General features: G+C 70.7%; 51 protein-coding genes and 1 tRNA gene (2 of these 52 running past the window's edge). 23 read left to right on the top strand and 29 right to left on the bottom strand.

What is annotated here, in order from left to right:
• The 3 genes from FK530_RS12700 to FK530_RS12690 all read left to right on the top strand — a co-directional run.
• Window positions 1-1176, top strand: partial view of a tRNA-guanine transglycosylase gene (locus FK530_RS12700; RefSeq protein ID WP_146487400.1) — the 3' portion only. The gene continues 2406 nt to the left of window position 1, outside the view; 1176 of the gene's 3582 nt are visible here — the last part of the coding sequence; the start codon falls outside the window, past its left edge; the stop codon is at window positions 1174-1176.
• 566 nt (window positions 1177-1742) lie between these two features.
• A complete protein-coding gene (locus FK530_RS12695; RefSeq protein ID WP_146487399.1) occupies window positions 1743-2066 on the top strand; it encodes a transglycosylase family protein in 324 nt (107 codons plus the stop codon).
• A gap of 133 nt (window positions 2067-2199) precedes the next feature.
• The gene (locus tag FK530_RS12690) at window positions 2200-3438 is read left to right on the top strand and encodes an MFS transporter (protein WP_146487398.1); all 1239 of its coding nucleotides are present in this window, start codon (window positions 2200-2202) and stop codon (window positions 3436-3438) included.
• On the opposite strand, the gene FK530_RS12685 is transcribed toward FK530_RS12690, so the two are convergent.
• Both FK530_RS12685 and FK530_RS12680 read right to left on the bottom strand, forming a co-directional pair.
• On the bottom strand, window positions 3401-3871 hold the full coding sequence (locus FK530_RS12685; protein WP_146487397.1) for a GNAT family N-acetyltransferase: 471 nt from the start codon (window positions 3869-3871) through the stop codon (window positions 3401-3403). The genes FK530_RS12690 and FK530_RS12685 overlap by 38 nt on opposite strands.
• A gap of 87 nt (window positions 3872-3958) precedes the next feature.
• The gene (locus FK530_RS12680; RefSeq protein WP_146487396.1) at window positions 3959-4912 is read right to left on the bottom strand and encodes a sulfite exporter TauE/SafE family protein; all 954 of its coding nucleotides are present in this window, start codon (window positions 4910-4912) and stop codon (window positions 3959-3961) included.
• Between the two features lie 159 nt (window positions 4913-5071).
• Here FK530_RS12680 and FK530_RS12675 point away from each other — a divergent pair, with 159 nt between their 5' ends.
• Window positions 5072-5461, top strand: coding sequence for a DUF3060 domain-containing protein (locus FK530_RS12675; protein ID WP_146487395.1), 390 nt, complete (start codon window positions 5072-5074; stop codon window positions 5459-5461).
• A gap of 16 nt (window positions 5462-5477) precedes the next feature.
• Here FK530_RS12675 and FK530_RS12670 read toward each other — a convergent pair whose 3' ends face one another.
• The 3 genes from FK530_RS12670 to FK530_RS12660 all read right to left on the bottom strand — a co-directional run bounded on the left by FK530_RS12670 (window position 5478) and on the right by FK530_RS12660 (window position 9185).
• Complete coding sequence (locus FK530_RS12670; RefSeq protein WP_410468431.1) at window positions 5478-6047, bottom strand: sugar O-acetyltransferase; 570 nt, start codon at window positions 6045-6047, stop codon at window positions 5478-5480.
• A tRNA-Met gene (locus tag FK530_RS12665) sits at window positions 6033-6106 on the bottom strand. The genes FK530_RS12670 and FK530_RS12665 overlap by 15 nt, the downstream gene beginning before the upstream one ends.
• 112 nt (window positions 6107-6218) lie before the next feature.
• On the bottom strand, window positions 6219-9185 hold the full coding sequence (locus FK530_RS12660) for a UPF0182 family membrane protein (RefSeq protein ID WP_146487393.1): 2967 nt from the start codon (window positions 9183-9185) through the stop codon (window positions 6219-6221).
• A gap of 89 nt (window positions 9186-9274) precedes the next feature.
• Between FK530_RS12660 and FK530_RS12655 the strand changes: the two genes are divergently transcribed.
• Entirely contained in the window at window positions 9275-9871 is a 597-nt protein-coding gene (locus FK530_RS12655; protein WP_146487392.1) for a PPA1309 family protein, read from the top strand.
• A 28-nt stretch (window positions 9872-9899) separates the two neighbouring features.
• Here FK530_RS12655 and FK530_RS12650 read toward each other — a convergent pair whose 3' ends face one another.
• Window positions 9900-10940 carry a YlbL family protein gene (locus FK530_RS12650; protein ID WP_231706627.1) on the bottom strand — a complete coding sequence of 347 codons (1041 nt, stop codon included), beginning with the start codon at window positions 10938-10940 and terminating at the stop codon, window positions 9900-9902.
• A gap of 87 nt (window positions 10941-11027) precedes the next feature.
• Here FK530_RS12650 and FK530_RS12645 point away from each other — a divergent pair, with 87 nt between their 5' ends.
• The 4 genes from FK530_RS12645 to FK530_RS12630 all read left to right on the top strand — a co-directional run bounded on the left by FK530_RS12645 (window position 11028) and on the right by FK530_RS12630 (window position 15413).
• Window positions 11028-12389 (top strand): zinc-dependent metalloprotease, encoded by a 1362-nt coding sequence (locus FK530_RS12645; RefSeq protein WP_146487390.1) that lies wholly within the window; start codon window positions 11028-11030, stop codon window positions 12387-12389.
• A 48-nt stretch (window positions 12390-12437) separates the two neighbouring features.
• A complete protein-coding gene (locus FK530_RS12640; RefSeq protein WP_191834050.1) occupies window positions 12438-13160 on the top strand; it encodes a ferritin-like domain-containing protein in 723 nt (240 codons plus the stop codon).
• Between the two features lie 76 nt (window positions 13161-13236).
• Window positions 13237-14082, top strand: coding sequence for a hypothetical protein (locus FK530_RS12635; RefSeq protein WP_146487389.1), 846 nt, complete (start codon window positions 13237-13239; stop codon window positions 14080-14082).
• 14 nt (window positions 14083-14096) lie between these two features.
• A complete protein-coding gene (locus tag FK530_RS12630; RefSeq protein ID WP_146487388.1) occupies window positions 14097-15413 on the top strand; it encodes an ABC1 kinase family protein in 1317 nt (438 codons plus the stop codon).
• Window positions 15414-15425: 12 nt separating this feature from the next.
• Here FK530_RS12630 and FK530_RS12625 read toward each other — a convergent pair whose 3' ends face one another.
• Window positions 15426-15860, bottom strand: a complete 435-nt coding sequence (locus tag FK530_RS12625; protein ID WP_146487387.1) for a MarR family winged helix-turn-helix transcriptional regulator — start codon at window positions 15858-15860, stop codon at window positions 15426-15428.
• A gap of 50 nt (window positions 15861-15910) precedes the next feature.
• On the opposite strand from FK530_RS12625, the gene FK530_RS12620 reads away from it, so the two are divergent.
• Window positions 15911-16261, top strand: coding sequence for a VOC family protein (locus FK530_RS12620; protein ID WP_146487386.1), 351 nt, complete (start codon window positions 15911-15913; stop codon window positions 16259-16261).
• Here the strand turns inward: FK530_RS12620 and FK530_RS12615 are convergent, their stop codons facing one another.
• From FK530_RS12615 to FK530_RS12600, 4 genes are all read right to left on the bottom strand, one after another.
• Complete coding sequence (locus FK530_RS12615) at window positions 16262-18241, bottom strand: acyl CoA:acetate/3-ketoacid CoA transferase (protein ID WP_146487385.1); 1980 nt, start codon at window positions 18239-18241, stop codon at window positions 16262-16264. It lies immediately after the preceding gene.
• A gap of 113 nt (window positions 18242-18354) precedes the next feature.
• Entirely contained in the window at window positions 18355-19563 is a 1209-nt protein-coding gene (locus FK530_RS12610; protein ID WP_146487384.1) for an acyl-CoA dehydrogenase family protein, read from the bottom strand.
• A 214-nt stretch (window positions 19564-19777) separates the two neighbouring features.
• Window positions 19778-20047, bottom strand: coding sequence for a WhiB family transcriptional regulator (locus FK530_RS12605; RefSeq protein ID WP_166443288.1), 270 nt, complete (start codon window positions 20045-20047; stop codon window positions 19778-19780).
• A gap of 630 nt (window positions 20048-20677) precedes the next feature.
• The gene (locus tag FK530_RS12600; protein WP_146487382.1) at window positions 20678-22768 is read right to left on the bottom strand and encodes an ATP-dependent DNA helicase UvrD2; all 2091 of its coding nucleotides are present in this window, start codon (window positions 22766-22768) and stop codon (window positions 20678-20680) included.
• Window positions 22769-22845: 77 nt separating this feature from the next.
• Here FK530_RS12600 and FK530_RS12595 point away from each other — a divergent pair, with 77 nt between their 5' ends.
• Entirely contained in the window at window positions 22846-23085 is a 240-nt protein-coding gene (locus tag FK530_RS12595) for a mycoredoxin (protein ID WP_146487381.1), read from the top strand.
• Between the two features lie 199 nt (window positions 23086-23284).
• Here FK530_RS12595 and FK530_RS12590 read toward each other — a convergent pair whose 3' ends face one another.
• Together FK530_RS12590 and nudC are read right to left on the bottom strand one after the other, a co-directional pair.
• Window positions 23285-23485, bottom strand: a complete 201-nt coding sequence (locus FK530_RS12590) for a hypothetical protein (RefSeq protein ID WP_146487380.1) — start codon at window positions 23483-23485, stop codon at window positions 23285-23287.
• A 3-nt stretch (window positions 23486-23488) separates the two neighbouring features.
• A complete protein-coding gene (gene nudC / locus FK530_RS12585; protein ID WP_146487379.1) occupies window positions 23489-24391 on the bottom strand; it encodes an NAD(+) diphosphatase in 903 nt (300 codons plus the stop codon).
• Between the two features lie 14 nt (window positions 24392-24405).
• Here nudC and FK530_RS12580 point away from each other — a divergent pair, with 14 nt between their 5' ends.
• On the top strand, window positions 24406-25200 hold the full coding sequence (locus FK530_RS12580) for a sulfurtransferase (RefSeq protein WP_146487378.1): 795 nt from the start codon (window positions 24406-24408) through the stop codon (window positions 25198-25200).
• Between the two features lie 36 nt (window positions 25201-25236).
• Window positions 25237-26106: a TIGR03621 family F420-dependent LLM class oxidoreductase gene (locus FK530_RS12575; RefSeq protein WP_146487377.1), complete on the top strand. Its 870-nt coding sequence runs from the start codon at window positions 25237-25239 to the stop codon at window positions 26104-26106.
• Here FK530_RS12575 and FK530_RS12570 read toward each other — a convergent pair.
• Window positions 26103-27206 carry a potassium channel family protein gene (locus FK530_RS12570; RefSeq protein ID WP_146487376.1) on the bottom strand — a complete coding sequence of 368 codons (1104 nt, stop codon included), beginning with the start codon at window positions 27204-27206 and terminating at the stop codon, window positions 26103-26105. The two genes, FK530_RS12575 and FK530_RS12570, sit on opposite strands and share 4 nt — an antisense overlap.
• A 96-nt stretch (window positions 27207-27302) precedes the next feature.
• Here FK530_RS12570 and FK530_RS12565 point away from each other — a divergent pair, with 96 nt between their 5' ends.
• Window positions 27303-27710, top strand: a complete 408-nt coding sequence (locus tag FK530_RS12565; protein ID WP_146487375.1) for a DoxX family protein — start codon at window positions 27303-27305, stop codon at window positions 27708-27710.
• On the opposite strand, the gene FK530_RS12560 is transcribed toward FK530_RS12565, so the two are convergent.
• On the bottom strand, window positions 27707-31045 hold the full coding sequence (locus tag FK530_RS12560) for an ATP-dependent DNA helicase (RefSeq protein ID WP_146487374.1): 3339 nt from the start codon (window positions 31043-31045) through the stop codon (window positions 27707-27709). The two genes, FK530_RS12565 and FK530_RS12560, sit on opposite strands and share 4 nt — an antisense overlap.
• Entirely contained in the window at window positions 31038-34334 is a 3297-nt protein-coding gene (locus FK530_RS12555) for an ATP-dependent helicase (protein ID WP_146487373.1), read from the bottom strand. The genes FK530_RS12560 and FK530_RS12555 overlap by 8 nt, the downstream gene beginning before the upstream one ends.
• 88 nt (window positions 34335-34422) lie before the next feature.
• Between FK530_RS12555 and FK530_RS12550 the strand changes: the two genes are divergently transcribed.
• Both FK530_RS12550 and FK530_RS12545 read left to right on the top strand, forming a co-directional pair.
• Complete coding sequence (locus FK530_RS12550) at window positions 34423-35184, top strand: alpha/beta fold hydrolase (RefSeq protein WP_146487372.1); 762 nt, start codon at window positions 34423-34425, stop codon at window positions 35182-35184.
• A gap of 2 nt (window positions 35185-35186) precedes the next feature.
• Window positions 35187-35477: an MGMT family protein gene (locus FK530_RS12545; protein ID WP_146487371.1), complete on the top strand. Its 291-nt coding sequence runs from the start codon at window positions 35187-35189 to the stop codon at window positions 35475-35477.
• On the opposite strand, the gene FK530_RS12540 is transcribed toward FK530_RS12545, so the two are convergent.
• From FK530_RS12540 to FK530_RS12530, 3 genes are read right to left on the bottom strand one after another with little or no spacing between them, the layout of a single operon-like run.
• Window positions 35465-36151 carry a sirohydrochlorin chelatase gene (locus tag FK530_RS12540; protein ID WP_146487370.1) on the bottom strand — a complete coding sequence of 229 codons (687 nt, stop codon included), beginning with the start codon at window positions 36149-36151 and terminating at the stop codon, window positions 35465-35467. The two genes, FK530_RS12545 and FK530_RS12540, sit on opposite strands and share 13 nt — an antisense overlap.
• On the bottom strand, window positions 36139-36993 hold the full coding sequence (locus tag FK530_RS12535) for a TIGR02569 family protein (protein ID WP_146487369.1): 855 nt from the start codon (window positions 36991-36993) through the stop codon (window positions 36139-36141). The genes FK530_RS12540 and FK530_RS12535 overlap by 13 nt, the downstream gene beginning before the upstream one ends.
• Window positions 36994-37029: 36 nt before the next feature.
• A complete protein-coding gene (locus FK530_RS12530) occupies window positions 37030-37470 on the bottom strand; it encodes a nitroreductase/quinone reductase family protein (protein WP_146487368.1) in 441 nt (146 codons plus the stop codon).
• 38 nt (window positions 37471-37508) lie between these two features.
• On the opposite strand from FK530_RS12530, the gene FK530_RS12525 reads away from it, so the two are divergent.
• A complete protein-coding gene (locus FK530_RS12525) occupies window positions 37509-38096 on the top strand; it encodes a hypothetical protein (RefSeq protein ID WP_146487367.1) in 588 nt (195 codons plus the stop codon).
• A 109-nt stretch (window positions 38097-38205) separates the two neighbouring features.
• The gene (locus FK530_RS12520; RefSeq protein WP_146487366.1) at window positions 38206-39735 is read left to right on the top strand and encodes an AMP-binding protein; all 1530 of its coding nucleotides are present in this window, start codon (window positions 38206-38208) and stop codon (window positions 39733-39735) included.
• Here the strand turns inward: FK530_RS12520 and FK530_RS12515 are convergent.
• The 3 genes from FK530_RS12515 to FK530_RS12505 are packed head-to-tail and all read right to left on the bottom strand — an operon-like array spanning window position 39710 to window position 43064.
• Window positions 39710-40441 (bottom strand): hypothetical protein, encoded by a 732-nt coding sequence (locus FK530_RS12515; protein WP_146487365.1) that lies wholly within the window; start codon window positions 40439-40441, stop codon window positions 39710-39712. The two genes, FK530_RS12520 and FK530_RS12515, sit on opposite strands and share 26 nt — an antisense overlap.
• Window positions 40438-41535: an alpha/beta hydrolase gene (locus FK530_RS12510; RefSeq protein ID WP_146487364.1), complete on the bottom strand. Its 1098-nt coding sequence runs from the start codon at window positions 41533-41535 to the stop codon at window positions 40438-40440. Before FK530_RS12510 ends, FK530_RS12515 begins: the two co-directional genes overlap by 4 nt.
• Complete coding sequence (locus tag FK530_RS12505) at window positions 41532-43064, bottom strand: flavin-containing monooxygenase (protein ID WP_146487363.1); 1533 nt, start codon at window positions 43062-43064, stop codon at window positions 41532-41534. Before FK530_RS12505 ends, FK530_RS12510 begins: the two co-directional genes overlap by 4 nt.
• A gap of 538 nt (window positions 43065-43602) precedes the next feature.
• Here FK530_RS12505 and FK530_RS12500 point away from each other — a divergent pair.
• Entirely contained in the window at window positions 43603-45009 is a 1407-nt protein-coding gene (locus tag FK530_RS12500; RefSeq protein WP_146487362.1) for a flavin monoamine oxidase family protein, read from the top strand.
• Between the two features lie 63 nt (window positions 45010-45072).
• A complete protein-coding gene (locus tag FK530_RS12495; RefSeq protein ID WP_223120132.1) occupies window positions 45073-46407 on the top strand; it encodes a PucR family transcriptional regulator in 1335 nt (444 codons plus the stop codon).
• Here FK530_RS12495 and FK530_RS12490 read toward each other — a convergent pair.
• The 5 genes from FK530_RS12490 to FK530_RS12470 form a co-directional block, all read right to left on the bottom strand.
• Window positions 46404-47264, bottom strand: coding sequence for a phytanoyl-CoA dioxygenase family protein (locus tag FK530_RS12490; RefSeq protein ID WP_146487361.1), 861 nt, complete (start codon window positions 47262-47264; stop codon window positions 46404-46406). The genes FK530_RS12495 and FK530_RS12490 overlap by 4 nt on opposite strands.
• 82 nt (window positions 47265-47346) lie before the next feature.
• Window positions 47347-48855 (bottom strand): MFS transporter, encoded by a 1509-nt coding sequence (locus FK530_RS12485; RefSeq protein ID WP_146487360.1) that lies wholly within the window; start codon window positions 48853-48855, stop codon window positions 47347-47349.
• A gap of 149 nt (window positions 48856-49004) precedes the next feature.
• Window positions 49005-49409 (bottom strand): RidA family protein, encoded by a 405-nt coding sequence (locus FK530_RS12480; protein ID WP_146487359.1) that lies wholly within the window; start codon window positions 49407-49409, stop codon window positions 49005-49007.
• 29 nt (window positions 49410-49438) lie between these two features.
• Window positions 49439-50272 (bottom strand): phytanoyl-CoA dioxygenase family protein, encoded by an 834-nt coding sequence (locus tag FK530_RS12475; RefSeq protein WP_146487358.1) that lies wholly within the window; start codon window positions 50270-50272, stop codon window positions 49439-49441.
• Between the two features lie 263 nt (window positions 50273-50535).
• Window positions 50536-51285 carry a TetR/AcrR family transcriptional regulator gene (locus FK530_RS12470; RefSeq protein WP_231706614.1) on the bottom strand — a complete coding sequence of 250 codons (750 nt, stop codon included), beginning with the start codon at window positions 51283-51285 and terminating at the stop codon, window positions 50536-50538.
• A 60-nt stretch (window positions 51286-51345) separates the two neighbouring features.
• Between FK530_RS12470 and FK530_RS12465 the strand changes: the two genes are divergently transcribed.
• Both FK530_RS12465 and FK530_RS12460 read left to right on the top strand, forming a co-directional pair.
• A complete protein-coding gene (locus tag FK530_RS12465; protein ID WP_146487357.1) occupies window positions 51346-52206 on the top strand; it encodes a phytanoyl-CoA dioxygenase family protein in 861 nt (286 codons plus the stop codon).
• 123 nt (window positions 52207-52329) lie between these two features.
• Window positions 52330-53562 carry a PucR family transcriptional regulator gene (locus FK530_RS12460; RefSeq protein ID WP_146487356.1) on the top strand — a complete coding sequence of 411 codons (1233 nt, stop codon included), beginning with the start codon at window positions 52330-52332 and terminating at the stop codon, window positions 53560-53562.
• An 18-nt stretch (window positions 53563-53580) separates the two neighbouring features.
• Here the strand turns inward: FK530_RS12460 and FK530_RS12455 are convergent, their stop codons facing one another.
• Complete coding sequence (locus FK530_RS12455) at window positions 53581-55008, bottom strand: APC family permease (protein WP_146487355.1); 1428 nt, start codon at window positions 55006-55008, stop codon at window positions 53581-53583.
• A 230-nt stretch (window positions 55009-55238) separates the two neighbouring features.
• Window positions 55239-55922, bottom strand: coding sequence for a TetR/AcrR family transcriptional regulator (locus tag FK530_RS12450; RefSeq protein ID WP_158645091.1), 684 nt, complete (start codon window positions 55920-55922; stop codon window positions 55239-55241).
• Between the two features lie 189 nt (window positions 55923-56111).
• On the opposite strand from FK530_RS12450, the gene FK530_RS12445 reads away from it, so the two are divergent.
• Window positions 56112-56957: the 5' portion of an NAD-dependent succinate-semialdehyde dehydrogenase gene (locus tag FK530_RS12445; protein ID WP_146487353.1), read on the top strand. Its footprint extends 507 nt past the window's final position; 846 of the gene's 1353 nt are visible here — the first part of the coding sequence; the start codon lies at window positions 56112-56114; its stop codon lies off the right edge, out of view.

Below are 56957 nucleotides of genomic sequence, written 5' to 3'. Positions count from 1 at the left end.
GAGCTGCGGGCGAGCAACCGCGCGCTCGCGGAGGAGCTCTCCGAACTGCGCTCCGACTACCGATCCCTGTCCGCGCACGCGCGGTTGCAGGCCGAATCCGTCACCGATCCGGTGCGATTCGAGGTCGGCGCGGCGTCGGGCGGCGCGCGTACGGGAACGCTGCGCACGGCGCACCGCACGGTAGCCACTCCCGCGTTCGTGGCATCCGCGCCACTCAGCGCGATCCCCGGCGTCGACCCCGCGTCCGCGGCCGCGCTCGGCGCGGGCGCCGTCTCCGTGGACGGCGCCCGGTTGGCCGTGCACCCCGGCACCGAGACGATCGAGGAGGCGGGCGGCCTCGCGGCCTTCGCCGGTTGGAGACTGCCTCTGTTTGTGGACGTCTCGGCACCGTCGTCCGATCCCGCGGCCGCGGTGACCGCCGCGTACCGGCTGGGCGGCGACATCGTCTTCGCCCCGACGGCGGCGAACGGCGCGCGGCGCGCCCTGGCGGAGCACAACTGGCTCACCGCGCTGCGCCGCGGCGAGGTCTCCTTGTGGGCCAGCGTGCCGATCCGCCTCGCGCACGACCGGACCGCGTTGCGCGAGTTGCTCGCCCGCCACGAGGAGGACGTGCGCTCCGGCGGTCTCGGGTTCGGCGGCGTGCGGATCCTCGGCGACGCCACCGATCCGCGGAGCGGGGAGGCGCTGCCGACGATCGTCGCCACGCTGGATGAGACCCGCCCGCGCTACATGGCCGGTGTCCGCGGGCCGGAGGATCTGCTGCACGCCGTCGACGCGGGTATCGACCTCATCGAGTCGGCCGCGCCGCAGGAGGCTGCGGCACGGGGCATCGCGTTCACGCCGGACGGGCCGCTCGCCCTGTCGACGCAGGCCTTCCGGGACGATGTGCGCCCGCTCGACGGCGACGGTGCGGCGACGTCGCCGAACCGGGCCTTCGTCCATCACCTGTACCGCACCGACACCCCGTCGGCCGTCCAGGCGGTGACCCGGCACAACCTGCGGTTCCTGGCCGCCGTGACCGCGGGCGCGCGGCAGGCGATCGCCGACGGCCGCTTCCCGGCGTACCGCGACGCGGTGCTGGAGCGCTTCGCGGAGGGGGCCGGAGGGGACACCGCGCGCCCCGATCGCGTGGTCGCGCAGCCGCGCGACGAGGACGCGGTGGGGAGTCCCGTCTAGGAGCCCCACGAGAGCCCCGCAGAACGGCGGCGGCGACGGCAGCGCAGCCGTCGCCGCCGCGTTCGTCGTCCGGTCCGGTGCTACGGGCCGACATCGCGTACACCGTTCCGTAACCTTCACTCGGGTGACCCGAGCCACATTCCGCCTGTGATTGCCGTCACTTCCTGCAGGTCATTGCCTATGCGAGCTATTGCTAGCGATCGCGCGGATGACCTGGCCTTACGGTCCTCACAGCCGATCGTGACCGAAGCGTTATCAAACCGCGACCCTCTCGCGGCGAGGATGACACCGCGCCGATAGGCCCCTAGTGTTCATCTCGACCCGGTCACGGGAACAAAACTGAATCCACGAACCACCGCGTATGTGTGGGCCCGCCGCCACAACGAGAGCATCTTCCTCGGGCGCCGGACCGCTCCTAGCGTGACGCACCACGTCGCCGGAGCCGTTGAGCGATCTTTCTCAGCCCACTGCCGTGCCCGACAGAGAAGGCACGGTCCATGTCTTTCCCCGACACCTCCGCCCCAATCGGGCTGTGTCCTGGCATGCGCACAGGCGAAAGGAAACCCTTGAAGAACATCCGCAAGACCCTGGGCATGATGGCCGTCACCGGCGCGATCGTCGCCGCTCCCGTTGCCTTCGGCACCGGTGCCGCGAACGCCGACAGCGTGAACTGGGACGCCATCGCGGCCTGCGAGTCGGGTGGCAACTGGTCGACCAACACGGGCAACGGCTACTACGGCGGCCTGCAGTTCAGCCCGTCGACCTGGCGCGCCAACGGCGGCTCGGGCATGCCCCACAACGCCTCCAAGGCCGAGCAGATCCGCGTTGCCGAGAACATCCTCGCCTCGCAGGGCATCGGCGCGTGGCCGAGCTGCGGTGGCCGCGGCTGAGCCGCACCCACCGATCTCCGATCAACGCCTGTGGCGGTCGATTCCCCGTGAATCGGCCGCCACAGGCGTTTTCGTGTCCCGCTCGCTGAGACCTGGCCGCCCCTCCCCCGCCGCCGACTGCCAGAATCGCGGAGTGCGATTACGCGTCTTCCTCCTCCTGACGGGGCTGTACTTCGCCCAGGGGCTGCCGTTCGGCTTCTTCACCCAGGCGATCCCCGTCCTGCTGCGAGATGCGGGCCTCTCACTCACCGCGATCAGCCTCACCTCCCTCCTCTACCTGCCGTGGGGCCTGAAGTTCCTGTGGGCGCCCGCGGTCGACCGGATCGGCACTCGCCGACAATGGCTCCTGGCGACGCAGCTCGGCTCCGCCGGGGTGGTCTTCGCGCTCGCCGCCACGGACCTGGCCGGATCGCTGCGGTGGCTGTTCGTCGCCATCGCGGCCGTCAACCTGCTCGCGGCGACACAGGACGTCGCGACCGACGGCCTCGCCGTGCGCCTCCTGGGCCCTCGCGAACGAGGTCTCGGCAACGGCATCCAGACCGGCGCCTACCGGCTCGGCATGATCGCCGGTGGCGGCGGGCTGCTGTGGATCTACGCCGAGGGCGGCTGGCGCGTCCTCCTGCTCACCTTGGGCGGCCTGATCCTCGTGTGCACGGTCCCCGTCGTCCTGCTGGCCCGGGACGAGCCTTCCGACGGCGTGCGCGACCCCGCCGAGTCCCACGGGCGCGAGGGCCTCAGCAGGGCGTGGTGGCACCGTCTACGCCGGCCGGGGGTGATCGCCCTGATCGGCCTCCTGGCGGCCTACAAGTTCGGCAACGCGATGGTCTCGTCGATCGCCGGCCCGTTCCTGCACGACGCGGGCCTCACGCTCACGGAGATCGCCCTCGTGAGCGGCGCGCTCAGTTCGGCGGGCGCGCTCGTGGGCTCGGCGCTCGGCGGCTGGTGGGCGTTCCGGCGGGGTCGCCGCTCCGCCCTGCTGGTCGGTGGCGTCGCGCAGACGGTCACCATCGCGCTGTACGTCGTCGCCGCACTCGGCGTCGGCGGCTTCCCCATGGTCGTGGCCGCCAACCTCACCGAGCACGTCTTCGGCGGTGCGGCCACCGTCGCGCTGTTCACGCTCATGATGGACGCCAGCGAGCGCGATCACGCCGGGGCGGACTACACGCTGCTGGCGTGCGCCGTGGTGGCGGCGCAGGGTGCGGCGGGCTTCGCGGGCGGGGTCTCGGGCGACCTGCTGGGGTACGCGCCGACCTTCACGATCGGGATGGTGCTCTCCGGGATCGGCTGCGCCGTACTGATCCGCGCGTTGGATGTGGGTGCGGGGCCGCGATCGCTCACGACGTGGAACCGGGGTCCGGCTCCCACACCATGAGCTCGTCCGCCGCGCGGAAACCGCTGCGGCGGTAGAGCGGGACCGATTCCTCGCTGGGCGAGAGCACGAGCCTCCGGTAGCCGCGGTCATGCGCGGCCCGCTGGACCGCCTCGACGAGCGCGCGTCCGTGGCCCTCCCGGCGCGCAGTGGGCAGGACGAAGAGGTGGCCGACGTAACCCCACGCCGTCGAATCCGCACCGGGCATGGGCATCCGGCGGTACTCGTGCAGCGTCACCATTCCCGCGGCCCCGCGATGTCCCCTGTCACCCGACAGGAGCACCGTGCGCCGGTCGAATTCCCACCAGTCCCGGATCCGGTCGACGAGATCGTCGTCATCGGGGGCCGGGTCGTGGCCCGCGGTGACGGCCCAGGTCGTGCGCAGGGCGGCGACGAGCGCCGCATCGCGCGCCGGGTCGGCGATCCAGACAGCCATGTCGTCAGCCTACGGAGCCGCGCACGACGCAGCGCGGTGGATCGTGCCCGCTGAGCGAGCACCATCCACCGCGCTGGGAATCCGGAATCAGGCGGGGACCGGTTCCTTCGGGTCCTCGGCGATGCTCGCGTTGCGGGCCGCGAGATCGCTGATGGAATCGGCGGACTCGAGCACCGCGTCGCGGCGGTACTGGATGAAGGAGTACGCGAAGGCTGCGATCCAGCCCGCGACGATCAGGATGTAGACCACGCGCTGGACACCGGGATCGAGGGCGAGAGCACTCTTGCCCATGAGCGTCCTGGCATTGGTCAGGATGATCAGGCCGCCGACGGAAGCGCCCAGGAGGCGGGGCGGGAAGTGACGCACGAGCCACGCGGCGAAGGGAGCGGCGATGACGCCGCCGAGCAGGATCGCGCCGGCGTAGGCGAAGTTCACGCCCTCGCCGCCGAGGTTCGCCAGGAAGCCGAGCGAAGCGGCGAGCGCGATGAGGAACTCACTGGTGTCGATGGTGCCGACCACCTTGCGCGGCTCCATCCGGCCGGAGGCCAGCAGCGCCGGCGTGCCGACCGGGCCCCACCCGCCGCCGCCGGTGGCGTCGACGAACCCACCGAAGAGGCCCAGCGGCGCCAGGAACCGCGACTTGAGCGGCTTGCCCAGGTTCTTGGTGTCGATGCCGCGGAAGGTGAAGCGCAGCAGCACGTACAGGCCGAGCAGCAGCAGGATGGTGGACATCAGGGGCTTGGCGACCTCGGTGGAGAGGTTCGACAGCACCGTCGCACCGGCGAAGGCGCCGATCGCGCCGGGGATGCCGATGCGGCGCACGACCTTCCAGTCGACGTTGCCGAAGCGCCAGTGCGAGGCACCGGAGACGGCGCTCGTGCCGATCTCGGCGAGGTGGATGGTCGCGCTGATGGCGGCCGGAGAGAGCGTCGTCAGCGCGACGAGGAAGGTCGTGGCGGTGACGCCGAAGGCCATGCCGAGGCTCCCGTCGACGAGCTGTCCGAGCAGCCCGACGAACGCGACGATGACGAGGGTGGGCATGTGTCTCTCCTGCGGCTGAAGTCGGACGAGGGTACTCGTCCGGGCATGCCTGGAGACTCTGCCGAACGCGTCACACGATCGGAACCGTCCCGATCAGCGTGATCGGAACCCGGTAGTGTCCGTTTCGCCCCGATCGCACGTTGCAGAAGGACGACTGACATGCGCACATCCCTCGCCCGCTTCGCCGCCGCCGCGGCCGCCGCCGTGCTCGCCGGCACCGTCGCCGCGCCCATGGCCACCGCCCGGATCGACCTGAGCGGTCACGACCAGGTGCGCACGCTGGCCTGCAACGACGACGTGAAGCTGATCGGCTCCGACAACGCGATCGTCTTCACCTCCGCGTGCAAGCGTGTCGAGGTGAACGGCCACGACAACACCCTCACACTGCGCGACGTCACCGCGCTCCGGGTGATCGGTAGCGGCAATTCGATCACGCTCGGCTCCGCGGCGTCGGTGGACGTGAGCGGCCACGACAACACGATCACCTGCTCCGGACCGAAGAAGCCCACCGTGAAGTCGGTCGGGGCGGACAACTCCTACCGCTGCTGAGCAGGCCCACCCGGATTCACTCGCCCGAGAGCTCCCGTACCACCCGACAAGGATTACCGACGGCCGCGACGTGATCCGGGATGTCCCGCGTCACGACGCTGCCGGCGCCGATCACGGTGTTCCGGCCGATCGTGACCCCCGGACAGACGATCACGCCGCCGCCGAACCACACGTTGTCACCGATCGTGATCGGTTCGGCGGTCTCCCACCGCGCCCGCCGCGCGGCGTGGTCGTCGACGGGGTGCAGCGCGGTGAGCAGTTGCACCCGCGGGCCGATCGAGCAGTCGTCGCCGATGGTGATCGGCGCGCAGTCCATGAGGATCGCGTCGTAGTTGAGGAAGCTGTTGGCTCCGATGGCGATGTGCGCCCCGTAGTCGCACTGGAACCGCGGCATCACCCAGGAACCCTCGCCGATGCCGCCGAGGAGCTCCTGAAGGATCTGAGAGCGCACCGCGTCGTCATCCGCGGCGGCAGTGTTGAACCGGCGAGCTGCTGCGGATCGATCTCGGCGACGCGCACAGGCCCGGGAATGCGAAAGGCCCCCGGATTTCTCCGGGGGCCTTCGACCTAGTAGCGGGGACAGGATTTGAACCTGCGACCTCTGGGTTATGAGCCCAGCGAGCTACCGAGCTGCTCCACCCCGCGTCGGGTGAACACCACGTTACTGGAATGCGCTCACGATGTGCAAATCAGTTGAACGTGACGCTCGTCTCCCGGGCCGGTCTCGACATCGTCGGCCCCGGCCCGGGAGCCGGGATCAGTTGCCGCCCCGCGCCTTCGACTCGGCCGCCTGCAGCTTGGTGATCGCGTCACCGAGCTGCTTCATGGCCTGGCCGACGGCGACCTGATCGCCGGAGCGCTGTGCGGAGAGCACCGACCCCCAGGCGTCGGAGACGGCCTTCACCGCGGCCTGCACCTCCGGGGTGTCGCCCCCGGGCACCGTCGCCTGCGCGGGCGGCTCGCTCGGGCCGGGCTGCTGCCCGCCGGGCACCGTCTGCCCCTGAGTGGGGCCCGAGACGCCCGTGGCGGCCGTCGCGAGCGCCGCGTCGACGCCCTTGTAGCCGGCGTCGCTGAGCGAGGCCGCCACCGTCGGACGGTAGCCCGCTCCGCCGGTGACCGGGTTGAGGCTGAGCACCTTGATCAGCTTGGGCGCGGCCTTCTCCCCGGTCGACTGCGCGTACATGGGCCAGACGTAGGTGAGGCCGCCGTTCGCGAGCGCGATCGCCTGGAGGTTGCCGAAGCGCGGGTTCAGCGCCTGGATGTTGGCGTTGTCCGCCACCACGGGCGGTGCGCCCTTGATCAGGTCGGCCGCCTGCATCGGCCCGGGCGTCCGGCGGCCGGGCAGCTCGCGCATGTCGCGCACCAGCAGCCGGCCCGCGTCCTCGCCCTCCGCGGCGACCGAGACGAGGCCCGCCAGGTAGGGCTGGTCCTTCGCCTGCAGGATCGACGACAGCTGGAACTGCGCGGGGCCGCCACCGGGGGCCGCACCCACGGAGTAGTACGGCGACTGCAGGCCGTCCTTGTCGGGCGTCTCGTTCGGAGCCGCGGCGGCCTGCCAGACGTCGTTCTGCCGGCGGAAGGTGTCGGGGTCCGACGTGTGGTACTTCTGCAGCAGGAAGCGCTGCACCTCGAACAGGTCCTGCGGGTAGCGGAAGTGCTGCGCGACCTCCGCGGGCACGGAGCTCTGCGGCTCGATCACACCGGGGAAGACGTTCTTCCAGGCGTTGAGGACCGGGTCGTCGTCGTCCACCTGGTACAGGTGTACCGAGCCGTCGTAGGCGTCGACGGTGGCCTTCACCGAGTTGCGGATGTAGCCCACCTTCTCGTCCACCTGACGGCGCTGCGCCTGCTGGCCGGGGGTGTTCTGCTGGCGCGAACCCGTGGCGTCCGACAGCGAGGTCTGCTGCGCGTACGGGTACTTCGGCAGCGTCGTGTAGCCGTCGACCACCCACAGGATCCGACCGGTGCGCGAATCGACCATCGGGTAGGTCTTCGTGTCGACGGTGAGGAAGGGCGCGAGCTGCTTGACCCGGTCGCGCGGATCGCGCTGGTAGATGATCTTCGAGTCCGGCCCGATGTTCCCGTTGAGCAGGATGTTCCGCTCGGTGAACTTGATCGCGTAGGCGAGGCGGGTGAACCAGTTGCCGATGCCCACACCGCCCTCGCCCTCGTAGCGCGAGCGCTCGGTGTCGCTGTCGAGCTCGCGCGGATCGCCCGTGCTGCCCACGACGGAGTAGAAGCCGGGGTCGGAGCCGATGATCTCGCCGTAGTAGATCCGCGGCTGCGTGACGGGCTTGCTGCCGGCCACGCCGTTGCGCGTGAACACGGGCTGGCCGCCCGCGTTGTTGTTGTTCACGGCATCGCGGCCGCTCTCGCTGACCACCTGGTCCACCTGGCCGGCGGGCGCGGTGATCAGCCCGTTGCCGTGGGTGTAGACCATGTGCCGCGAGGTCCAGTCGGACGGGGTCTTGCTCGGGTCGAGCTCGATCGGCGCGAGGAGCACGTTGGTGAGGTTGCCGTCCACCTCGTAGCGGTCGACCGAGAGCTTGCCGGTGAGGCGGTAGTAGTCCTTGAGCCCGCCGAAGTTCGAGAAGGCCTGCGAGACGACGTTCGGGTCGAGCAGGCGCACGTTCTGCAGCGACGGAGCGTCCTTCGCGGTGAGCGTCTGCAGCGCATCCGGGGACGCCTTCGGGTCCGATTTCTCGTACTTGGCACTCGCGAGGCCGTAGGCCTCCTGGGTGGCCGCGATGTTGCGGGCGATGTACGGCAGCTCCTTCTCCGCGTTGGGGCCGACCGAGAAGGTCTGGACCGCGGTGGGCCAGCCGACGCCGACCACCAGCGAGGAGAACAGCATGAGCACCGTCGCGATCGCGGGGACCCGCAGATCCCGCAGCACGATGCCGAAGAAGAAGGCGGCCGCGCAGATGATCGCGATGCCGGTGAGGATCGCCTTCGCCGGCAGCATGGCGTGGATGTCGGTGTAGTTGGCGCCCGTGAACATGGGCGAGCGGTTCGAGTACACGAGCGCGTACCGGTCGAACCAGTACGCCACGGCCTTCGTCAGCAGGAAGACGCCGGCGATCGCCGCGAGTTGGATGCGCGCACCCCGCGACAGGGAGCCCTCCCGGCCTGCGAGGCGGATGCCGCCGAAGACGTAGTGCGCCACGAGGTTCGCCAGGAACATGACGATGAGGCCGGCGAACAGGAAGCCGAGGACGAACTCGATGAAGGGCAGTGTGAAGGCGTAGAAGCCGATGTCCATGCCGAACTCGGCGTCGGTCTCACCGAACGGCTGCCGGTTGAAGAACAGGAGCACCTGCTGCCACGACGCCTGCCCGAAGATGCCGGCGATGAGGCCGATGAGCAGCGCGGGCACGATCGCGAAGGTCTTCAGCTTGCTGGTGACCACGGCGCGGTAGCGGACCACCGGGTCGTCCGTGGGCGAGGGCAGGAACGCCGGCCGCACCCGGTACGCCAGCCACATCCCGGCGAAGGTGAACAGCGCCAGGACCACGCCGGTGATCACGAACAGGCCGAGCCGCGAGAGCAGCACCGTCCGCAGCACCCCGGCGTGGCCCAGCGAGCCGTACCAGAGGAAGGCGGTGATCACGTCCACCACCCGCGGACCGATGAGCAGCAGCGCCAGCAGGACCACGGCCAACGCGATGAGGATCTTTGCCCGGCGGGACAGCGAGGGGATGCCCGCGGCACGAGGTGTCGTCACGACAACCACTGTACGGATTGCCCGAGATGGGACTCGCGCGTGCTCACCGGCGTGGTACGGAGCGCGCCGAGGGATGCGATCATGGGCGCGTGAGCTACGACGAGCCGGAGCAGGTATTCGACGAGGCGGCCCTCGGCCGCGCGGCCCGCGAGGCCATCGAGTTCGTGGAGCCGCAGGGGTGGGGACAGCCGCCGCAGCTCTTCGGCCTCGTCCCGACCTCGTTGCTCGCCACGAGCCAGCCGGAGTGGGCCGACATCCTCGACGACGGCGCGTCGCTCACCGTCATCGAGCAGGAGCCGCTCCCCGGCGACCCGCAGGGCGGCAGCACGGAGCTCAACCATGTTCTCGCGACCACCACGTGGCCCGACGAGGTCGTCGGGTGCGCCCTCGTGCAGGAGATCATCGTGCTGCCCCCGAACGCGGAGGCGGACCTCGACGGGGCGCTCGAGCCGCACCTCGCCGACGTCGACGCCGCGGACCGCGCTGGACGGGCCGCCGCCGAGAACCACCCCGAACGACGCACCGCACGAATGGTCGCCGCGGTTCTGCGCGACGGGCACCGGATCACGCTGCTCATGCTGCAGCCCGACGACGACGATCCGTTCGCGGACGCCGAGCTCCTGCGCGCCGACCAGCTCGCGCCCGGCCTGATCCAGGGCCTGCTCGCCACCTTCGACGAGGACTGAACCGCACCCCCGGGGCTCCGGGACAGGTTCAGCAGGACGGCGCGGGGCGCCCCTCGCGGACGTCGGCGAGCGCCGTGAGCGCGCCCTCGAGCGTGTCGACCTTGACCAATTGCAGGCCCGCGGGCGGCGAGGACTTCGCGGCGTCGCAGTTGGCGGCCGGCACCAGGAAGACGGAGGCACCGTCGCGCTTGGCGCCCTGGAGCTTGTGCTCGATGCCGCCGATGGGCCCCACCCTGCCGTCGGAGGCGATCTCGCCCGTACCGGCGACGTTCCGCCCGCCCGTGAGATCGCCCGGCTCGATGAGGTCGACGATGCCGAGGGACAGCATCAGCCCCGCCGAGGGGCCCCCGACCTGCTGCACCCCGAATCCGATGCGGATCTTCGGGTCCGCGGGAACCTGTCCCACGACGATCCCCAAGCGCGGCTTGCCCTCGGACTCGCCGAGCGTGACGGGGACCTGCGCGACACCGTCGGCCCGTCGGACCGCGACGGTGACCACGTCGCCCTTCTTCTTGCCCTCGAGACTCTTCGCGACCTGGTCGGGCGCGGTGACGGGCGCACCGTCGACGGCCTCGAGGACATCACCCTCGCGCAGCTTGCCCTGCGCCGGGCCGCCCTCGCTCAGGCCGACGACGCCCGTGGCGGTCGGGATCTTCAGGTGCCGCAGTGCGGCGACCGTGGCGGAGGACTCGGAGCCGGTGAACTGCTCGCGGTTGCCCTGCTCGATCTGCTGGCGGGTCGCCCCGGGAGGGTAATAGGCGTCGCGGGGAGCGATCTGCTCGCCACTGATCCACTTGGCGAGGGCGCCGTAGAGGTTGAGGCCATCGGTCACGGCGATGGTGGTGAACCGCAGCTGTCCGGCGGGCTGGTGCACGGGGAGCCCGTCGATGGTGATGACCTTGCGGTTCTCGACCTTGCCGTCGGCATCGCGTTCGGCGTACGTGGTCAGCGTGTCGGCGGTGTCGCCCGGGCCGACCGCGACGTAGGGCACCGTCACGACCATCCCCAGCACGACGAGCACCAGGAGGGGCACCAGGGCCGCGAGAGCTGTCGTGATCCTGCGTTCCATCACGGGCCACAGCGTAGCCGCCGCCTGTTCGCGCAGAGCGTGACGGACGGAGCGGCCCGCACCGGCCCGGGGCAGTACCGTGGAGTCATGAATGACCTGCCCTTCGGATTCTCCTCCGGCGACGACGGCGGTGACGACGGCAAAGGCCGACGGGACCAGCCCTTCGGCGCCGGTCAGCCCTTCGACATGTCGCAGCTGGGAGACATGCTGAGCCAGCTCGGCCAGATGATCTCCGGCATGGGCTCGGGCATGACCGGGCCGGGCGCCGGCACCGGCGAGCCCGTCAACTACACGGTCGCGGCGCAACTCGCGCGGCAGACGCTCGGCAAGCACGAGCCGGTCACCGAGGCCCAGCGCACCGCGATCGAGGAGTCGATGCACCTCGCGCAGCTCTGGCTCGACGGCGCGACCGTGCTCCCGGCCGGCCTGCAGAAGACGGCCGCGTGGAGCCCCGTCGACTGGCAGGAGAAGACCCTGCCCACGTGGAAGCGGCTGGTGAATCCCGTCGCCGAGAAGATCTCCGGCTCCTGGATGCAGAGCATGCCCGAGGAGGCGCGCGAGATGGCGGCCCCGATGATGGGCATGTTCTCGCAGATCGGCTCGATGTCCTTCGGCACGCAGCTCGGCCAGGCGTTGGGCTCGCTGTCGAAGGAGGTCCTCACCAGCACCGACATCGGCCTGCCGCTGGGCCCCGAGGACACCGCGGCACTGCTGCCCGAGGCGATCGAGACCTTCAGCAAGGACCTCGACGTCAAGGACCAGGAGATCCTGGTCTTCCTGGCCGCGCGCGAGGCCGCGCATCAGCGGCTGTTCTCCCACGTGCCGTGGCTGCGCGCCCGGGTACTCGACACCGTCGAGCAGTACGCGCGCGGCATCAGCATCGACATGTCGGGCATCGAGGAGCTCTCCCGCAACCTCGACCCGACCGCGCTGCAGGACCCGGCCAAGCTCGAGGAACTGATGGCCGCGCAGGGCGCCGCCCTGCAGCCCAAGGCCACGCCGGAGCAGACCGCGGCGCTCGAGCGACTGGAGGCGCTGCTGGCCCTCATCGAGGGCTGGGTGGAGACCGTCGTGCACGCGGCGATCGCCGACCGGCTGCCGAGCGCCGCCGCGCTGCGCGAGACGATGCGCCGACGGCGTGCGTCGGGCGGCCCGGCGGAGCAGACCTTCGCCACTCTCGTCGGCCTGGAACTGCGCCCCCGCAAGGTGCGCGAGGCCGCCGATCTGTGGGAGCGGACCCTGACCGCCACCTCGATGGAGCAGCGCGACGGCATCTGGGCGCACCCCGACCTGATGCCCGACGCCTCCGACCTGGATGCACCGGCCGCCTTCATCGACCGCATCCTGGGCGACGCGTCCGGCGCGGATCCGTCGGATCTCGACGATCCGATCGCCGCGATCGAGCGGCAGATGCGGCGCGAGTCCGGCACCGATTCCGACGAGAACTGATCGAATCCACTCACCTTCATCTCAGGTTCACTGGGCTATGAAGGAGGGATGGAATGGGTCGAGCACTTCGAAGACCGAGCGCGACGGCGCCGACCGGACCCGGTGTGGTCCGACGGGGCGGCGCTGCCCCCGGCGGTGATCGCGAGCCTGCAGCGCTTCCAGGTCGGCGAGAGCGGCGACGGCGCCACGCTGTCGGCCCACGCCGAGGCCGCGGGTGATCCGCACTACGCCGCAGCGGTCCGCCTGTTCGTCGCCGAGGAGAACGAGCACGCGCGGCTGCTCGCCGAGCTGATCCGTGCCGGCGGGGGCGAGCTTCTCGACGGGCACTGGTCGGACACCGTCTTCGTGCGCGCCCGCCGCGCCCTCGGCCTCCGCTGCGAGCTCCTCGTGCTCACCGTCGCGGAGCTCATCGCGGTGAGCTACTACGGGGCGCTCGCGCAGTCCCCCGATCCGCTGCTCGCCGAGGTCAGCCGCCGCATCCTGGACGACGAGCAGTACCACATCCGGTTCCAGCGCGACCGGCTCTCCGAGGGCTTCGCCGCCACCCCGGCCGCCCGTCGCCGCGCGATCGGAATGCTCTGGCAAGGCTTCGCCTGCGCCGTGTCGATCGTCGTCGCCGCCGACCACGGCCCCGCGCTGGTGGCCGTCGGCGGGTCCCGCAGGGCGCTGGTGCAGGAGAGCGCCGCGCTGTTCGGCCGCTTCCGGCGGGACGTCTTCGCCCCCGCGCATCCGCGTACGCGAGCGATCGCCGAAGCAGGGCATCGCGCCTGACCAGAGGCTGTTTCGGCCTGTGGATAACCGGTGCATCGGGGCGGTCCACGACACGCGGACGTGCTTGGCTGAGCCGATGCGGCACCGTCTGAACCCGTATCTCACCGTGGTCGTGCGCCCGCCCACGCTCGTGCAGTTGGGCGCCGCGGCGACCGGCGCTCCCGTCCTGCAGCCGCCGCCGTGGCTCGCTCCGGACGCGACCGCGGGGCTGCTCCGATGGTTGCAGTCCTTCCGCACCCCGCGCGAGCTGGAGCGCCGCGCCGCCGACCTCGGGATGACCGCGGCCGACGTCGCCGAGCTGCTCGAAGCCCTGCGCGGTCACCGCCTCCTCGAGGACGAGCCACCCGGCTCGCCGCTGCAGGTGCACTTGCACGGCGCCGGGCCGGTCTCGGACGCCCTGCTCGGCGAACTGGCCTCGCTCGACGCCGTCCGGGTGACCGCCGGGACGGCGCGGAGCTGGACACCGGCCGACCGCGGCGTGGACCTCGTCGTGCTCTCGGACGCCCTCTCCCCCGATCCCGTGCTGGTGGCGCGCCTGATGCGGGAGCGGGTGCCGCACCTGCCGGTGGTCCTGCGCGACGGCAGCGGCATCGTCGGTCCGCTCGTGCTCCCCGGCGCCGGACCGTGCCTGCGCTGCCTCGACCGCACCCGGGCCGACGCCGATCCCGGCTGGCCGACGCTGGCCTGCCAGCTGTTCGGTCGCGCGGGGCGGGCTTCCGCGCAGATCCTGCGGATGACCGCGGCGGTGGCGGCGCAGCAGGTGGCCGCCGTCGCGGCAGGACGATGGGACTCGGCGGACCCGCCGGACGTCCTCGGCTGTACGTTGGAGGTCGAGGGCAGCGCGATCGCCGTCCGACGATGGTTCATGCACCCCGGGTGCGGATGCGGGGTCACCGCCCCCGCCTCCGAGGCTGCAGGTTGACTTCAGGGGGCCAGGTGTCCGAGATCACCCGTGGCAGCGCCAAGCGCACGGCCAAACTGGCGGGGCTGCCGCTGGGGATGGCCAGCCGTACCGCGGTGGGCTGGGGTAAGCGTCTCGCCGGTGCCGACAAGGACGAGGTGAACGCGGAGCTGCAGGCCAAGGCGGCGGAGCAGCTCTTCGAGGTCCTCGGCCAGCTCAAAGGCGGCGCGATGAAGCTCGGCCAGGCCATGAGCGTGATGGAGGCGGCCGTGCCGCCCGAGTACGCGGCGCCCTACCGCGACGCCCTCGCCAAGCTGCAGAACGAGGCGCCGCCGATGCCCGCCGCCACCGTGCACAAGGTGCTCGACCAGCAGCTCGGTACGGGCTGGCGCGACCGGTTCAGCTCCTTCGACGACGAGGCGGCGGCATCCGCGTCGATCGGCCAGGTGCACCGCGGCGTGTGGTCGGACGGCCGCGAGGTCGCGGTCAAGGTCCAGTACCCCGGCGCCGACGAGGCCCTGCGCGCCGACCTCAAGGCGCTGGGCCGGCTCAGCTCGGTCCTCAAGCCGCTCACCCCCGGCGCCGACGTGAAATCGCTGGTCCAGGAGCTCACCGACCGCACGGAGGCCGAGCTCGACTACCGGTACGAGGCCACGAACCAGCGCAAGTTCGCCAAGGCCTTCGACGGCGACCCGAACATCCGGGTGCCGAAGGTCTTCGCGAGCGCGCCCACCGTGATCATCAGTGAGTGGGTCACCGGCCGGCCGCTGCGCGAGGTCATCGCGAGCGGCACCCAGGAGGAGCGGAACGCCGCCGCGTCCAAGCTGACCGAGTTCGAGGTGAGTGCGCCGGCGCGCACCGGCCTGCTGCACGGCGACCCGCACCCCGGGAACTTCATGATCGCGCCCGACGGCCGGCTCATCGCCCTCGATTTCGGCGCCGTCGCCGAGTACCCGGGTGGCATACCACCGGCGGTGGGCAAGATCCTGCGACTCGCGCGCGACGAGGACTACGAGGCCCTCTTCCCGCTGCTCCGCAGCCAGGGCTTCATCCCGCCGCGGCTGGAGATCACGCCCGAGGAGATCCGCAGCTACCTCGCACCCTACGTCGATCCGCTGCGCTCCGAGAGCTTCCACTTCACCCGCAAGTGGCTCATGAAGGCCGCGTACACCGCGACCGACGTGCGCGGAGAGCAGTTCCAGACCGGACGCAAGCTGGCACTGCCGCCCGAGTACGTGATGCTCTTCCGCGTCCTGCTCGGCATGGTCGGCATCTGCTCGCAGATGGAGGCGGAGGCGCCGTACCGCGCCATCGTCGAGCACTGGGTCCCGCTCCTCGACGGCGACGACTGAGCGTCGCCGCACTCACCCGTCGAGCGGGCTCGCCTCGCGCAGGCGCCGCAGCACGTCCAGCGCGGCAGCGAGCGGCTCGCCGTCGACGGCCTCGGACCGCCGTGCGGCCCACTCCGCCCGCGCGGGCTCGATGTCACGCAGGGCGGCACGCCCCCGGTCGGTGAGCGCCACCAGCGGTGCCCGGCGGTCCGCGGCGTTCGCCGACCTGGCCACGAGTCCGTCGCGCTCGAGCCGTTCGACGGTCTCCCGCACGCTCTGCCTGCGCAGCCCCCGGCGCCGCGCGATGTCGGCGACGGTGGCGGCACCGTCGGCCAGCAGGCCCAGCACGCGCCATCCGGCGGCGGTCGTGCCGATCCCCGCGGCGAGCCCATCGCCCTCGGCGAGGAGGACGGCGTTGAGCCGGAAGACCTCGTCGACCAGTTCCGTGAGCAGGTGCGGGCGGTCCATGCACTCCTCCTTATTGACAGGCATCTGTCAATAATCGTAGCGTCGCATGCATGACCGCGTCGATCTCCCGCCTCGTCGTCTCCGTCTCCGCCCTGGGCCCCGCGCTCGCCTTCTACGAGGGACTCCTCGGGCTCCGACTCACACGGTCCGCCGGGGACCTGGCGTGGCTCGTCACGGCGGACGGTGTCGAGGTCATGCTGCACGAGCGCCCGGCGACGCCCAGCGACTCGTCGGTCGCGCTGGGCTTCGCCGTCCCGGACCTGGACACCGTGATCGGGACGTGGACCTCGCGCGGCGGTGCCGTCGTGGATCCGCCCGAGGAACGCCCCTGGGGCGAGCGGATGGCCGTCGTCCGCGATCCCGACGGGCACCTCGTGTGCGTGACGCAGGCCGTCGACTGACTAACCGTCGGTCGGCGTCGAGTGGGCGACGGCCTCGGTCCGGCTCTCGTACAGGTGCGGCGGGAGGCCGCGGTCGGCGAGGTGGTCGGCGAGCTTGAGCCGCAGGAAGGCCGACGTGGTGTACCGGGTCACCGACGCGTAGTACTTGCTGACCCGCCGCACCGCGGTGGCGTACTCGTCCACCAGGTCGGGGCCGAGCACGAAGTTGTCGTAGTTGATCACCACGTTGACCTCCCGCCCGATCTCGGCGAGACGCCGTTCGATCTCGTCCGCGGCGCGCGCCACCTCCTCCTCGGTGCGCACCGCGACGCCCTCGAAGTTCATGAAGAAGAGGTTCCGCTTCTCGTCGTAGCTGAAGCGGGCCTCGAGCGGCACGGACAGCAGGTCCTCGCGCAGCCCCATCGGCTCGTCGCGGAAGATCCGCGCGTCCATGACGGTCGGCGGGGCGTCCATGACGGGCTCGAAGCCCAGCAGATCCAGGACGTCGCGCTGCAGGTCGACGCCCGGCGCGATCTCCGCGAGTTCCATTCCGCGCTCGGTGAGGCGGAAGACGCACCGCTCGGTGATGTACATGACGGGCTGCCCGGACCGCAGGGCGTACTCGCCGGAGAACGTGCGCTGGTCGACGGACGCGACGAACTTGGGGGCCGCCGGACCGTCGGAGGTGTGGACGGCCCCGTCGGAGACCTCGGTGCGCGACGGGGCGAGGAACGTGCCCAGGAAGTACACCGCCTTCGCGTTCTGGCTGATGTTGATGAAGCCGCCGGCACCCGCGAGCCGCGGCCCGAACCGGCTCACGTTCACGTTGCCGTCGCCGTCGGCCTGGGCCATGCCGAGGAAGGCCGCGTCGAGGCCGCCACCGTCGTAGAAGTCGAACTGGGAGGGCTGTGCGAGGATCGCGTCGGCGTTGACGGCCGAGCCGAAATCCGTGCCGCCGGCGGGCATGCCGCCGATCACTCCGGGCTCCGCGGTGAGCGTGAGGTACTCGAGGACCCCCTCCTCCGCGGCGACGGCGGAGACCCCCTCCGGGACGCCGATGCCGAGGTTCACCACCGAATTCGGGCGCAGTTCGAGCGCGGCGCGCCGCGCGATCACCTTCCGGGGGTCGAGCGGGATGGGGTCCGTCCAGCCCATCGGCTGGCGGATCTCGCCGCTCATCGCCGGGTTGTACTGCGATCCCCACGACTGGGTGTGGTGCGCGGGACTGGTCGCCACGACCACGCAGTCGACGAGAGCGCCGGGGATCTTCACGTCGCGCGGGTTCAGCGAGCCCCGCTCCGCGATCCGCTCGACCTGCACGATCACCAGACCGCCCTTGTTGTGCACCGCGATCGCCGTCTCCAGCGCCTCGAGCGTGAGCGCCTCCTTCTCCATGGTCACGTTGCCGCTCGGATCGGCGGTGGTACCGCGCAGGAAGGCGACGTCGAGCCGGTCGAAGGCCTTGTAGAAGAGGTACTCGCGGCCATCGATCTCCATCAGCCGCACGCGGTCCTCGGTCGTGGAGTCGTTGACCTTCCCGCCGCCCTGGCGGGGATCGGCGAAGGTGCCCAACCCGACGTGAGTGATCAGGCCCGGCTTCCCGGCACCGGTGTCGCGCAACAGCTGCGCGATCACGCCCTGCGGCAGGTTGTAGGCCTCGATCTCTCCGGAGAGGGCGAGCTTCTGCAGCGCCGGGGCCATCCCGTAATGACCACCCAGCGCCCGCTTGATCATGCCGTCGTGGCAGAGGTGCACGGTGCCGCGCTCGCCCCGATCGCCCTGGGCCACCGTGAACACGAGCGACAGATCCTTGGGCGAGCCCGAGGCGAGGAAGCGCTCCTCCAGCGCCAGCACGAGCTCCTCGGCGAAGCCCTGCCCCGCGAAACCCTCGAGCACCAGATGGTCGCCGTCGCGGATCAGGCGCACGGCCTCCTTCGCGGTGACGACCTTGTCGCGGATCGGGGACGTCGACGTGGGCATCAGGATGGGATCGATGGGCATCGGATTCCGCCTCTCGCTCGCCCCCGCGCGGCGGGGCCGCGACCGCGGTGTGCGATCGCATTGAGAGGTGTATCACGCCGGGAGGCGCCGTTCGCGGGATTCCGCGACAGCGGTCAGACGAACGCGCTCTTGCCCGTGACCTCCCGGCCCACGAGCAGCGACTGGATCTCCGCGGTGCCCTCGTAGGTGACGAGGGCCTCCATGTCGCAGAGGTGCCGCATGACATGGAAGTCGAGGGTGATCCCGTTGCCGCCCAGTACATCGCGGGCCATGCGGCAGACGTGCCGCGCCGTGACGCTGCAGTAGTACTTGGCGAGGGCGGCCATGGTGTCGGTGACCGCTCCCTGGTCGAGCAGGCGACCCAGCCGGATGCAGTAGAGCTGCATCGCCGTGACATCGCCGAGCATCTCGACGAGCTTGCTCTGCACGCTCTGCGTGGCGGCGATCGGCTTGCCGAACTGCGTGCGGCGCTGCGCGTAGGTCAACGCGATCTCGTAGGCGGCGACCGCGTGCCCCGTCGACGACCAGGCGACCGCGTTGCGGGTGCCCATGAGGACCTTGGAGACGTCGGGGAAGCCGTTGCAGTTCACGAGCCGGCGATCGTCGGGGAGTCGTACGTCATCGAGCACGATGTCGGCGTTCTGCACCATGCGCAGCGAGACCTTGCCGCCGATCTTGGTGGCGCTGTATCCGGGATCCCCCTTCTCCACGACGAACGCCTTGACCTTGCCGTCGCCGGTGTCGCGCGCGAAGACCACGATCACGTCGCACCACGTCGCGTTGCCGGGCCAGCGCTTGAGCCCGTTGAGGATCCAGTCGCTCCCGTCCCGGGTGGCGGTGGCCTCCAGCGCGACCGAGTCGGAGCCGTGGTCGGGTTCGGTGAGCGCGAACGCGCCGACCTTGTCGAGGTTCGCCATCGCCGGCAGCCAGCGCTGCCGCTGCTCCTCGGAGCCGAGGATGTAGATCGACTGCATGGCGAGGCCGACGTGCACGCCGAGGAAGGTGGCGATGCTGCCGTCGATGCGGCCCAGCTCGTAGGAGACCAGGCCCTGCCCGACGGCGGTCATCGGCGTGATGCCGTAGCCGGTCATGGTGTCGCCCACGATCTTCAGCTCGCGCAGTTTCGGCAGGATCTCGAAGGGGAACTCGCCGCGCTCCCAGTAGTCGTTGACGATCGGCAGCAGCTCCTTGTCGCCGAACCTGCGGACCTTGACCAGCAGCGCCTTCTCCTCGTCGGAGAGCAGCGCCTCCATGTCCAGGTAGTCGGTGTCGCGGGAGCGGGCGATGCCCTCCGCCAAGGACTCGGTGGTCTGGTCCGTCATCGGGCGTCCTTACTCTCTGTCGATTCGGCGTGGATCAACTGTGCGCCGCGTCACTGTGCGGTCGCAATGTTTTCGCGAACAACGCCGCGGCGACTTTCCACTCGCCCGTCCCATCGCGGGAGAGCGGCCGCGCGGCGATCATCGCGGCCGCGCGGTCCGGGCCACCCCCGGAAACGAGTGAGCCCCGATCCACTCGGATCGGGGCTCACTGCGCTCAGGCCGCATTCTTCCGCGGCCGGCCGCGCGGGCGCTTTCGCGCGATCACGACGCCCTGCTCGAAGATCTGGCCGCCCCACACGCCCCAGGGCTCGCCGCGCTCGAGGGCGGCGGCCAGGCAGGCGCGCTGGAGGGGGCAGGTCTCGCAGAGGGTCTTGGCCCGCTCGAGGTCCGACGGGGCCTCGGCGAACCACAGGTCGGGATCCCCGGCCCGGCAGGGCACGCGGCTCTCGACGCTGGTCGTACGGGTGATACTGATGGAATCGATGGTGCGGACGACGGGTCGTTCGTCCAGGATGGTCGGCACTTCTGGTCACCTTTCCACCTGCGTTCAGGTGGCCTCGGTAGCGGCGCCCGGTCAGGCGCACGGGATGTTCTGTGGTGAGTGCGCGAACCGTGTGGCGGTCCTCGATCCCCGACGGTGCGAGGGGGACGAGAGACCGCGAATCCACGGGTTCCGCGCGGCGGCGGGTCCCGTGGTGAATGTGAAGAGGAGGGTCCTGGGACCTAACCTCGTCGCAGGGAACACACGGGGCGCGTCAGCGGTTCGTGATCGACGGCGGGCGTCGCCGGCTCCTGGCGCAGTCGCCACAAGCGGGGCGACGTGCCGGGCAGGGCGTGGGAGGCCTCGATACGAACCGCTACGGCTGCGAACACTCCACCCTCTGCTGCGGTGAACTGCTTGCCTGCGTTGATGATTGCGTTGTTCATTTCGTTTGCCTCCTTTCGCGCGCTGGTCAATCACGTTCCGGCGGCGAGGCAGTACCTCGCGCGTCATCCCGTGCGGTCGTGTTCCACAGTATGCGTGCGAAAGTATTCGCACAAGTTATTTTTGACCTGCGCTTTTCCGATTTTCTTCGGTCTCGGCGAGGTCCGTGCCGGGACGCCTCCTCGTGCGTCAGGCGTGCTCGGCGACGAGGGCGAGGACGTCGTCGCCGTACTTGTCGATCTTCGTGGACCCGATGCCGTTGATCCGGACCAGTTGGGCGCGGGTGCGCGGCAGGTGCTCGGCGATCGCGAACAGGGTGGCGTTGGAGAAGATCGTGTACGGCGGCACCTGCTGATCGCGGGCCTGTCCGGTGCGCCAGATCTTCAGCGCCTCCACGAGATCGTCGTTGAGGTCCGACGGGCAGTCCTCGCACCGCGAACGCAGTTTCTCCTCACGGGTGTCGAGGATGCCGCCGCAGACGCGGCAGACGTCCGAGCTGCGGCGCTTTCCCCTGCTGGGTCCGGCGTCGAGCCGCGGCCTACCGGCATCCGCCTGTCCGGCGACGACGTCGAGGAAGCGGGTGCGCTTGCGCGTCTTTCGGCCGCCCTCGTTGCGGGCGAGCGCCCACGACAGGTGCAGATGCTCGCGGGCGCGGGTGACGCCCACATAGAGCAGTCGACGTTCCTCCTCGATCGGCTCGGGATCGCCCTTCGCGATGGCCTGCGAGATCGGCACGGAGCCCTCGGTGAGGCCGACGAGGAAGACCGCGTCCCATTCGAGGCCCTTCGCCGCGTGCAGCGACGACAGCGTCACGCCCTGCATGGTGGGCGGGTGCTTGGCCTCGGCGCGGGCGCGGAGCTCGCCGATCAGCTCGGCCAGCGTGAGGCCCGTCCGCTCCTTCGCGAGGTCGGCGGTGAGCTCGACCAGCGCGCCGAGCGCCTGCCAGCGCTCGAGGGCGCGGGCACCGTCGGGCGCCTCGGTGGTGAGGCCCAGCGGTTCCAACGCGCCCTTGACCAGCGAGAGCAGCTCGTCCCCGGCGACACCGCCGAACTGGCCCGCGCGATCCATCAGCGCGCGGACGGCCTGACCGATCTCGGGACGCTCGAAGAAGGCGCTGCCGCCGCGCACCTGGTACGGGATGCCGGCCTCGGTGAGCGCGGCTTCGTGCACGGCCGACTGCGCGTTGATCCGGTAGAGGATGGCGATCTCACTGGCGGGGACGCCCTGCACCAGCAGTTCCTTGATGCGCTTGGCGACGAGCTTGGCCTCCCCCGGCTCGTCGTCGACCTCGGCGTAGATCGGGGCGGGCCCGTCCGGTCGCTGGCCGATGAGTTCGAGGCGGGTGCCGGCGACGCGGCCCTGCGCCGCGCCGATCACCGAGTTGGCGAGCGCCACGACCTGCGGCGTGGAGCGGTAGTCGCGCTGCAGCCGGACGATCGTGGCGTCCTCGAAGCGGCGGGTGAAGTCGAGCAGGTAGTTCGGGGTGGCGCCGGTGAAGGAGTAGATGGTCTGGTTCGCATCGCCCACCACCGTGAGGTCGTCGCGGTCGCCGAGCCAGGCGTTGAGGAGTTGTTGCTGCAGGGGCGTGACGTCCTGGTACTCGTCGACCACGAAGCTGCGGTAGCGGTCCCGGAACTCCTCGGCCACCACATGGTTGTCCTCGAGGATTGCGGCCGTGACCAGGATCAGGTCGTCGAAGTCGAGCAGGCGGTTGCCGTCCTGGTCGGTCTTGCGCCGCTCGTAGGCCGCGTAGACGTCGGCGACGGTGCCCGGTGCCATCGGGGCGGTGCGCCCCGCGTCCTCGACCGCCTTCGCGTAGGTCTCCGGGGTGACCAGCGAGGCCTTCGCCCAGTCGATCTCGCTGAGCAGGTCGCGGATGGTGTCCGTCTCGGGCCGCAGGTCGCAGTCGCGGGCGGCGCGGCCGATGACGGGGAACTTGTTGTCGAGCAGCTCCCAGCGGGTGTCGCCGATGGCGCGAGGCCAGAAGTAGCGCAACTGCCGCATCGCGGCCGCGTGGAAGGTGACGGCCTGCACGCCCGGCTGCCCGTCGCCCCCGCCGATGCCTAGCCCGCGCAGCCGCGCGCGCATCTCCCCCGCGGCGCGGGAGGTGAACGTGACGGCGAGGACCTGACCTGCGGCGACGTGCCCCGTGGTCACCTGGTGCGCGATGCGGTGCGTGATGGTGCGGGTCTTACCCGTGCCCGCTCCCGCCAGCACGCACACCGGTCCGCGCGGCGCGAGAACCGCCTCCTGCTGCTCCGGGTCCAGTGCTTCGATCACACCGTCGAGTATTCCAGCCGGGTCCGACAGGTCCGGGTCGGGGAAGAACTCCGGGCGCGGCGTGGTTGAGTCATGGCATGAGCCAGCTGACGATGTACACCACCACGTGGTGCGGTTACTGCAACCGCCTCAAGACCGGCCTCAAGGCCAACGGGATCTCCTGGACCGAGATCAATATCGAGGAGGATCCCGCGGCCGCGCAGTTCGTGGAGGGCGTCAACGGCGGCAACCAGACGGTGCCCACCGTGAAGTACGAGGACGGCTCCACCGCCACCAACCCGTCGCTCGCCGACGTGAAGCGCAAGCTCGGCGTCTGACGCCTCCGACCCGACGAATGTCCGGTCATCCGTCTCACCGATCAGTGAGACGGATGACCGGACTTTCCCGTCTCGACCCGCACACCGCCGCGCGACGGCCGCGGGCTGACGACGCGATCACCAGGACGATCCGTCGGGGAATCAGCGGATTCTCGCTCCGCGCTCCCCTGGGGCGTCGCCGATCCGGAATCAGCCGATGTCACACCGGCCCGGCGACCACCGACGGAATGCAGGGATCGCTGTTGAGGAGACCATTGCCGACCCGCATCACGACCGCAGTATCCGGCGCCACCGTGAGCCGCACCGAACGTACGGAGACTCTGCGTGCAGCGGGACGCGCCCGCCCCACGAACCATCCGTTGATCCAGTGCGGGGCGAATTCGACGCACAGCGCGCTCATGACCTACTGCGCCGCCCACGCCTCGGTGATCGCGCGGGCGATGGAGATGGAATTCGGCAGCAGCAGCGGCGCATCGGGGGCGTCGGTGCTCCAGTCGCCGGCGGCGAGCGCGTCGCGCACCTGAGTTCGGCTGAACCACTGCGCCTCGGCGATCTCGCCGTCGCGGAAGTCCAGGGCCGCGTCCCGCGACGCGCGGGCGGTGAAGCCCAACATCAGCGATCGCGGGAAGGGCCACGGCTGGCTCGCGACGTAGGTGATCTCATCGACCTCGATGCCCGCCTCCTCGCGCAGCTCCCGCGCGACGCACTGCTCCAGCGATTCGCCCGGCTCCACGAACCCGGCGAACAGGGAGAACAACCGCTCCGGCCACTGCTGCTGACGCCCGAGTAGGACGTGATCGCCACCGTCGTGCACCAGGGTGATCATCGCCGCGTCGGTGCGCGGGAACTCCTCGCGCCCGTCGGCGGTGGCCCGCACCCAGCCGGCGCGCCCCGGCACCGTCGGCGCACCGTCGACCGGCGCGAACGCCGCCGCGGCGTGCCAGTTGAGGATGCCGAGGGCTTCGCCGAGAAGCGCGGAGTCGACCGCGGAGAGCAGGTGGCCGCGCATCCGCAGATCGGCGCCGTCGAACGTGTCGACGCGCAGCGCGAAGACGATCGCCCCGTCGACGCGCCCGAGGAGGACGGCTTCCGCGGGCCGGGACGGCGCGACCTCGTGCCCGCGGGCGAAGACGAGGTCGGTGTCGTCGAGATCGAACCGGCCGCGCGGGTCGATGCGCAGCACTTTCGCGGTGGCCCACGCCGCGTCCAGCGCGGAGTCGTCGGCGCGCAGTTCGTCGGCGCGGTCGACGTGGTAGCGCGAGAGGAGCGGGGGCACGGTCAGACTGAGCTTCGCCACGCTCATCATCGTAGGCTGACCGCATGATCGAACCGTTCGTGGACGCCGCCTGGGTGCGGGCCAACCCCGGCGTGATCGTCGCCGACACCCGCTGCTACCTCGACGGGCGTTCCACGCGCGAGGCCTACGACGCCGGTCACCTGCCCGGCGCCGTCTACGTCGACCTCGACGGGTACCTCGCCGCGGCCGCCTCGCCCGCTGAGGGGCGCCACCCGTTGCCGACGCCGGAGGACTTCGCCGCGGGACTGTCCGCCGCCGGGATCGGCGACGGCGCGACGGTCGTCGCCTACGACGACGCAGGCGGCGTGATGGCGGCGCGGCTCGTCTGGCTGCTGCGGGCGCTCGGTGAATCGGCGGCGCTGCTCGACGGTCCGCTCGGCCCGCTCGACGATACCGGCGCCGTCGAGCCCGCCCCCGCCACCTTCACCCCGCGGCCGTGGCCCGCGGACCGTCTGGCCTCCATCGACGAGGCGGCCGCCGGCGCGGTCCCCGTGATCGACGCGCGCCCCGCGGATCGGTTCCGCGGCGAGAACGAGACCGTCGACCCGCGGGCGGGACACATCCCGGGCGCGGTCAGCGTGCCGTGCCGGGAGAACGTGGTCGACGGTGCGCTGCTCCCCCGCGAGGAGCTCCGCGCCCGGTTCGAGAAGGCGGGCCTGCGGCCGGGCGAGGACTTCATCGCCTACTGCGGCTCCGGCGTCACCGCCTGCCACGACCTGCTCACCTCCGAGCACGCGGGGTTCACCGGCGGCCGCCTCTACCCCGGAAGCTGGTCGCAGTACGCGGCCACCGACCGGCCCGCCGCGACCGGGTCCTGACGCCCGGCGGGACACTCCCGCTGGTTCAATGGCCGTATGAGCGAGGACCTCCGCTTCGGCGTTGCGCTCGGCGCCGCGACCTCGCGCTCGGCCTGGGTGGAGCGCTGTCGTTACGCGGAGACGCTCGGCTTCGACGTGATCGGGGTCCCCGACCATCTCGGCATGCTCGCTCCCTTCCCCGCGATGATGCTCGCGGCCGAGGCCACCGAGCGGGTCCGCCTCAACACCTTCGTGCTGAACGCTCCCTTCTACAGCCCGGCGCTCCTCGCGCGCGAGGCCGCCACCGTCGACCTGCTCACCGACGGACGGGTCGAGCTCGGTCTCGGCGCGGGCTACGCCGCCGCCGAGTTCGAGCGGGCCGGGATCCCGTTTCCGTCGGCGCGCGACCGGGTGGACCGGGTCGGCGCCACTGCGGCAGCGCTACGGGCGGCCTTCGACGACGCGCAGCACACTCCGCGGCCCGCCCGGCCCGGCGGGCCGCCGCTGTTCATCGCCGGTTGGGGCGACCGGCTGCTGCGCGTCGCGGCGCGCCACGCCGACATCGTCGGCCTCACGGGCGCGCGCACGGACGACGCCGGACGCCTTCGACTCACCACCGAGGCCGACGCCGCGGGGCGTGTCGCACTCCTGAACGACCTGTGGGGAGAGCGTGCGGGCACCGTCGAGATCAACACCGTGATCCAGGCCCTGCTCCCCTCCGGCAGGGGCCGGCCGGAACGGCTCACCGCGCGCGTCGTGTGGGACGAGGAGGCACCGGAGGACTACATCAGCGTGTTGGTGGGCACCCCGCGGGACATGGCGGATCGCCTCCTGGAACTCCGTGCTCGGTACGGCGTCGGCTACTTCACCGTGCTGGACCACAATCTGGAGGCGATGGCCCCCGTCATCGCGCTGCTGCGCGGCTAGCCGGAGGCCTTCACGTCGGCGTTGCGGACGAACAGCAGCCGGTCGCCGGCCTCGACGACCGACACCGCGGGCGAGTCGACGCGGTACAGATTGCCCTTGCGGACCACGCCCAGCACGATGTTCGGCAGGTGCCGCGGCGAGCGCCCCACCTCGACGCGGGTGACCTCGCGCTCGGCGATGTTGAAGCCGTCGCCGGGCGAGAGCAGGTCCTCGATCATCTCCACCACCGACGGGGTGGTGGTCGCCATGCCGAGTAGGCGGCCCGCCGTCTCCGACGAGACGACCACGGAGTCGGCGCCGGACTGGCGCAGCAGGTGCGTGTTCTCGGACTCGCGGATCGAGGCGACGATCTTGGCGCGCGGCGCGAGTTCGCGCGCCGTGAGCGTGACCATCACTGCGGCGTCGTCGCGGTTGGCGCCGATGATGATCGACGCCGCGCGCGGGGCGCCGGCGAGCCGCAGCACGTCGGCCTTCGTGGCGTCGCCGCGGACCGTGACCAGCCCGTCGATCTCGGCGACCTCCAGCGCGGCCTGATCGGTATCGACGACGACGATCTTGCTCGGCTCGATGCCGTCGTTGATCATCGCGCTCACCGCGGTGCGGCCCTTCGTGCCGTAGCCCACGACGATCGTGTGGTTGTGCACAGCAGACCTCCAACGTTGGATCTTGAACGCCTGGCGGGACCGCTCCGTGAGGACCTGGAGCGTGGTGCCGACCAAGACGATGAGGAACAGGATCCGCAGCGGGGTGATCAGCAGGACGTTGATCAGGCGCGCGGATTGGGTGACCGGCGTGATGTCGCCGTAACCGGTGGTCGAGAGGGAGACGGTGGCGTAGTACAGACAGTCCAGGAAGGTCAGTGTCTTCTTGCCGTCGAGTCCCGCCTCGATGGCGGAGTCCCGGTAGCCGTCGCGCTCGAGGTAGACGATGAACACCGCGAGGAACAGGGCGCCCAGGGCCACCAGGACGCGGGCGCCGATGGCGCGCCACGGGTTGGTGGAGTCGCCCGCGGGGATGCGCAGGACGCTGACCAGCGCGTGGTCGGGGAGATCCGTCAATTCGGACTTGCTCCGTCTGCGGAACGTGGTGCGTGCGGACATACCTACCTGGACGATTCGGCGCGAGGAGTGCTGGTCGTTACCCGTCCGGTGTAGCACGTCCGGCGGAGCCGACGTGCAATCTGCCACAATCTTCAGATGGTGTCCACAGACCGCTCCGCCCGCCGTACCGACAAGCTCGCCCGCGGCATGGCGCTGTCCCTCGCCGGAATGGGGGCGCTGCACTTCGTCGCGCCGAAGCCCTTCGATGCGATCGTGCCTCCGAACCTCCCGTTGGGGCTCACGCCCCGCCGCGCCACGCAGCTCTCGGGCGTGGCCGAGCTCACCACCGCCGCACTGCTGGCGTCGCCGACGACGCGCCGCCTGGGCGGTGTCGCCGCGACCGCCCTGTTCGCCGCGGTCTTCCCCGCGAACGTGCACATGGCGCAGCAGTGGTCGGACAAGCCGCTGCCGCTGAAGCTGGGTGCGTACGCCCGCCTGCCCCTGCAGCTGCCGATGATCGTTTCGGCCGTGCGGATCGCCCGCGACAAGGGCGACGCGGACTAGTCCCCGCCGGCGCTCGTGATCAGGGCGCCCAGGCCCGCGTGGTCGAGCAGGTCCGACGGTGCCACCGTCTCCCCCGAGCGTACGTAGAAGAACGCGGCCCGGACGTCGTCGACGGGAACGTCGCGCAGCCGCGCCCACGCGAGCCGGTACGCCGCGAGCTGCACCGCGGCCGCCCGCTCGTCCGCGGGCTCGGTGGGCCGCACGCCCGTCTTCCAGTCGACCACGGTGAAGCCGCCGCCCGGATCGCGGAAGACCGCGTCCATGCGGCCGCGCACGACGGTGCCGGCCGCCGCGATCTCGAACGGGATCTCGATGTCGACGGGCGTCCGTGCCGCCCACTCGCTCTCCTCGAACCGGGCCTGCAGGAGCGCGAGGTTCTCATCGGCGCCGGCGTCGCCGTCGGCCGCGCCGGGCAGCTCGTCGAGGTCCAGCAACCGGGACGCGCCGTACCGCCGCTCGAGCCAGGCGTGGAAAGCGGTACCGCGCCGCGCGTACGGATTCGGTTTGAACGGAACGGGTCGGCGGAGCCTGCTCGCGAACGTGGCGGGGCTACGGCGCAGCTCCACCAATTGGCTCACGGAGACCTCGCGGGGAACGGCGACCTCCAGCTCGGCCTCCGCCTGCCGGGCGCGTTCGGCGAGCAGCGCGGTGACCTCGGAGGCCCAGCCGTACGGGTCGGGCTCCCCGGGATCCGGTTCGGCCACGCCGCCCCGGAGTTCGGCGAGGACCAGCTCGGCCCCGGCGTCGGCGTCGGCACGGTGCGCGCCGAGGAAGTCGCGCGGCCACGGCAGGCGGATCGGCTCGGTCTCCAGCGGGTTGGGCGCGTCCTCGAGCGGCTCGCCGGCCCACGCGGTCACGGCGTCCGGGGCGTGGTCGCGGGCCGCCACCAGGAACCGCGACGGTGCCTTCGGCGTCTTCACGTCCTCGCTCCAATAATGGCCGGACAGCAGGAGCACCGACTGGGTGCGCGTGACGGCGACGTAGAACAGGCGCTCGTCCTCGTGCATGTTCATGCCCTTGAGGGCCTTGCGGTGCGCGTCGAGCGCGTCCTCGAGGTCCTTGCGGTTGTTGCACCCGTCGAGGTCGAGGCGGGGAACGCCCTCGGCGCCGGGAGCGAAGCGAGCGGGCCCGTCGCCACTGCTCTCGACAGGCTCCGCGAGGTCGCCGCGCAGGTTCGGCTGCAGCTCGGCGGGCGTCGATAGCCAGGTGGGGAGCGCCCGGTTCGAGGGGAAGATGCCCTCCGACAGGTGCGGCACCGCCACCACGTCCCATTCGAGGCCCTTCGCCGAGTGCACGGTGAGCACCTGGACCCGGTCGGTGGCGACCTCCACATCGCCCGGGGTCAGGCCGCCCTCCACCTTCTCGGCGGCCGCGAGGAAGGCGAGCAGCCCGGGAAGCGTCGCCGTGGGCCGCTCGGCGTACGAGACGACCACATCGGCGAAGGCGTCGAGGTGCTCGCGGCCGGTCGCCCGGCCTCCGAGCTGGCGGGACGCGCGAATGCGGGTTTCGATGCTCACGCCGAGCACCCGCTCGGCCTCGGCGACGATCTCCGGCAGCGGATGGCCGAGGCGTTCCCGGACGTGCCGCACCTCGCGATCGAGGGAGCGGATCTTCGCCAGTCCGGCGGCGGAGTAGTCCGCCTCGGGACCCGGGTCGGCGATCGCGTCGCCGAGTCCCGCCGCGTCGAGGCTCTCCGACGGCAACGTCGCGTCGAGGGCGGCGTCGAGTTGTTCGGCGGTGGCGACGGCGCCCGCCGCGGCGCGGCCGGTGGTGTGGGCGATCCGTCGCGCCCGGTTCCACAGGGCCCGCAGGTCGGCGGCGCCCAGCTGCCAGCGCGGCCCGGTGAGCAGGCGCATCGCGGCGGTACCGGCGAGCGGCTCGACGGCGAGGCGCAGCAGCGCGACGACGTCCTGCACCTCGGGCGTGTGCAGCAGGCCGCCGAGGCCCACCACTTCGACGGGCACGCCGCGCTCGCCGAGCGCGGCGGCGATGCCCGCGGAGTCGGCGTTGCGGCGTACGAGCACCGCCACGGTCGGCGGCTCCTCGCCCGCGTCGATCCGGCCGCGCCACTGCTCGGCGATCGCGTCGGCGACCCAGTCGCGCTCGTCGATCACCGTGGAGTGCAGCGAGATCCGCAGGTCGCCGGGCGGCGCGTCGGGTCTCGCCTTCAGCTCGGAGACGGGGACGCCGCGGCTGCGCAGGTCCTCCGAGACGGCGTTGGCGAGGCTCAGCGCGCTGGTCGGGTTGCGCCAGCTGGTGAGCAGCTCGCGCCGCGGGGCCGGGTGGCCGTCCGCCTGCGGAAAGTCCGTCGCGAAGCGCGGCAGGTTCGCCGCCGATGCCCCGCGCCAGCCGTAGATCGACTGGATCGGATCCCCCACCGCGGTGACGGCGGCGGCACCCGCGGGGCCGCCGAACAGCGACGCCAGCAGCATGCGCTGCGCGTGCCCGGTGTCCTGGTACTCATCGAGGAGCACCGCCCCGAATCGGGCCCGCTCGAGGCCCGCCACATCCGGGTTCGCGAGGGCGAGCTGGGCCGCGAGGCCCATCTGACTACCGAAGTCGAGCACCTCGCGGGCGCGCATCTCCGCCGCGACGGCCCGCACCAGCGGAATCAACCGGCGGCGCTGCTCCTGCACCTCGGCCGCCTTGAGCAGGGCCGCGTTGGGCGCCGCGCGCTGCCGCGGCCCGGGCGGCAGCAGGCCGATGAGCCGCTCGAGTTCGTCGTCGTCGGCCTCCAGCTGATCGGGCGTGACGAGGTGATCGGCGAGCGCCCCCGACAGGCCCAGCACCCACTCGGTGAGGTTCGCCGGGTTCCGGTCCAGCTCCAGCGCCTCGTCCCAGCCGGTGACCACGTCGTAGGCGATCTGCCACCGCTCCGTCTCGGAGACCAGCCGCACCGAGGGCTCCACGGGCAGGAGCATGCCGTAGTCCCCGAGCAGCCTGCCCGCGTACGCGTGGTACGTACTGATCTCGGGCTCGATGGTGCGCAACGACGCCCGGAGCTCGCCCGTCGGGTCGATCCGGTCGACCACCGGCGCCCCGGCGAGGCGAGCGAGCCGCTTGCGCACGCGGATCATCAGTTGCTGCGCGGCCTTACGGGTGAAGGTCAGACCCAGCACCTGATCCGGCGTGACGTAGCGGTTGGCGATGAGCCAGACGACGCGGCCCGCCATCGTCTCCGTCTTGCCGGCTCCCGCGCCGGCCACGACGAGGCACGGTCCCAGCGGCGCCTCGATCACGGCGCGCTGCTCCTCGGTCGGCGCGAACGCCTGCCCCAGCTCGTGCGCGAGGTCGACCGCGGAGATCAGCGGGGCGTGCGGGAATCCCTCAGTCATCGGTCACCGCCCTCCCCTTGTCTCCCACCGGGCAGCAGGACGCCACCGCGCAGTACTGGCACGAGGCGTTGAGCGTCGCGGCGAACTGCGGGCCGCGGGTACGGCGCGCCGCCTCGCGGATCACGCCGAGCCACTCGTCGACGTCTCCGGGGGTCAGCGCGTCCTGCTCGCGGACGGTCGCCCCGGTCTTGTTGTGCGCCTTGGCGACGTACACCAGCTTGCCGCCGCCCGGGGTCTCGGGCACCCCGTCTATGCCGCCGTGCGCGAGCGCCACCTGGTAGGTGCGCAGCTGCGCCTGGGCCTGGCCCTCCGCCTGCGTGGGCAGGGTGCGCCCGGTCTTCACGTCCACCACGACGGCTCGCCCCAGTGCGTCGCGTTCGAGCCGGTCGATCCGGCCACGGATCCGCACGTCCGGCTCCTCGCCACCGCCCTCGATCACGGCGTCGACGCCGATCTCCACCCCCGCCTCGGTGAGCTCGCCGCGCGTGCCCGCGAGCCAGGCGCGGAAGGACTCCAGCATCTCCTCCGTACGCACGAGCTCCCGCTGCGCGAACCAGTCGGCCTCGAGGTCCACGCGGTCCCAGACCTTCTCGAGCGAGCGGGTCACCTCCTCCTTCGGGATGCGCCCCGCGACGGCCTGCACCAGCGTGTGCACCAGGTTGCCGGTGGCCTGCTTGGCGGAGTCCCCATCGCTGCCGCCGAAGCGCTCGAGCATCCACCGCAGTGCGCACGCCGACAGCGACTCCACGTTCGACGGCGACAGCGCCACCGGCCCGTCCTCGGGCGTCCACAGCGGAGCGTCGGTGCTCGCGCCCGCCAGGCCGTACCAGCTGTCCGGGTGCGCGCCCGGGACACGGTCGGCGGCCAGTCGCGCGAGCTGCCGCGCCGCGTGCGCGCGCTCCTGCGGCTCGCGGTCGGGATCGCAGGCGGCGGCGCGGAGCACGGCCACCAGGGTGCGCAGGTCCAGCGAGGTCGACGGTGCGCTCTCGACCGCGGGCGTGTAGGTCTCCGGGTCCTCGTCGCCCGACGGCGCGATTCCCTGGAGGAACCGTGAGGGCACGAGATCACCGTCGCCGTCCGCGGTGTCGACGGCCGTGATGAGCAGCGTGCGCCGCGCGCGCGAGCAGGCGACGAACAGGAGCCGGCGTTCCTCCGCGAGCAGCGGCAGGGACCGCGACACCGTGGGCAGCGCCGACGGATCCATCCCGTCGAGTGCGTCGAGCAGCTCGTCCGTCCCCAGCAGGCCGCCGCGGCGCCGGAGGTTGGGCCAGCGCCCCTCCTGCACGCCCGCGACCGCGACGACCTCCCACTCCCGCCCGACGGTGCTGTGCGCCGACAGGAGCGTGACTCCCGGCACGGTGGCCTGCCCGCTGCGCCCGCGGGCGCGATCCGACCGCGGGATCTGCAGTTGTTCCAGGTATTCGACGAAGGCGCTCACGGAGGCGGTGGGGAGGGTGTCGGTGAAGTCGGCCGCCGAATCGAACAGCCCCATCACCGCGTCCAGATCGCGGTCCGCCTGGTCCCCCAGCGTGCCGCCGCGCAGCGCGAGCGCGCCCCAGCGGGCGGCGAGGCCGGTGGCGGCCCAGGCGGCCCAGAGGACCTCCTCGACGGTGCCGTGCTCCGCCGCGGTACGCGCCGCTCGCACGGCGGCGAGCACCCGCTCCACGGGCTCGGCCTCCAGCTCCGTGAGCACCGCCTTGTACGGCGCGAACTCCGCGGCGCCGGTGAGGACGGCGGTGAGGATCTCCGCCGACCCGCGGTCCTCGGCGGGGTCGGCGCGACGCACCGCGCGCCGCACCCGGCGCAGCGTCAGCGGGTCTCCCCCGCCGACGGGGCCGGAGAGCAGGGCGACCGCCTCCGCGGGATCGATCCCCTCGGGCGCGACGGCGGCGCGGAGCACGAGGAGGAGCGCGTGCACGGCGCGCTGCCGGGCGAGCGGCACATCGTCGGCGGGGACGGTGACGGGGACGCCCGCGTAGGCCAGCGCGCGGCGCAACGGCGCGATCGACGCGGAGACCGAGCGCACGACGACGGCCATGTCCTCCCACGGCACGCCCCCGAGGACGTGCTCGCGGCGCAGCATCGCCGCGATCGCGTCCGCCTCCTTCGCCGCGGTGGAGAACAGCCGCACCGCGGCGCTGCCGGGACGCGGCCGCTCGGGCGCGACGGCGCCGAACCGGTGGGGCAGCCGCGCGGAGACCCGGTTCACGGCGCCCGCGATCTCGTCCCCGAAGCGGAAGCTGCGCTCGAGCAGCACGTCGCGCTCGGCGGTCACGTCCAGGTTCTGCAGGAAGCGCGTGCTCGCGCCGCGGAAGGAGTTGACGGCCTGATCGGGATCGCCCGCGATCACGGTGAGTTCGGTACCGGTGCCGAGCAGCCGGATCAGTGCCGACGCCAGCGGATCGAGGTTGTGCGCGTCGTCGACGAGCAGGAACCGGATGCGCTCGCGCTGCTGGGCCAACAGCGCATCGTCGGAGGCCAGGGCCGTGACGGCGGCGTCGATGAGCTCGGCCGCGTCCACCGCCGGGGCCACGGCCTGCGGTCCGGCGAGGCCGACGGAGCCGCGCAGCAGCGTGGTCTCCTGGTACTCGCGCAGTGCATCGGCCGCGGCCAGCCACTCCCCGCGGTTGTGCCGGCGCGCGAGCTCCTCGATCTCGTCCGGTCCGGCGCCGCGCTGCGCCGCCTGCGCGAAGAGATCGCGCAGCGCGCCGGCGAAGCCGTGGGTGACGAGCGCGGGTCGCAGCCGCTCCGGCCAGAACGCGCCGCCGTCGTCGAGATTGCCGCGGAGCAGTTCGCGGACGACGGCGTCCTGCTCCGAGCCGGTGATGAGACGCGGCGGCGGGCTGCCGGTCCTGGACGCCTGCAACCGCAGGACCGCGAAGGCGAGCGAGTGCACGGTGCGCACCAGCGGCTCGCCGGAGGCGTGCACGCCCTCGGTGCCGGCGAGCACGCGGGCCGAGAGCTCGCGGCGGAGGGTGGCCGCGGCGCGCTTGTTCCCCGTGAGGATCAGGACGGACTCCGGCTCGACGAAGGGGTCGGTGAGCTTCGCGACCGCGATGTCCACGAGCGCCGAGGTCTTGCCGGTGCCGGGCCCGCCGCGGATCCGGTAGGGCGCCCAGCCGCCCACGTCGAGCGGGAGCTCGCCGGTGGCGGGCGCCGCGAGCGCGGCGATCGGGCCCACCCATTCGCGGACGGGGGGCGGTTGCGGGGGCGTGTACTGCAGGCGCAGCCGTGGCCGACGGTGCTTCCCCGCACCGTCGGCCCCTCGATTCCCGGTTCCGGCGTTCACGCACACCCCCTCTCCGACCGATGTCCGACGATCACATCACAGCCCACTGACAGTCTCGCGACGGCACCGCACAGGGCATGATCGGGACATGCTCAACACTCACGTCTACGGACCGGACGCCCCCGGCGCACCCGTCGTTCTCGCGATCCACGGCGTCACCGGCCACGGCGCCCGCTGGCGGCGGTTCGCCGACGACGAGCTGCCCGGCGTGCGCGTGCTCGCCCCGGATCTGCGCGGCCACGCCCGCTCGGCGTGGGCGCCGCCGTGGCACCTCGAACAGCACGTCGCCGATCTGGTCGAGGTGATCGAGGGGCACGGTGGTGGCCCGGTCGCGGTGATCGGGCACTCCCTGGGCGGCGCGCTCGCGTGCCGGTTGGCGACCGCCCGCCCGGACCTGGTGAGCGCGCTCCTGCTGCTGGATCCCGCGCAGGAGCTGGATCCCGAGATGTGCGGGACGATCGCGGCGCAGACCATCGAGTTCTTCGACTTCACCTCGCCCGAGGAAGCGAAACAGGAGAAGCGGTCCGGGGCGTGGGCGCAGGTTCCGGAGCAGGTCATCGACGACGAGATCGCCGAGCACCTTGTACGCCGCGACTCCGGTCGCTGGGAGTGGGACATCAGCTGCGCCGCGGTCGCGGCGCTGTGGGGCGAACTGGCCCGCGCCGCCGTGGGCGCACCGTCGTCCATCCCGACGGTTCTGCTGCGCGCCGAGCGCGCGCACTTCGTCACCGATGCACAGCTCGCGGCGATGCCGGACGGGGTCGAGGTGGTCACGGTCCCGTCCGATCACATGGTCGCGCAGGAGATCCCGGCCGTGGTCGGCGAGTACGCACGGCGACTGATCGGATAGCGATGGCCAAGGTCACGGAGGAGCAGGTGGAGGCCGTGCGGGCGCTGATCGCGGCGATCCCGCCCGGGCGGGTGCGCACGTACGGCGACATCGCCGACGAGGTGGGCCTGAGCTCGCCGCGGATCGTCGGCTGGGTGATGCGCACCGATGCCTCCGACCTGCCGTGGCACCGGGTCGTCCCCGCCACCGGGCGGCCCGCGGCGCACATCGTGACGGAGCAGCTCGCCCGGCTGCGCACCGAGGGCGTGCTCGCCGACGGCGATCGGATCCCGTTGCGCGATTACCGGCTCTGAGCGAACCTTTCGACGAGCAGGTCGATCACCTCGGGCGCGGTGCCGAGCGGGGCCGCTGCGCCGTCCGCTCCGGCCTCGACGAGACGGGTGTGGAACAGCCCCTCGGCCAGCTGGTACGCGGCGAGGAACACCCGCCGCCCCGGGACGCGGGTGGCCGCGAGCGCGTCGGCCACCGTCGGGGTGCCCGCGGCGAGGAAACCGACCGGAACCGGCCGACCGAGCGCATCGGCCAAGTGGCGGGCCATCGCCCGCACATCGGCACGGGCATCCGGGTCCGACGAGCCGGTCGCGCCGAGCACCACGTCGTCACCGGGCCGCCACCCGGCCTCGCGCAGGCGCCGCAGGAGCGCGCCGACCAGCGCGCGGTCCGGCCCCAACGCCGCGGTGACGGAGACGGCGGTACGGCCGCTCACTGCTACGTGCCGGGGCACGTCGGTACGCACGTGGTACCCGGCGGCGAGGAAGGCGGGCACGAGCACCGTCGGGCGGTCGTCCCCGCGAAGCAGGTCCGACGGTGACGGCCCCCGCACGTCGACGAAGGCCACCTCGACCGGGCCGGTCCGGAGGGCAACGGCGTCCGCGATGGCGCGGACCGTTGCGATGCCGGTGTTCGAGCGGGTGCCGTGGGCGACGAGGACGCGCCGCTCCGCGGGGCCTCCACTCAGAGCAGCCACCGGCCGATCTCGACGATGTGCTCGAGTCCGGGCAGTGCCTCGGCCTCGGAGCGGGGGTGCACCGCGTGCACGGCCAGCCGGAAGATCAGTGCGCGCAGCACCATCTGCGGCCACTCGGGCAGGTCGCTCCACCGCATGAGCAGGTTGTCGTCGGCGCCGCCCCAGGACAGGCCGTCGACCGCGACGACCGCGGCCGCCCACGCCGCGGGGCGCCAGTACGGCGTGAAGTCGGTGATGCCGGGGGCGGCGGCACCGGCGAACAGCACCGAGCTCGCCAGGTCGCCGTGGACGAGCTGGGGGGTGGACTCCACCGGCGTCCGCAGGGCCGCGAGCTCGGTGACCAACTCGACCGCGCGCTGCCGGTGCTCCTCCGTCTCGTCCAGGGCTCCCAGCTTGCGGGCCATCGCGAGGGGCTTGTCCTCCCACGCGGCACGGTCGGCGAAGCCGAAGTAGTCGACGTCGGTGAACGGCGCGACGACGGGCGAGGCGAGGAAACGCGGCCGCTCCAGCTTCGCCGTCACTTCGTGCAGGCGGTTCGCCATGGAGATGATCTCGTCGAACCGCGGCTCGGCCGAGCCGGCGATGAAGGTGTCGGCGCGCCAGCCCGAGACCACGTAGCGGCCGTCGGTGGCGCGGAACGGACGGGCGAGCCGCATGCCCTCGACGTAGAGGTCCTCACGCACCTGCGCGGACCACGCCGCCCGGGCGTGGTCCGCGATGAGCGAGAGCACGACCTCGCCACAGCGCCATCCGCCGTCCCATTCCGCACCGAGTGCGATGGGCTCGGTCTCGTCCAGGCCGAAGGTGGACAGGACGTGCGCGGGGGGCTCGACGGGGCTCACCCTGTGAAATCTACCCGCGTGCGCGCGCTGAGGCCGCTAGGCGCGGCCCGGCTCGACGAGGAGGATCGGGATCAGGCGGTCCGTCTTCTCCTGGTAATCGGCGTACGGCGGGTACGCGGCGACGCCGCGCGCCCACCACTCCTCGCGCTCCGCGCCGTGGATCTCGCGCACCGGCCCGGACACCACGGTCGTGCCGTCCTGGACCTCGACCTCGTCGTTCGACAGCAGCGCCGAGTACCAGACGGGGTTGTCGGGCGCTCCGCCCTTGGACGCGAACGCCGCGTACGCACCGTCGTGCTCGACCCGCATCAGCGGGCGGCGGTACAGCTTGCCGGACTTGGGGCCGCGGTAGGTGAAGACCACCACCGCCATCCCCGCGACGTCCACCGACGCGGTGGTTCCCGTCTCGTCGATCTTCGCCAGCTGGTCCGAGACCCAGCCGGCCTTCTCCGTTGCGTATTCACCTTCGAGGGCCATGCCACCACCCTAGAACGATCTCCGGGACAATGGCGGGTGTGCCAGACTCCCGCCCCGTCGTGACCGTCTCCGTCCAGTTCCCCGACCTGTCGGCCGCCGAGTTCGACGGCGTCCGCGCCCGCCTCGTGCAGGGCGGCCCCGGCCGGATCGTGGTGCCGCACGAGGCGCACCGCTGGTACACCGCGTCGTCGGACCCCGAGACGGTCCGCGCTCTCGTATCCGCGCTCCGGGCGGTCGTCGAAGGCCGGCGGCTCTCCTTCGACGACGAGGAGGCGCTCGACGATCTGAGCCAGGAGTACGCGGACTGGCTCGAGGAGTCCCAGGAGCGCGACGACGCGGACCCGGGCCCGATCATGAGCTTCTCGGTGCACCTCCCGGCGCTGGGAAGGGACGAGTTCACCGCGCTCGCGGAGTCGCTGCGCGCCGAGCACCCCCGGCGGATCGTCCTCGGGGAGCAGCGGGGCCTGAGCCATCACGAGTTGTCGGAGCGGTCCCGCATCGCCGCGCGGGTGCCGGGGATCCGCGCCGCCCTGCGGGGCGAGCCGGTGGGCGGCGTCGACGCCCTGCCCCTGATCGCGCTTCTGAACGACTACGCGGGCTGGTTGTCGGGCGCCGCCGCGGACTGATTCACCGGATCGCGGCGACGGTGCATTCCTGCGACTTCGTTTGAACGCCTTCGGGCGCTCGACCCCGGCGCTACCGTGAGGTCACCTCGAAGTTAAAGGCGGTTCTCCCATGTATCCAGGAGCCTTCGCAGAGCTCACCCCCGGCAAGCCCGCAGCGATCGACGCCGCGACCGGCGACATCCTGAGCCACGCCCGCCTGAACGACGAGTCCACGCGACTCGCGCATCATCTGTGGGCGCTGGGGCTGCGCCGCGGCGACACCGTTGCGATCGTCGCCGGCAACGATCTGCGCATCTTCTCCGCCTACGCGGCAGCCATCCGGAGCGGTCTGTACGTGACGGTGGTCAACTTCCACCTCACGCCCGGCGAGGTGAACTACATCCTGGAGGACTGCGAGGCCCGCGCACTGTTCGCCGGAGCCGACGTGGCCGACGCCGTCTCCGCGGCGCTACAGGTCCCCGCGCTCGCGGATCCCGGACACGCGATCGCCTGGGGCGGATCGATTCCCGGCTTCGCCGACTTCGAGACCGTACTCGCGCAGGCCGACGCCGCCCCACTGTCGGAGCAGCCCCGCGGCACGGACATGCTCTATTCCTCGGGTACGACAGGCCGCCCGAAGGGCATCCGGATCCCGCTGCCGGAGGGCGCGGTCGACGAGGTGCCGGACGCCTACACCGCGATCTTCGCGCCGATGTACGGCATGGACGCCGACACCGTCTACCTCTCCCCCGCGCCGCTCTATCACGCTGCGCCACTGCGCTTCTGCGGCGTCACCATGTCCGTGGGCGGCACCGTCATCATGATGCACCGCTTCGACCCGGAGGAGGCGCTCGCGCTCATCGCGAAGTACCGCGTGACGCACAGCCAGTGGGTGCCCACCATGTTCGTGCGGATGCTCAAACTCCCGGCGCAGACGCGGTCCCGCTACGACACCAGCAGCCTCAAGGTTGCGATCCACGCCGCCGCGCCGTGCCCGGCGGAGGTCAAGCAGTCGATGCTCGCCTGGTGGGGGCCGGTGATCCACGAGTACTACGCCTCCACCGAGGCCGCGGGCGCGACCTTCATCGGGCCGCAGGAGGCCCTGGAGCGCCCGGGCTCGGTGGGTCGGGCCGGGCTGGGCATCGCCCGGATCTGCGGCGACGACGGTGCCGTCCTCCCCGTCGGCGAGGTGGGCACGATCTACTTCGAGCGGGACGCGATGCCCTTCGCGTACCACAACGCCCCCGAGAAGACGCGCTCCGCGCAGCACCCGGACCACGAGAACTGGGCCACCACAGGTGATGTCGGCTACCTCGACGAGGACGGCTACCTCTACCTCACCGACCGCAAGGACTTCATGATCATCAGCGGCGGGGTGAACATCTACCCGCAGGAGTCCGAGAACGCGCTCATCATGCATCCCGCCGTGACCGACGTGGCCGTGATCGGAGTGCCGCACGACGACCTCGGTGAGACCGCGCTGGCCTGCGTCCAGCTCGCCCCGGGCACGACCCCATCGGACGAGCTGGCGCAGGAGCTGATCGCCTACGCCGGAAAGGCGTTGGCCCGCTACAAGCTGCCCCGCGCGGTGCGCTTCGTGGACAGCCTGCCGCGGACCCCCACCGGCAAGCTGGTCAAGCGACTGATCCCCGTGGACTGACGCCGTCAGGGGTCACGGTCCGCGCGTCCTGCTCCGCATTGATCCGTTCCAGCGCCAGGTAACCGCGCGAGAAGGTCACGATCATCAGGGCCCAGATCGAGAGCGAGACGATGTAGAAGATCGAGTGCTCGGAATCCTCGCCCGGGAGGGTGACGTAGTCGTAGATGATCGCGACGAACGCCCCGAGCGCCGTGCCGACCGCCACCCAGATGGCGTTGCCGCGGTCGCCGGCGCGCCACAGCTTGGGCACCATGAAGACGAACATGAACAGCGCCGCACCGAGATTCATGATCAGGTAGAAGATCGCCCAACTCGGCTCCACGTCGCGTACGTCGAGGGCGCGGTTGAGGCCCACCGCGACGCCGGCGAGGATCGCCACAGCCTCGACGACCCAGGTCGGCCGGTAGCGGTGCGTCACGGCCATCATGCCGATCACCAGGATCACCGTCATACCGAAGGACCTCGAGAAGGCGTCGAAGAACACCATGAGGTGGTAGCTGAAGCTCGAGTGGTCCGGGGCACCGTCCGGCGTCGCGAAGAGGCCGGCGAGGAGGAGCACGTTCACCCCGGAGACCGCCATCACGACCCATTCGAGGCCGAGCAGGAAGTTGCGGAAGCCGCGGAGGAGCTTGCAGCCGTAGTAGAAGCCGGCCCCGACCATCGCGAGGTCCGCGAGGAGGATCAGGATCATGCGGGTGGTGCTCATCGCGACTCCTTGAGTGCGTCACGGATCGCGCCGGTGACGCGGTCGACGGCGGCGCGTGCCGCGGGGCTGATGCGGGTCATCGAGACGTAGCCGTGCACGAGTCCGCTCTCGCGGAAGACGCGCACCGGGACACCGGATTCGGCGAGCCGCTCGGCGTACGCGAGCGCCTCGTCGCGGAGCGGATCGAAGCCGGCCACGGTGATCAGGGTCGGCGGCGCCGCCGACAGGTCCTCGGCGAGCATCGGCGAGACCCGCGGGTTGAGGCCGTCCACGCGGTCCGGAATGTACTGGTCCGTCAGCCAGGCGATCTGCTTGGCCGACAGCGCGGAGTTCCCGGCGAACTCGGTCCGCGACGAGTACTCGCCGACCGCATCCACCACCGGGTACATGAGCACCTGCAGGTAGGGCCGGATCTCTTCGCCCGCCAGGTCGTTCGCCAGCACCGCGCAGAGGTTGCCGCCGGCGCTGTCGCCGAGCAGCACGATCCTGGTGGGATCGATCCCCCACTGGGCGGCGTGCTCCACGGCGAAGTGCCAGGCGGTCACGGCATCATCGACGGGGCCGGGGAACGGCGACTCCGGCGCGAGGCCGTACTCGACCGAGAGCACGTTGACCCCCGCGCCGTCCGCGATGAGACGGACGGGCACGTCGTAGTCCTGGCGGCTACTGAGGACGAAACCGCCGCCGTGCAGGAACAGGACCAGGGCCTTCGACGGTGTCGCGGGCCGGTACAGGGTGGCGCGCACGCCGCCCGGCATGACGATCTCCGGCTCGACGCGCACGCCTGCTGGCGCCTCGTCGGCGAACACCCGCGAGTCGTTCGCGACGATCACCCGTGCCTCCTCGGGCGTGCCGTCGCTGAAGTCCGGTGCGTCGGCGGTCAGCTTGAGCAGGAGGGCGATCTCGGGCGCCATCACATCGCCGTCGGCGTTGACGACCCGCGGCGCGATCCGGCGCATCAGGCGACCTGGCAGGCCTGCGAGGAGGGCCGTGAACGCGTCGCGCTGCAGCCGCTCCGGGAGACTCAGCGCGGCGGGCGCCTGGGTGGGAGCGGGAGCCTGAGCGGATCCGCTCGCCTGCGTGGTGGCGGTCACGAGCGCGCCTCCTCCACGACGGCACGGCCGCCGAGCTCACGCTCGAGGCGGGAGCTGAACTTCAGGTTCTCGTCGATCACCGAGCCGCGGTACATCTTCCGGTCGTCCATGAAGACGTTCTCCATCTTCCAGGGCATGGCGTCGCCCTGGCGCGGCAGGTCGTCCTTGGAGCGCTGCATGTAGCCCGAGTTGAGGTCGAGCATGGAGCGGGTGCCCACGCCGGCGGGGGCGTGCGGGACGGCGGTGTCGTAGCCGTGGGTGTCCATGTGGCGCAGGATCTCGATGACGCTCTTGCCGAGCAGGGCGATCTTCAGCGTCCACGACGACTTGGTGTAGCCGATCGCGTTCATCCAGTTCGGCACGCCGGAGAGCATCATGCCGCGGTAGACCACGGACTTGGGCAGGTCGACGGGGCGCCCGTCCACGGTCAGGTCGATGCCCCCGAAGAGCCGCAGGTTCAGGCCGGTCGCCGTGACGATGACATCGGCGTCCAGGTGCTCGCCGGACTCGAGCTCGATGCCCGTCTTCGTGAATCGGACGATCTTGTCCGTCACCACGGAGGCGCCGCCGTCGCGGATGGACTTGAAGAAGTCGCCGTCGGGGGCGAGGCACAGGCGCTGCTCCCACGGGTTGTAGGGCGGGTTGAAGTGCTTGTCCACGTCGAAGCCGGCGGGCAGCTCCTTGACGTTGACGCTGCGGATGTACTTGCGGGCGGTCTTGGGCAGCTTAGTGAGGAACGCGACCACGGCGGCGTCCATGAAGATGTTCTTCCACCGAGTGGCGAGGTAGCCGCCGCGCTCGCCGAGCAGGCGGGTGAGCGTGAGGTTCAGCTTGTCCACGCGGGGCAGGGTCAGGATGTAGGTCGGGGTGCGCTGCAGCATGGTCACGTGCTTCGCGGCGCCCTCGCCCTTGAGCATCGACGGGATCAGGGTGATCGCGGTGGCACCGCTGCCGATCACCACGACCTTCTTGCCGGAGTAGTCGTACCCCTCGGGCCAGTGCTGGGGGTGGATGATGTCGCCCTGGAAGTCCCCGCGGCCCGCGAACTCCGGGGTGAAGCCCTCCTCGTAGTTGTAGTAGCCGGTGGCCCCGAACACCCAGCCGGCCTTGATGACCTCGCGCCGGACGCTGCCGTCGGCCTCGGTCACGTCGACGTTCAGGAGCCACTGCGCGTCGTCGCTCGACCACGCCGCGGAGACCACCTTGTGGCGGTACCGGATGCGGTCGGAGAGGCCGTACTCGTCCGCGGTCTCCTTGAGGTAGTTCAGGATCAGCGGGGCGTCGGCGATCGCGTTCTCGTCCTTCCAGCTCTTGAACTCGTACGCGAAGGTGTGCAGGTCGGAGTCGGAGCGGATGCCGGGATACTTGAACAGGTCCCACGTGCCGCCGATCGAGTCGCGGCCCTCCAGCATGGCGATCGACTTGTTCGGGAACTCCTGGGTGATGTACGCCGCGGCGCCGATCCCCGAGATCCCTCCACCGATGACGACCACGTCGAAGTACTCCGGGGCCTGTGCTGTGTTGCTCATGGTGTCGCTACCTTCCTGCGCCGAGCGCTTCATGATGCGACTCAGATTGCCGGTGGAGGTGTGTCGCGCACCACATCGAATCTCAGCGTCTTGATGGCCTCCATGGTGGAATTCGCACCCCTGCGGATGCGTTGCCGGTGATCTACTCAGCGGGTCGGACCGCACTGTCGCCCGGCAGTGACAGCAGTCACGACAGCAATTCGCACCAGTTCTCGGAGAACGTGGTGCGTAACGTCGTGGCACCCGCGGAACCGGCCCGGCACAGTGGATGACGTCCAGCGCAGAACCACAGAAGAACCAGCCCTCCGTGGACGCACTGCCTGCGATCCAAGAGCTCGACGTCGCCGTCATCGGAGCAGAGATCTCCGGGGTCGGCGCAGCAACTCACTTCGCCCGCGAACTCCGAACAACACATCGACGAGTGCTCCGAACGGTGGTGCACAAGTGCAGCTGTGGCGACAGAAGCCGGTGCACGCTGAGGTCGCCAACGGCGAGCGCTGCTGATGACCGTGAATCCGACGAGAAGAGGAGAACAACCATGAAAGAGAACACCACAGCGCAGCCGGCTCAACGCGATCTGCGGGACACCTCAGTCGATGTCGTGATCGTCGGCGCCGGCTTCGCCGGATTGAGCGCGGCTGAACGCCTCGCGGGTCTGGGCGTATCAGTCCTGGTTGTGGACGCACGAGACAGAGTCGGCGGCCGGTCCTTCACCGGGGAAATCGCCGGCACGGAGGTCGACCTCGGGGCAACGTGGGTTTCCGAGCGACACACCGCGATTCGCGATCTCGCCACGCGAATGGGCTGCTCACTGAATCCGCAGTTCGATGAAGGCTCCAACGTGCTATGGATGGCCGGACAACGCCAGGCGTACGCGGGCACCATGCCCCTCGTCGGACCCGTGGACGTCCAAGATCTGGGCCGCATCCAAATCGAGCTGAACAGGGCGCTGGAGACCATCGACGTCGATGCGGCATGGAATTCTCCCGATGCCGCAACGCTCGACGCAACCTCGTTCGGGGAGTGGCTCGACCAGCACCAGGCCACCCCCAGCACACGTGCGCTGATGTACATCATCACCAGGGTGCAGTGGGGATGTGGCCCGCTCGACGTGTCGCTGCTGCACGTGTTGCGCTACATCCAGGCCGTCGGCGGGCTCGACCACATGTTGGCCGTCAAGGGCGGGTCGAACGAGTATCGCGTCACCGAGACGACGCAAGAGATCGCTAAGCGGCTCGCAGCGCGACTCGGTGAGAGCGTCGTCCTCGATACCCCCGTTCGCCGGATCTCTCAAGATGAGAACGGTATCGCGGTCCACACGGACTCGGCCACGATCAATGCCAAGTACGCCATCGTCACCGCGGCTCCCGAGCACCGCTCATACATCGAGTACCAGCCGGCCCTGCCGGCCAAGACCGAGGGGCTGACGACCAGTTTCCGAATGGGCGCGTTGAGCAAGGCGTTCGTCGCGTACGACAAGCCCTTCTGGCGGGCTGAAGGGCTGTCGGGTGAGGCCCTGCTGGCCGATACCGTGCCGGCATTCGTCACGTTCGACGTGTCACCCAGCGATGACGGGCCGGGGATCCTGATGGTCTTCTGCACCGCTCGGGTGTACGACGGCTTCGGCCCCGACGTTCGCCGCAGACTGGTTATCGACCAGCTGGTCGACCTGTACGGCGAGCAGGCGAACAGCCCGATCGACTACATCGACCACTGCTGGGGCACCGAAGCATTCGCCCCGGGCGGCCCGCATCCGGCCGCTCCGCCGTACGCAACGGTGAACTACGGTGAAGCTCTCACCGAGCCGCACGGACGTATCCACTGGGCCGGCACCGAAACCGCGGGCGAATGGGTCGGAACCATGAACGGCGCGGTTCTGACGGGACTGCACACGGCTGATCGGATCGCCGACCTGCTCCGCGTGGCCCCCGAAGGCTCCGCGTAGTCCCACAGAGCATCGGGGGCAGGGCGGATTGTCCACAGGAAGAAGGGCGCGTCGCTGCCCTCGATGACTCGCTCACACGGTCCAGATATCGCCATCGACGACGCCGCGGGCCTCAGCCGCCCCTTCCTGCCGCTGGCAGTGGAGAATGAAGCAGTGGAGGAATTGTGGCCCGCCCCGCCGCCGGACGTCGCTGACGCCATCAGGTCCGTGTGCCAGCGGCTACTGGCGGACGCCGACGCATTCGCCGACGCGATCACCCGCGCCTCTCTCCCGGCGCAGTACGCCTCCACGCTGCTACCCGATGCGTCGCTGGTCGAGGAGGATCGAGAACTCAACCGTTCCGATCTAGCCCAGTGGGTCACTTCGAACATCCAGCGACCAGGGCGACGCGTGGATGTGTACATCGGCCCACGAACCAGAGCGTTCATCCACGACCTCGTAGCCCGTGGGATCGCACCCGATTTCACCGATGGTTGGCGGAGCGCCCTGACCATCGGCTGGCGTCGGTGGCTTCAGGAGTGCATGGAGTTCGCGGGCACCCCGGAGCTCCTGGTGGAGGTCCTCGACGTTTCGGCGAAGTCGATGATCCAGTACGCGTTGGACTCGGTGACGGCACTGCGCGAGGCGAGCCTCGCCGCAGCGATGGGAAACGCTGACGCCGACGCGATCGCACTGGTCCAATTGCTCGCGACCGGGGCGCCGATCAGCGCGGACCTCGCGGAGAGTCGGCTGCGGTACCGCCTCGAGCGGCAGCACGTCGGCCTCGCCGTGTGGGTCGATGATCTCGAACACGCCGAAGCGATGGACGAGGTAGTCGCCGCGTTGCGGACCGCTGCGACCCCCAACAATGCGCTCACCGTACGGGCGAGCGCGACCTCCCGCTGGATCTGGCTCTCCGGAGAGAACACCCCGGACCAGCACCACCTCGAGAAGATCCTGCTGAAGACGGAACACGTCCGCGCGGCGATCGGAAGGCCAGGAGACGGGCTCGCGGGATTCCGGACGAGCCACCAGGACGCCCTCGCGGCGCAGTCGTTGATCGTCCGCCTGGGATCGCCCCACCGCTTCACGCGGTACGCCGATGTCGAACTCGTCGACTCCCTCACCAAGGATCGCGAGAGTGCCCGGCGCTTCGTCATCACGACGCTCGGGCCTCTCGCCGACGCGGATCCTGCACTCCGACAGTCGCTCCTGACCTATGTGCAGTGCGGCTTCAGCGCCACACGGGCCGCGGCCAACCTCTACGCGCACCGCAACACCGTGGAACGGCGGGTCTCCCGCGCCAACGAGGTATCGAGCACCAGGGTCGAAGACAATCCTACTCACGTCGCAGCGGCCCTGATGGTGCTCGACATCGCACCCGACATCACTCGGGACGCGAGCCCGCCGGCCGTCTAGAGGTCGAGGTGATCCGCGAGTTCGCGGTAGTCGACCTGCCAGAGGCCCGGCGAGCCAGTCGGGTACTGCGAGCGGAAGCCGAGGATGCGCTGCACGCGCTCCGGAAGGGTCTTGACCATCTCGCGGTCGACGAGGAAGGGGTAGGCCTCCTCCCCTGTCAGGAAGCCGGGGTTGAAGGCGAAGGACACCGCGCGACGGTACTCGCTCTCAGTCACGTTCGCGCCACCGCTGTGCACGGTCCTGCCGCTGATGAACAGGGCATCGCCGGCGTTCATGATCGCGGGGATCGTCTGCTCCGGGGAGCCGTAGTCGGTGAAGTCGGGCCACCGATTGCTGCCGGGGATGACCCGGGTGGCGCCGTTCTCCTCGGTGAAGTCGGTGAGCGCGATGAGGAAGTTGAGGGTGACTTCCGGCCCGGCCGGCCCCATGGCCACGAACGGATACCAATTGCCGAGGTCGCGATGCAGCCGCTGGGGAGCATTGCCGGGGCCGATCTCGATGACCTGGGCGGTGGTCATCCAGTAGGTGCCGGACTCCTCGAGGAACGTAGCGTCGCAGAGGGCGTGCACCAGATCGTGATCGATGACCTCCTCCCGGAACACTGGGCTGTGGGTCACCAGGTTGGTCAGGCGCTTGGTGTTGGCGCCGTGGAACTCCTGCACCTCCGCGAGCTCGTGCGTGCTGCCGGCGGCGAGAGCCTGCAGCGGTGCCTCGATCTCGGCGTTGAAACGCGCGACCTGGTCCGGCTCGAGGAAGCCTTCGATGATGACGCCGCCGTCCCGTGCGACGATGGCGAGGATCTCGGCGATGTCCGTGGCGCTGCTGATCCGGGTGAGAGTCGAGTCGACTGATGTCATGGTGTGGCTGTTCCTTCTCCGCCGGATTCAGGGATGCACGTCGCGGGTCGCTCGGCGGGAGCGGTCCCGTCCGTCGTGGGGGTCACGCTCGGTCGAGGACGGTCTTCGAGCTGGAGGGGTCGGTCGGCGTGGTCTGGGAGGGCGCGCCCGCACTGAGCACCTGGTCGTGCGCGACCTCCTCCAGCGAGCGGTTGGCGGTCTTGGGGCCGAAGGCGACGACGACGAGCGCGGAGACGACGTAAGCCCCCGCGGCGACGATGTAGACGCCCTCCCGGTCCCAGCCGAAGACGCCCTTCGGCGACGGGTAATACAGTGCCGTGTAGAGGATTCCCGTGACCATCGCACCCAGGCGGCCGATCCCGAAGATGATCCCGGACCCGAACCCGCGGGCTTGAGTGGGGACGACCTCGGGGATGTACGCGTAGTACGTGGAGAACACCACGCCGGTGAGGATGAAGGCGAGCGTCGCGCCGACGTTGTAGACGGAGATCCCGCCGAAGGCCATGCCGAGGATCGCAGCCGCACCGGCCAGCGACCCCAGCAGGATCACCGTCTTCCGTTCGAACCGGCCGATCAGGAGGAAGGTGAGGATCGGCGTCACCACGTAGAGGCAGGACCAGACCAGGTACGAGATGTACGAGCTGTTCAGGGCGGCGGCCTCGTCGCGTCCCTCGGCGAGGTGCATCGCGTAGAGGATGTCGACCACGAAGTTCTGGTGCATGTACAGCCCCAGAGTCGCGCCGAACCAACCGAATCCGACTACCGCGATGATCTTCAGCAGACCCCTGTCCGACATGAGGCCACGGAAGGTCATCTTCGCCTCGCGGGCCTCGTCCGTCACCACGACCGGCGCGAGGGTCTTACCGCTCGCGAGCGCCTCCGCCTCCAGGCGATCGACGACGCGCTCGGCCTCGTCGATGCGGCCGTTGGCGATCAGCCAGCGGGGCGACTCGGGCATGAGCAGGCGGACCGCCGGGACGACGAAGAGGCCGGCGGCGCCGACGAGCGCGAGGATCCGCCAGGCGCCGGGCGGGTTGTTGGGGAGGATGAACGCGGCCAGGCCCGCGAGGAACGGAGCGGTGGCCGTGAACGAGATCGTCGAGACCGCGACGAACCGTCCCCGGCGAGCGGCGGGGAACAGCTCGGCCATGTAGGTCACGAGCACCGAGGTCACCGCCTGCACGCCGATGCCGGTGATGAACCGCGAGACGAGGAGGCTCTCGTAGTACGGCAGGGCCGCGGTCATCAACGACGCACACGAATACAGCACGGTTCCCCAGATGAGGACCGGCCGCCTGCCGAATCGATCCGCCAGGCGGCCCCCGATGATGGCGCCGACGATCATGCCCGCGTAGAAGATCGAGAGCACGTTGCCCACGGCCTCCGGCGCGACTCCTGTCTGCGGATCACGCGGGAGCTCGGTGGCGAGCGGGATGTTCAGGCCGTTGTCGTAGTACTCGATCATCATGTTGACCGCGATGAGCACGATCCACACGATGTGCGACCGGACGACGGGCAGGCGGTCCATGCGGGCCAGGATCTCGCGACCCCGCCCGGTGTCGGGCTGTGTCTGCGCAAGGGAATCGGGCATGACGAAGACTCACTTCGGAGAGTGGTGGGTGCGGCCGGCGTCGACGACGGGGGCCGTGAAGAGTGAATGCCGGCCGCCGCGGGGGCAGAAGCGGCGGAGGCGGCGCTGCGGAGGCGCCGAAGGTGGTGGCGGCGGTGCGGTAGATCGGCTCAGCGCGCGGTGGCGTGCGCGACGGCCCGGATCTCGACGAGGAGCTCGGGACGCGCGAGCTCGGTGACGCCGACGGCGCTCCAGCAGGGGTAGGGCTCGCGGATGAATTCGTCCTTGACGGCGGAGAATCCGGCGGAGTCGCGGGCGAGTTCGGTGTGGAAGGTCATGAGCTCGACGATGTCGCTCATGGATGCCCCGGCGGCCTCGAGTGCGGCCTTGACCCCCTCGAAGGCGAAGCGCGCCTGCGCCTCGATCCCCTCGGCCGGCAGGCTCGTCTCCGGGTCGATCCCGACCTGGCCCGAGACCCAGACCAGGTCACCGACACGGGTGGCGGTGGCGAAGTGCATCGCGTCGTAGTAACGCTGCGCGCGGGCGCCGGGGTTGTAGATCCGACGACTCGTCATCGTGGTGGTCCTCTCTCCGTACGGGGTCGTCAGGCGATCTGCTGGAAGATCGGCGACCGGAAGGGATCGCCCTGGTTCAACTTCGCCATCTCGTCGCGGAAGAGGAATCCGTTGCGCGCGTAGGCCGGGTTGGTGAGGGGTAGCTCACGGAAGGTCGAGTCGTCCCCGAAGAAGCGCAGCACCAGCGTGTGCCGGTCGGGCGTCCGCGCATCCACGTGCGCACCGCCGTGCAGCGACCGCGGATGCAGGAAGACCACGTCGCCGGGGTTGATCTCGTACGAGACCAGGTCCCAGGCGTTCGGATCCTCTTCCAGATCCTTGTCGATGTGGGGCAGCCGCGGCAGGATCCCGTCGTCGTGCAGCGGCTCCGTCGGGTCGTCGGGGTTCCGGAAGGTCGAGCCGTCGTATTCGATGCCGTCCCAGCTGCCGCGCACCACCTGCAGAGAGTTGGCCGCCGGAAGGTGCTCGAAGGAGATCCAGGCGTTGCCCCAATGTGCGCCCGCCCACGGCAGGTTCGCCGTGTCCTGATGGAACGGACCCCGCCCGCTCTTACCTCCCTCCTTCACGAAGATCTCCTCCGCGAAGTACCACACGTGCTCGGAGCCCCACAGCTGTTGGAAGGTCTCCGCGAACGGGATCTCCTGCACCAGCGCGTCGAGCTTGGGCTTGGCGTTCGGGTTCGCGTTGTCGATGTGCGTCGCCAGCGACGTCCCGTCCAGGGCGCGGAAGATGTTCGGGCCGGGGTTGGCCATGTTCCAGTCGAGGGCCTCACGGCATGCCGCGAGTTGGCTCTCGTCGAGGTAGTTGCGGATCACCGTGATGCCGTCTTCACGGAACTGACGGATGGCTTCCTGGTCGATCATCGAGGTCCTCTTCCTTCGTGCGCGTCGATGTGATGCAGGACACGCTAGCGGCCCGACACCGTTTACGCAACAGTTGTTATGAAAATTGTGGAAGCGTGTTGAAGTGCGCAAATGCAATGTCGGGCACCGCGTCCGGCGCCCCGTACCGAAGACGGATGACCACAAGGGACGGAACGCACGCGAAGGAGGGCGCGCTCAGCACACCGGAAGGATCGGATGCGAACCCACTCAGGACGAGTGATGATCGCCTCCCGCGCGAAGACCTACTCGGCGTTGGGCGGACGCAACAAGGTGTCGACGGCATCGAGCAGTTGCTCGACCTTCGCCGGCGTGAACCGGCCCGGCTCGACCGGGGCGAGCATCGCCCAGCCGTCGCCCATCGCCGTCACGTTCTCCGCCAGGACCTCGGCGGGGATGTCCGCGCGGATCGTGCCGTGTCCCTGCCCTTCGCGGATCATCTCCGCGAGGTCCGCACGGAACTGCCCGTAGCGTTCCTGCACGATCGCCGCGATCGCCGGCTCCTGTCGCGCGGACATCACCAGTTGGCTCATGACGGGCCACTGCTCGCGGTTCGTCACCGTAAGTTCCAGCCAGCGCTCGAGCATCGCACGCACACCGGCCCGCTCCGTTCCCGGATCGAGCAGGGTCTCGTACGAGTCGAATCGGCGCTCGGCGATGGCCACCATCAGATCGGTCTTGTTCTTGAAGTAGTAGGTGACCGCACCGGTGGTGCACCCGGCGGCCTCGGCGACGTTACGCAACGAGCAGGCACCGTAACCGTCGCGCGCGATGATCGACGTCGCGGCACGCAGCAGTTCGGCGCGCCGCTCGGCGCGATCCCCCGGCGGGCGGCCACGCCGGGGAGCCGTCGTCCCACCGCTCGGTGCCGTTCGTTCCACATCCCGACGATACAACCGAGCGCGGGCCCGATCACCGGCCCCACACCGACCTGCGGTGGCGGTGCGAATCGCACCGCTCGCGGCGACAAGTGGTTGCGACGTGATGATGGTCACGCCCGCCCCTCGTCGGAATCATGAGAGCTACGCCACACCGGTACGAGAGAAGGAACCACCATGACCACAGTCGACGCCACCCTCCAGCGCGTCCCGAGCACCACGCCCGTCGCCGAGATCCGGGAGATCGTCGCCCGCGACGGCGGCGTGATCATCACGGGCCTGCTCACCCCCGACCAGATCACGCGCTTCAACGCCGAGATCGAGGCCCCGCTGCAGGCTCTCGCCGCCGGCAGCACGCATGAGCTCGAGATCGTCCAGGAGTTCCACGGCGCCAACACCAAGCGCCTGACCAACCTGGTGACCCACAGCCCCGTCTTCCGGTCCGAGATCATCGACCACGACCTCGTCCACGCCCTCTGCGACGCCACCTTCCTCGAGGAGTCGGGCACGTACTGGATGACCACCGCCCAGGTCATCGAGATCGGCCCCGGCAACCGCCCCCAGATGCTGCACCGCGACCTCGAGAACTGGTACCCCTTCGTCGGCATGGGCCCCGCCGGCCCGGAGATCACCCTCAACTTCCTCATCGCCCTCACCGACTTCACCGAGGAGAACGGCGCCACCCGCGTGATCCCCGGCAGCCACCAGTGGCCCGACTTCCAGGACCGCGGCACCCCCGAGCAGACCATCCCCGCCATCATGCAGGCCGGCGACGCCCTCTTCTTCAGCGGCAAGACCGCCCACGGCGGCGGCGCCAATGTCACGACCGACGAGTACCGCCGCGCGGTCTCCTTCGCCTTCAACCCCGGCTTCCTGGTCGGCGAAGAGGCCTACCCCTTCCTCGTGGATCGCGAGGTCGTCAAGACCCTGCCCGAGCGCGTGCAGCGCATCCTCGGGTTCCGCTCCCAGTACCCGCTGGGCTCGCCCGGCCTCTGGCAGGTCGACTACAGCGAGCTCGGTGATTACCTCGGCCTGTAGGCCCGTACCCCCGACGATGCCGAGCGCGCGCTCGGTGCCCCGACGCCCCCGACGCCCCAGTGCGCCGGGGGCATCTCGGCGTTTCTTCCCCGCGACCGGCGCCCCACGCGCCACACTCGGGTCATGACGGCGCAAGACCTGTGGCCGGTGGCGTCCGAGCCGGTGCGAGAACTGATCCGGGCGCTGGCGGAATCGATGCTCACCCGAACGGACGAGGTCATCGACGACCTGACGACCGCCTCCCTGGTGGACCCGCGGTACCGGGAGATCGCCGAGGATCCGGCGCTCGCGGAGGCCGACGCCCGCGTCGTGACCACGCGGCTACGCGTGTGGCTGACGTCCAACATCGCCGACCCCGGGGCGCGGGTCGTCCCCGGTGCCGGTGACGAGATCCGCACCTACGCGCGCGATGTCGTGCTCCGCGGGCTGACGACGGACGACGCGCAGAGCTGGCGGGCGGCGCAGCGCGTCGCGTGGAAGTGGTGGCTCACGGGCTGCTTCGCCGCCACCAGCGATCCGGAGCAGCTGCAGGAGCTCATCGAGATCTCCGGGAACTCACTCACCGCGTACGTCGACGATTCGATCGCGGAGCTGGCCGACCACGTGCAGCAGGTCCGCGAGGAACTCGCCGGCGGATCGCAGTTGCAGCGCTACGCCACCGTCGAACTCCTGCTGCAGGGCGCCGACATCCCGACCTCCCGCGCCGAGACCCAACTCGGGTACGCGCTCACCGGAACCCACATCGGCGCGGTGGTGTGGGTGGACTCGGAGAAGGACGTGGGCGCGCTGGAGCGCGCGAGCGAACAGGTGATGCGGGCCTGCGAGGCCCACACCCGGCTCACTGTCGTGGCCGGGACCACCGCGCTCTGGCTGTGGATCCCCACGAAGACCGCCCCCACGGTGGACGCCCTCGTCGAACGGCTGGGGCGCCGACGGGGCGTGCGCGTCTCGCTCGGCAGGCCCGCCGACGGCGTCGCGGGCTTCCGCGCGACGCACATGGATGCCGTTGCGGCCCAGCGGCTCCTCGCCCGGCTCGACTCTCCGCTGCCCTGCGTCCGGTACGAGGACGTCCACCTCGTCGACCTGTTCTCCGCGGACGTCGCCGCGGCGGACCGGTTCGCGGCGGACGTTCTCGGCGATCTCAAGGGCGCCAGCCCGGACCTGCACCGGACCGTGCTGACCTATGTCGACGAGGGGCTCAACCGCACCAGCACCGCCGAGCGTCTGTACACGCACCGCAACACCATCGACCGGCGCCTCGCCCGGATCGACGAGCTGCTCCCGGCTCCGCTGGTGGGCAGCCTGATCGAGGTGACCACCGCCCTCCGGCTGCTCCGCGTGCGCGAGGGACGCTGACCGGCCGCGCCGGACGCGCTACTCCTGCCTCCCCGCCGCGGGGCGCAGCTTCGCGACGATCGGTCCGAGCGCGAGCGCCGCGATGAGGAGCACGATGATGCCGGCGGAGACGGCCGTGTCGTCACCGGCCAGCAGGTCGAGGTTGAGCAGCATCACCACGAGGACGGCGACCAGCCCGGCGAGCCCGAGCAGCGGGGCGACCAGCCTGCGCAGAACCGGTGTCCCGCGGGAATCACGACGGAAGAACACCAGCACCGCCGAGCAGGTCAGCACCAATAGGATGACGTAACCGACCGAACCGAGGCCGGAGGTCCAGGTGTACAGCTGGGTCATCGGGTCGAGCCCGATGACGATCGCCAGTCCGGTGACGGCGATGACGAGCGCCATGACCGCGATCGACCCGCGGTGCGGCGAGCCGTGCTCGGGGTGCACCACGGCCAGCCGGCGCGGCAGCAGATCCCGTGAGGACAGCGAGAGGGTGTAGCGGGACAGGATGTTGTGCCAGGTCAGAGCTGCCGCGAAGGTACTGGTGACGTACAGCGGCATCACCAGGTCACCACCGACGTTGCCGAGGTACTGCACGGCGACCGACGTCAGCAGCCCCTCCGGGTCGGCGGTGGCGGCCGCGACGATCGTACTGTCGCCGACGCCGCTGATCACGGCCCACGAGGTCAACGCGTAGAACAGGCCGACAACGGTCACGGAGATGATCGTGGCCCGGCGCACCGTGCGCACCGGGTCCTTGGCCTCGTCCCGGAAGACGGCGGCCGCCTCGATGCCGATGAAGCTCAGCACCGCGAAGATCAGGGCCACCCCGGGGGCGCCGCTGAAGACCTCCTTGAACGAGACGACGCCGCGCGAGAGTCCGTCCGGTCCGCCGCCATGGAGGACGATCCACGCGTTGAGGACCAGGATCAGGCCGACCTCGGCGATCAGCAGGATGCCGAGGACCTTCTCCGACACCTCGACGTTGCGGTAACCGAGGAACGAGATGAGCGCCAATCCGACTGCGGCCCAGAGCCACCACGGCAGCGCCGGCCCGCCGTAGGACTGCACCAGAGCGTCGACGCCCGTACCCAGGAGCACGTAGAGACCGATGTAGATGCACGTGTACGACAGCATCGCCAGGTAGCCCGTGCCGATGCCCGCCGCACGGCCCAGGCCGGCGTGGACGTAGGAGTAGAAGGCTCCCGCCGAGCGCACGAACGGCGTCATCGCCGTGAACCCGATGACGAACAGCAGCAGGACCGCCAGCGTCGCGAGGTAGGCCATCGGGAGGCCCGGACCGTTCCCCAGGGCCAGGCCGAGAGCCATCGGCCCGCCCACCACGCAGAGGGGCGCGGCGCCCGCGATGATCATCAGCGAGACGGCGGGGACCCCCAAACGGCCGTGCAGGCGCCCGGATTCGCCGGTGGGCGAGGCGTTCTCATCGATGGTCGCGCTCATGGATGTTCCTTCTCGGTGAATCCGACACCACGGGCGGGGAGGGATCGCGCCTCCGCGACGCCGGCGGAATCGAGCGGATCGCCGGACCAGGTTATTAACGAATGATTGTTCGCTCGATGGCAGAACGTTAGCCCGGTCACACCCGGGGTGTCAACGGAAAGATGTGACCCGGACCACCGATCGGGTGATCGTTCGGAGCCGGCGTCAGCGCGCGAGGGCCGCCGCGTTCATCAGCCCAGCATGCGCCGGACGAACCGCCAGTGCAGGTCGGCCAGGGCCTCGGGGCCGAGAGGCCCGTCGGGGCGGTACCAGGCGGCGACGCCGTCGCACATGGCGACGATCGCCCGGGTCGCGATGCCGACCTGGTCCGGCGGGAGGTCCGGGGAGTACGCGGCGACCCGCCGCGCCACCAGATCGATATGGGCGTGCTGGTCGGCCAGGAGGCGCTCGTAGTCCTCGGGCGAGACCACGCGGCCCGCCGAGGCGGTGTTGACGACGACGTCGGTGACCCGCGCGAGCAGGAGGTTCTCTATCTGATAGAGGACGTGCTGGCGCACCGACGCCTTCAGCTCCTCCTCCGGCCCGGACTCGGGAACCAGTGCCGCGGTCGCCATGAAATCCGCCAGCACGCGCGAGACCGCCTCGGAGAGGATCGCCTCCTTGGAGGGGAAGTGACTGTAGAGCCCGGGCGCCTTGATCCCCACCGCCTCCGCCACCTCGCGCACGGTGCACGCGGCGAAGCCCTGCGTCGCGACGATGGTGACGGCGGCCGCCAGGATCCGCTCGCGCATCACCGTCTGATCGAAAACCCTGCCCAGACTGGCCTTGTCGGCGTCATCAAGGGCCGCGGAAGACACCGCGGTCCGCCCCGACGAGGCCCCGTCCGGTATGGATACCCCTCCATCGCGCCGCATGGCGCTCACAGTACCCCGCCCCTCGCCCGGGCCCTTCCGACTCGCGTCGGAACTCCGCGTGGCGCGCACCGGCCGTAGGAACCCGTTGACGACCGGTGTGACCCGCGCTACATTAACAAACATTCGTTCGTAGATCGGCAGACGCGATCGCGCCGCACCCGCGGCGGACCCGATGAAGGAGCTGGCAGCATGACCGAACCCTCGTACACCGTCGTCGACCCGTCGACCGGCGAAGAACTCGCGGCCTTCCCGTTCGCGACCGATGCCGAGATCGAAGCGGCGCTCGCGGCGGCGGCCGGGGCGTACGCCCGGACGCGGAACAGCACCGTGGCGGAACGCGCTGCGTTGATCCGCAGGGTCGCGGCGCTGCACGTCGAGCGCAAGGACGAGCTCGCCCGGATCATTCAGCGCGAGATGGGCAAGCCCCTCGACCAGTCGGTGGGCGAGGTCGAATTCAGCGCCGCGATCTACGAGTACTACGCCGACAACGCCGAGGCCTTCCTCGCCGACGAGCCGATCACCCTCCTGGACGGCGAGGGCAGCGCCCGGATCCGCCGCGAGGCGATCGGCGTCCTGCTCGGCGTCATGCCCTGGAACTACCCCTACTACCAGGTCGCGCGGTTCGCCGGACCGAACCTGGTGCTGGGCAACACGATCGTGCTCAAGCACGCCCCGCAGTGCCCCGAGTCCGCCGCCGCACTGCAGCGGATCTTCGCCGACGCCGGCTGGCCCGACGGTAGCTACGTCACCGTCTTCGCCACCCACGAGCAGATCGCGGGCGCGATCGCCGACCACCGGGTGCGCGGCGTCTCGTTCACCGGCTCGGAGCGCGGCGGCGCAGCGATCGCCGAGGTCGCGGGCCGGAACCTCAAGAAGGTGGTGCTCGAGCTCGGCGGGTCGGACCCCTTCATCGTGCTCTCGACCGACGACCTGGACGCCTGCGTCGACGCCGCGATCGAGGCGCGTTTCGAGAACACCGGCCAGGCGTGCAACGGCGCGAAGCGCATGATCGTCGCCGACGACCTGTACGACTCC

It is taken from the genome of Tsukamurella conjunctivitidis (assembly GCF_007858475.1).
Taxonomy (GTDB): Bacteria; Actinomycetota; Actinomycetes; order Mycobacteriales; family Mycobacteriaceae; genus Tsukamurella; species Tsukamurella conjunctivitidis.
The sequence above is the reverse complement of the archived record's forward strand: the minus strand, read 5'-3'. Positions and strand labels throughout refer to the sequence as shown.

What these genes read in the sequence shown, in the direction of transcription:
- FK530_RS12640 (WP_191834050.1), top strand. Translation starts at nt 12,438, where the DNA reads ATGGAATGGGTCGAGCACTTCGAAGACCGAGCGCGACGGCGCCGACCG.
- FK530_RS12455 (WP_146487355.1), bottom strand. Translation starts at nt 55,008, where the DNA reads ATGAGCGCGACCATCGATGAGAACGCCTCGCCCACCGGCGAATCCGGG.
- FK530_RS12675 (WP_146487395.1), top strand. Translation starts at nt 5,072, where the DNA reads ATGCGCACATCCCTCGCCCGCTTCGCCGCCGCCGCGGCCGCCGCCGTG.
- FK530_RS12575 (WP_146487377.1), top strand. Translation starts at nt 25,237, where the DNA reads ATGAGCGAGGACCTCCGCTTCGGCGTTGCGCTCGGCGCCGCGACCTCG.
- FK530_RS12485 (WP_146487360.1), bottom strand. Translation starts at nt 48,855, where the DNA reads ATGCCCGATTCCCTTGCGCAGACACAGCCCGACACCGGGCGGGGTCGC.
- FK530_RS12610 (WP_146487384.1), bottom strand. Translation starts at nt 19,563, where the DNA reads ATGACGGACCAGACCACCGAGTCCTTGGCGGAGGGCATCGCCCGCTCC.
- FK530_RS12615 (WP_146487385.1), bottom strand. Translation starts at nt 18,241, where the DNA reads ATGCCCATCGATCCCATCCTGATGCCCACGTCGACGTCCCCGATCCGC.
- FK530_RS12520 (WP_146487366.1), top strand. Translation starts at nt 38,206, where the DNA reads ATGTATCCAGGAGCCTTCGCAGAGCTCACCCCCGGCAAGCCCGCAGCG.
- FK530_RS12500 (WP_146487362.1), top strand. Translation starts at nt 43,603, where the DNA reads ATGAAAGAGAACACCACAGCGCAGCCGGCTCAACGCGATCTGCGGGAC.
- FK530_RS12685 (WP_146487397.1), bottom strand. Translation starts at nt 3,871, where the DNA reads ATGGCTGTCTGGATCGCCGACCCGGCGCGCGATGCGGCGCTCGTCGCC.
- FK530_RS12460 (WP_146487356.1), top strand. Translation starts at nt 52,330, where the DNA reads ATGACGGCGCAAGACCTGTGGCCGGTGGCGTCCGAGCCGGTGCGAGAA.
- FK530_RS12465 (WP_146487357.1), top strand. Translation starts at nt 51,346, where the DNA reads ATGACCACAGTCGACGCCACCCTCCAGCGCGTCCCGAGCACCACGCCC.
- FK530_RS12580 (WP_146487378.1), top strand. Translation starts at nt 24,406, where the DNA reads ATGATCGAACCGTTCGTGGACGCCGCCTGGGTGCGGGCCAACCCCGGC.
- FK530_RS12590 (WP_146487380.1), bottom strand. Translation starts at nt 23,485, where the DNA reads ATGAGCGCGCTGTGCGTCGAATTCGCCCCGCACTGGATCAACGGATGG.
- FK530_RS12450 (WP_158645091.1), bottom strand. Translation starts at nt 55,922, where the DNA reads ATGCGGCGCGATGGAGGGGTATCCATACCGGACGGGGCCTCGTCGGGG.
- FK530_RS12515 (WP_146487365.1), bottom strand. Translation starts at nt 40,441, where the DNA reads ATGAGCACCACCCGCATGATCCTGATCCTCCTCGCGGACCTCGCGATG.
- FK530_RS12595 (WP_146487381.1), top strand. Translation starts at nt 22,846, where the DNA reads ATGAGCCAGCTGACGATGTACACCACCACGTGGTGCGGTTACTGCAAC.
- FK530_RS12560 (WP_146487374.1), bottom strand. Translation starts at nt 31,045, where the DNA reads ATGACTGAGGGATTCCCGCACGCCCCGCTGATCTCCGCGGTCGACCTC.
- FK530_RS12635 (WP_146487389.1), top strand. Translation starts at nt 13,237, where the DNA reads ATGCGGCACCGTCTGAACCCGTATCTCACCGTGGTCGTGCGCCCGCCC.
- nudC (WP_146487379.1), bottom strand. Translation starts at nt 24,391, where the DNA reads ATGATGAGCGTGGCGAAGCTCAGTCTGACCGTGCCCCCGCTCCTCTCG.
- FK530_RS12645 (WP_146487390.1), top strand. Translation starts at nt 11,028, where the DNA reads ATGAATGACCTGCCCTTCGGATTCTCCTCCGGCGACGACGGCGGTGAC.
- FK530_RS12650 (WP_231706627.1), bottom strand. Translation starts at nt 10,940, where the DNA reads ATGGAACGCAGGATCACGACAGCTCTCGCGGCCCTGGTGCCCCTCCTG.
- FK530_RS12495 (WP_223120132.1), top strand. Translation starts at nt 45,073, where the DNA reads ATGACTCGCTCACACGGTCCAGATATCGCCATCGACGACGCCGCGGGC.
- FK530_RS12475 (WP_146487358.1), bottom strand. Translation starts at nt 50,272, where the DNA reads ATGATCGACCAGGAAGCCATCCGTCAGTTCCGTGAAGACGGCATCACG.
- FK530_RS12545 (WP_146487371.1), top strand. Translation starts at nt 35,187, where the DNA reads ATGGCCAAGGTCACGGAGGAGCAGGTGGAGGCCGTGCGGGCGCTGATC.
- FK530_RS12550 (WP_146487372.1), top strand. Translation starts at nt 34,423, where the DNA reads ATGCTCAACACTCACGTCTACGGACCGGACGCCCCCGGCGCACCCGTC.
- FK530_RS12490 (WP_146487361.1), bottom strand. Translation starts at nt 47,264, where the DNA reads ATGACATCAGTCGACTCGACTCTCACCCGGATCAGCAGCGCCACGGAC.
- FK530_RS12480 (WP_146487359.1), bottom strand. Translation starts at nt 49,409, where the DNA reads ATGACGAGTCGTCGGATCTACAACCCCGGCGCCCGCGCGCAGCGTTAC.
- FK530_RS12680 (WP_146487396.1), bottom strand. Translation starts at nt 4,912, where the DNA reads ATGCCCACCCTCGTCATCGTCGCGTTCGTCGGGCTGCTCGGACAGCTC.
- FK530_RS12530 (WP_146487368.1), bottom strand. Translation starts at nt 37,470, where the DNA reads ATGGCCCTCGAAGGTGAATACGCAACGGAGAAGGCCGGCTGGGTCTCG.
- FK530_RS12570 (WP_146487376.1), bottom strand. Translation starts at nt 27,206, where the DNA reads ATGTCCGCACGCACCACGTTCCGCAGACGGAGCAAGTCCGAATTGACG.
- FK530_RS12620 (WP_146487386.1), top strand. Translation starts at nt 15,911, where the DNA reads ATGACCGCGTCGATCTCCCGCCTCGTCGTCTCCGTCTCCGCCCTGGGC.
- FK530_RS12565 (WP_146487375.1), top strand. Translation starts at nt 27,303, where the DNA reads ATGGTGTCCACAGACCGCTCCGCCCGCCGTACCGACAAGCTCGCCCGC.
- FK530_RS12505 (WP_146487363.1), bottom strand. Translation starts at nt 43,064, where the DNA reads ATGAGCAACACAGCACAGGCCCCGGAGTACTTCGACGTGGTCGTCATC.
- FK530_RS12625 (WP_146487387.1), bottom strand. Translation starts at nt 15,860, where the DNA reads ATGGACCGCCCGCACCTGCTCACGGAACTGGTCGACGAGGTCTTCCGG.